Source organism: Streptomyces sp. NPDC051183, from assembly GCF_040682455.1.
Classification (GTDB): Bacteria; Actinomycetota; Actinomycetes; order Streptomycetales; family Streptomycetaceae; genus Streptomyces.
The window spans coordinates 56,623-112,569 of record NZ_JBFBBA010000007.1 but is presented as its reverse complement, the minus strand read 5'-3'; the positions used below and the strand labels follow the sequence as shown (position 1 = coordinate 112,569).

The 55,947-nt window shown below is 72.6% G+C and carries 49 protein-coding genes (2 of these 49 cut by a window edge); 22 read left to right on the top strand and 27 right to left on the bottom strand.

Going from position 1 to position 55,947, the window contains the following annotated elements:
- The 3 genes in view from AB0M99_RS08315 to AB0M99_RS08305 are tightly spaced (at most 59 nt apart) and all read right to left on the bottom strand, a layout consistent with a single transcriptional unit that may run on beyond the window.
- Nucleotides 1–259, bottom strand: the start of a protein-coding gene (locus AB0M99_RS08315) for a TetR/AcrR family transcriptional regulator (RefSeq protein WP_365917892.1). Its footprint begins 377 nt before the window's first position; only the first 259 of its 636 coding nucleotides appear in the window; the start codon lies at nucleotides 257–259; the stop codon falls past the left edge of the window.
- A gap of 59 nt (nucleotides 260–318) precedes the next feature.
- The gene (locus tag AB0M99_RS08310) at nucleotides 319–624 is read right to left on the bottom strand and encodes a YiaA/YiaB family inner membrane protein (protein WP_365917890.1); all 306 of its coding nucleotides are present in this window, start codon (nucleotides 622–624) and stop codon (nucleotides 319–321) included.
- A gap of 59 nt (nucleotides 625–683) precedes the next feature.
- On the bottom strand, nucleotides 684–1,835 hold the full coding sequence (locus tag AB0M99_RS08305; protein WP_365917888.1) for an acyl-CoA dehydrogenase family protein: 1,152 nt from the start codon (nucleotides 1,833–1,835) through the stop codon (nucleotides 684–686).
- A 98-nt stretch (nucleotides 1,836–1,933) separates the two neighbouring features.
- Here AB0M99_RS08305 and AB0M99_RS08300 point away from each other — a divergent pair, with 98 nt between their 5' ends.
- Nucleotides 1,934–2,575: a TetR/AcrR family transcriptional regulator C-terminal domain-containing protein gene (locus AB0M99_RS08300; RefSeq protein WP_365917886.1), complete on the top strand. Its 642-nt coding sequence runs from the start codon at nucleotides 1,934–1,936 to the stop codon at nucleotides 2,573–2,575.
- Between the two features lie 67 nt (nucleotides 2,576–2,642).
- Here AB0M99_RS08300 and AB0M99_RS08295 read toward each other — a convergent pair whose 3' ends face one another.
- The 8 genes from AB0M99_RS08295 to AB0M99_RS08260 all read right to left on the bottom strand — a co-directional run bounded on the left by AB0M99_RS08295 (nucleotide 2,643) and on the right by AB0M99_RS08260 (nucleotide 14,739).
- Nucleotides 2,643–3,722, bottom strand: coding sequence for a Zn-dependent alcohol dehydrogenase (locus AB0M99_RS08295; protein ID WP_365917884.1), 1,080 nt, complete (start codon nucleotides 3,720–3,722; stop codon nucleotides 2,643–2,645).
- Between the two features lie 17 nt (nucleotides 3,723–3,739).
- On the bottom strand, nucleotides 3,740–5,152 hold the full coding sequence (locus tag AB0M99_RS08290; RefSeq protein ID WP_365917882.1) for an aldehyde dehydrogenase family protein: 1,413 nt from the start codon (nucleotides 5,150–5,152) through the stop codon (nucleotides 3,740–3,742).
- A 123-nt stretch (nucleotides 5,153–5,275) separates the two neighbouring features.
- Nucleotides 5,276–6,724, bottom strand: a complete 1,449-nt coding sequence (locus AB0M99_RS08285) for a citrate:proton symporter (RefSeq protein WP_365917880.1) — start codon at nucleotides 6,722–6,724, stop codon at nucleotides 5,276–5,278.
- 73 nt (nucleotides 6,725–6,797) lie between these two features.
- Nucleotides 6,798–9,038 (bottom strand): molybdopterin oxidoreductase family protein, encoded by a 2,241-nt coding sequence (locus AB0M99_RS08280; protein WP_365917878.1) that lies wholly within the window; start codon nucleotides 9,036–9,038, stop codon nucleotides 6,798–6,800.
- 659 nt (nucleotides 9,039–9,697) lie between these two features.
- A complete protein-coding gene (locus AB0M99_RS08275; RefSeq protein ID WP_365918107.1) occupies nucleotides 9,698–10,318 on the bottom strand; it encodes a TetR/AcrR family transcriptional regulator in 621 nt (206 codons plus the stop codon).
- A gap of 52 nt (nucleotides 10,319–10,370) precedes the next feature.
- Nucleotides 10,371–11,705 carry a hypothetical protein gene (locus AB0M99_RS08270; RefSeq protein ID WP_365917877.1) on the bottom strand — a complete coding sequence of 445 codons (1,335 nt, stop codon included), beginning with the start codon at nucleotides 11,703–11,705 and terminating at the stop codon, nucleotides 10,371–10,373.
- Nucleotides 11,702–12,526 carry a hypothetical protein gene (locus tag AB0M99_RS08265; protein WP_365917875.1) on the bottom strand — a complete coding sequence of 275 codons (825 nt, stop codon included), beginning with the start codon at nucleotides 12,524–12,526 and terminating at the stop codon, nucleotides 11,702–11,704. Before AB0M99_RS08265 ends, AB0M99_RS08270 begins: the two co-directional genes overlap by 4 nt.
- A gap of 104 nt (nucleotides 12,527–12,630) precedes the next feature.
- The gene (locus AB0M99_RS08260; RefSeq protein ID WP_365917873.1) at nucleotides 12,631–14,739 is read right to left on the bottom strand and encodes a right-handed parallel beta-helix repeat-containing protein; all 2,109 of its coding nucleotides are present in this window, start codon (nucleotides 14,737–14,739) and stop codon (nucleotides 12,631–12,633) included.
- A gap of 178 nt (nucleotides 14,740–14,917) precedes the next feature.
- Between AB0M99_RS08260 and hmgA the strand changes: the two genes are divergently transcribed.
- Entirely contained in the window at nucleotides 14,918–16,252 is a 1,335-nt protein-coding gene (gene hmgA / locus AB0M99_RS08255) for a homogentisate 1,2-dioxygenase (protein ID WP_365917871.1), read from the top strand.
- A gap of 83 nt (nucleotides 16,253–16,335) precedes the next feature.
- Nucleotides 16,336–17,085 (top strand): GntR family transcriptional regulator, encoded by a 750-nt coding sequence (locus tag AB0M99_RS08250; protein WP_365917869.1) that lies wholly within the window; start codon nucleotides 16,336–16,338, stop codon nucleotides 17,083–17,085.
- 152 nt (nucleotides 17,086–17,237) lie between these two features.
- On the opposite strand, the gene AB0M99_RS08245 is transcribed toward AB0M99_RS08250, so the two are convergent.
- On the bottom strand, nucleotides 17,238–17,399 hold the full coding sequence (locus tag AB0M99_RS08245) for a hypothetical protein (RefSeq protein ID WP_365917867.1): 162 nt from the start codon (nucleotides 17,397–17,399) through the stop codon (nucleotides 17,238–17,240).
- 141 nt (nucleotides 17,400–17,540) lie between these two features.
- Here AB0M99_RS08245 and AB0M99_RS08240 point away from each other — a divergent pair, with 141 nt between their 5' ends.
- The gene (locus tag AB0M99_RS08240) at nucleotides 17,541–18,665 is read left to right on the top strand and encodes a type ISP restriction/modification enzyme (protein ID WP_365918105.1); all 1,125 of its coding nucleotides are present in this window, start codon (nucleotides 17,541–17,543) and stop codon (nucleotides 18,663–18,665) included.
- Between the two features lie 60 nt (nucleotides 18,666–18,725).
- On the opposite strand, the gene AB0M99_RS08235 is transcribed toward AB0M99_RS08240, so the two are convergent.
- Nucleotides 18,726–19,676, bottom strand: coding sequence for a hypothetical protein (locus AB0M99_RS08235; protein ID WP_365917865.1), 951 nt, complete (start codon nucleotides 19,674–19,676; stop codon nucleotides 18,726–18,728).
- Nucleotides 19,677–19,802: 126 nt separating this feature from the next.
- Here AB0M99_RS08235 and AB0M99_RS08230 point away from each other — a divergent pair, with 126 nt between their 5' ends.
- The gene (locus tag AB0M99_RS08230; RefSeq protein WP_365917863.1) at nucleotides 19,803–21,002 is read left to right on the top strand and encodes a CaiB/BaiF CoA-transferase family protein; all 1,200 of its coding nucleotides are present in this window, start codon (nucleotides 19,803–19,805) and stop codon (nucleotides 21,000–21,002) included.
- Nucleotides 21,003–21,039: 37 nt separating this feature from the next.
- Here the strand turns inward: AB0M99_RS08230 and AB0M99_RS08225 are convergent, their stop codons facing one another.
- Entirely contained in the window at nucleotides 21,040–21,309 is a 270-nt protein-coding gene (locus tag AB0M99_RS08225; protein ID WP_365917861.1) for a hypothetical protein, read from the bottom strand.
- A gap of 337 nt (nucleotides 21,310–21,646) precedes the next feature.
- Between AB0M99_RS08225 and AB0M99_RS08220 the strand changes: the two genes are divergently transcribed.
- On the top strand, nucleotides 21,647–23,308 hold the full coding sequence (locus AB0M99_RS08220; protein ID WP_365918103.1) for a serine/threonine-protein kinase: 1,662 nt from the start codon (nucleotides 21,647–21,649) through the stop codon (nucleotides 23,306–23,308).
- An 80-nt stretch (nucleotides 23,309–23,388) separates the two neighbouring features.
- Here AB0M99_RS08220 and AB0M99_RS08215 read toward each other — a convergent pair whose 3' ends face one another.
- Complete coding sequence (locus AB0M99_RS08215; RefSeq protein WP_365918102.1) at nucleotides 23,389–24,195, bottom strand: SGNH/GDSL hydrolase family protein; 807 nt, start codon at nucleotides 24,193–24,195, stop codon at nucleotides 23,389–23,391.
- A gap of 206 nt (nucleotides 24,196–24,401) precedes the next feature.
- Between AB0M99_RS08215 and AB0M99_RS08210 the strand changes: the two genes are divergently transcribed.
- Nucleotides 24,402–25,502: a DUF5925 domain-containing protein gene (locus AB0M99_RS08210; protein ID WP_365917860.1), complete on the top strand. Its 1,101-nt coding sequence runs from the start codon at nucleotides 24,402–24,404 to the stop codon at nucleotides 25,500–25,502.
- Nucleotides 25,503–25,571: 69 nt separating this feature from the next.
- On the opposite strand, the gene AB0M99_RS08205 is transcribed toward AB0M99_RS08210, so the two are convergent.
- Nucleotides 25,572–25,958 carry a GntR family transcriptional regulator gene (locus AB0M99_RS08205; protein WP_365917859.1) on the bottom strand — a complete coding sequence of 129 codons (387 nt, stop codon included), beginning with the start codon at nucleotides 25,956–25,958 and terminating at the stop codon, nucleotides 25,572–25,574.
- Between the two features lie 71 nt (nucleotides 25,959–26,029).
- Here AB0M99_RS08205 and AB0M99_RS08200 point away from each other — a divergent pair, with 71 nt between their 5' ends.
- The 4 genes from AB0M99_RS08200 to AB0M99_RS08185 all read left to right on the top strand — a co-directional run bounded on the left by AB0M99_RS08200 (nucleotide 26,030) and on the right by AB0M99_RS08185 (nucleotide 29,128).
- On the top strand, nucleotides 26,030–26,995 hold the full coding sequence (locus AB0M99_RS08200; protein ID WP_365917858.1) for a GNAT family N-acetyltransferase: 966 nt from the start codon (nucleotides 26,030–26,032) through the stop codon (nucleotides 26,993–26,995).
- A complete protein-coding gene (locus tag AB0M99_RS08195; protein WP_365917857.1) occupies nucleotides 26,992–27,495 on the top strand; it encodes a DUF402 domain-containing protein in 504 nt (167 codons plus the stop codon). The genes AB0M99_RS08200 and AB0M99_RS08195 overlap by 4 nt, the downstream gene beginning before the upstream one ends.
- A 122-nt stretch (nucleotides 27,496–27,617) precedes the next feature.
- Nucleotides 27,618–27,824, top strand: a complete 207-nt coding sequence (locus AB0M99_RS08190; protein ID WP_365917856.1) for a hypothetical protein — start codon at nucleotides 27,618–27,620, stop codon at nucleotides 27,822–27,824.
- Between the two features lie 263 nt (nucleotides 27,825–28,087).
- Entirely contained in the window at nucleotides 28,088–29,128 is a 1,041-nt protein-coding gene (locus AB0M99_RS08185; RefSeq protein WP_365917855.1) for a lytic polysaccharide monooxygenase, read from the top strand.
- A gap of 200 nt (nucleotides 29,129–29,328) precedes the next feature.
- Here the strand turns inward: AB0M99_RS08185 and AB0M99_RS08180 are convergent, their stop codons facing one another.
- The 3 genes from AB0M99_RS08180 to AB0M99_RS08170 all read right to left on the bottom strand — a co-directional run bounded on the left by AB0M99_RS08180 (nucleotide 29,329) and on the right by AB0M99_RS08170 (nucleotide 35,006).
- A complete protein-coding gene (locus tag AB0M99_RS08180; RefSeq protein WP_365917854.1) occupies nucleotides 29,329–30,186 on the bottom strand; it encodes an alpha/beta fold hydrolase in 858 nt (285 codons plus the stop codon).
- A 228-nt stretch (nucleotides 30,187–30,414) separates the two neighbouring features.
- Nucleotides 30,415–31,410, bottom strand: a complete 996-nt coding sequence (locus AB0M99_RS08175; RefSeq protein ID WP_365917853.1) for a hypothetical protein — start codon at nucleotides 31,408–31,410, stop codon at nucleotides 30,415–30,417.
- On the bottom strand, nucleotides 31,407–35,006 hold the full coding sequence (locus tag AB0M99_RS08170) for a DNA polymerase III subunit alpha (protein WP_365917852.1): 3,600 nt from the start codon (nucleotides 35,004–35,006) through the stop codon (nucleotides 31,407–31,409). Before AB0M99_RS08170 ends, AB0M99_RS08175 begins: the two co-directional genes overlap by 4 nt.
- Before the next feature lie 182 nt (nucleotides 35,007–35,188).
- On the opposite strand from AB0M99_RS08170, the gene AB0M99_RS08165 reads away from it, so the two are divergent.
- From AB0M99_RS08165 to AB0M99_RS08155, 3 genes are all read left to right on the top strand, one after another.
- On the top strand, nucleotides 35,189–36,325 hold the full coding sequence (locus AB0M99_RS08165) for a DUF3533 domain-containing protein (protein ID WP_365917851.1): 1,137 nt from the start codon (nucleotides 35,189–35,191) through the stop codon (nucleotides 36,323–36,325).
- Nucleotides 36,322–36,984, top strand: a complete 663-nt coding sequence (locus tag AB0M99_RS08160; RefSeq protein WP_365917850.1) for an acetate uptake transporter — start codon at nucleotides 36,322–36,324, stop codon at nucleotides 36,982–36,984. The genes AB0M99_RS08165 and AB0M99_RS08160 overlap by 4 nt, the downstream gene beginning before the upstream one ends.
- 76 nt (nucleotides 36,985–37,060) lie before the next feature.
- On the top strand, nucleotides 37,061–37,471 hold the full coding sequence (locus tag AB0M99_RS08155; protein ID WP_365917849.1) for a hypothetical protein: 411 nt from the start codon (nucleotides 37,061–37,063) through the stop codon (nucleotides 37,469–37,471).
- 41 nt (nucleotides 37,472–37,512) lie between these two features.
- Here the strand turns inward: AB0M99_RS08155 and AB0M99_RS08150 are convergent, their stop codons facing one another.
- From AB0M99_RS08150 to AB0M99_RS08130, 5 genes are all read right to left on the bottom strand, one after another.
- A complete protein-coding gene (locus tag AB0M99_RS08150; protein ID WP_365917848.1) occupies nucleotides 37,513–37,743 on the bottom strand; it encodes a hypothetical protein in 231 nt (76 codons plus the stop codon).
- 5 nt (nucleotides 37,744–37,748) lie between these two features.
- Nucleotides 37,749–38,255: a hypothetical protein gene (locus AB0M99_RS08145; RefSeq protein WP_365917847.1), complete on the bottom strand. Its 507-nt coding sequence runs from the start codon at nucleotides 38,253–38,255 to the stop codon at nucleotides 37,749–37,751.
- A 228-nt stretch (nucleotides 38,256–38,483) separates the two neighbouring features.
- Entirely contained in the window at nucleotides 38,484–38,723 is a 240-nt protein-coding gene (locus tag AB0M99_RS08140) for a hypothetical protein (protein WP_365917846.1), read from the bottom strand.
- Nucleotides 38,724–38,865: 142 nt separating this feature from the next.
- Nucleotides 38,866–39,204 carry a hypothetical protein gene (locus AB0M99_RS08135; RefSeq protein WP_365917845.1) on the bottom strand — a complete coding sequence of 113 codons (339 nt, stop codon included), beginning with the start codon at nucleotides 39,202–39,204 and terminating at the stop codon, nucleotides 38,866–38,868.
- A gap of 211 nt (nucleotides 39,205–39,415) precedes the next feature.
- Nucleotides 39,416–40,636, bottom strand: a complete 1,221-nt coding sequence (locus tag AB0M99_RS08130) for a helix-turn-helix transcriptional regulator (RefSeq protein ID WP_365917844.1) — start codon at nucleotides 40,634–40,636, stop codon at nucleotides 39,416–39,418.
- Between the two features lie 269 nt (nucleotides 40,637–40,905).
- On the opposite strand from AB0M99_RS08130, the gene AB0M99_RS08125 reads away from it, so the two are divergent.
- The gene (locus tag AB0M99_RS08125; RefSeq protein ID WP_365918100.1) at nucleotides 40,906–41,283 is read left to right on the top strand and encodes an AAA family ATPase; all 378 of its coding nucleotides are present in this window, start codon (nucleotides 40,906–40,908) and stop codon (nucleotides 41,281–41,283) included.
- A gap of 85 nt (nucleotides 41,284–41,368) precedes the next feature.
- Here the strand turns inward: AB0M99_RS08125 and adhE are convergent, their stop codons facing one another.
- Nucleotides 41,369–44,026 (bottom strand): bifunctional acetaldehyde-CoA/alcohol dehydrogenase, encoded by a 2,658-nt coding sequence (gene adhE, locus AB0M99_RS08120; protein ID WP_365917843.1) that lies wholly within the window; start codon nucleotides 44,024–44,026, stop codon nucleotides 41,369–41,371.
- A 300-nt stretch (nucleotides 44,027–44,326) separates the two neighbouring features.
- Between adhE and AB0M99_RS08115 the strand changes: the two genes are divergently transcribed.
- From AB0M99_RS08115 to AB0M99_RS08085, 7 genes are all read left to right on the top strand, one after another.
- Nucleotides 44,327–45,241, top strand: a complete 915-nt coding sequence (locus AB0M99_RS08115; RefSeq protein ID WP_365917842.1) for an alpha/beta hydrolase — start codon at nucleotides 44,327–44,329, stop codon at nucleotides 45,239–45,241.
- Between the two features lie 224 nt (nucleotides 45,242–45,465).
- Nucleotides 45,466–45,630 (top strand): FxSxx-COOH cyclophane-containing RiPP peptide, encoded by a 165-nt coding sequence (gene fxsA / locus AB0M99_RS08110; protein WP_365917841.1) that lies wholly within the window; start codon nucleotides 45,466–45,468, stop codon nucleotides 45,628–45,630.
- Between the two features lie 29 nt (nucleotides 45,631–45,659).
- Complete coding sequence (gene fxsB / locus AB0M99_RS08105; protein WP_365917840.1) at nucleotides 45,660–47,924, top strand: radical SAM/SPASM protein FxsB, inactivated metallohydrolase extension form; 2,265 nt, start codon at nucleotides 45,660–45,662, stop codon at nucleotides 47,922–47,924.
- Between the two features lie 104 nt (nucleotides 47,925–48,028).
- Complete coding sequence (locus tag AB0M99_RS08100) at nucleotides 48,029–48,757, top strand: AAC(3) family N-acetyltransferase (protein ID WP_365917839.1); 729 nt, start codon at nucleotides 48,029–48,031, stop codon at nucleotides 48,755–48,757.
- Nucleotides 48,758–48,800: 43 nt separating this feature from the next.
- Entirely contained in the window at nucleotides 48,801–50,180 is a 1,380-nt protein-coding gene (locus AB0M99_RS08095; RefSeq protein WP_365918098.1) for a TIR-like protein FxsC, read from the top strand.
- Nucleotides 50,164–54,156, top strand: a complete 3,993-nt coding sequence (gene fxsT, locus AB0M99_RS08090) for an FxSxx-COOH system tetratricopeptide repeat protein (protein WP_365917838.1) — start codon at nucleotides 50,164–50,166, stop codon at nucleotides 54,154–54,156. The genes AB0M99_RS08095 and fxsT overlap by 17 nt, the downstream gene beginning before the upstream one ends.
- Nucleotides 54,157–54,255: 99 nt before the next feature.
- Entirely contained in the window at nucleotides 54,256–55,152 is an 897-nt protein-coding gene (locus AB0M99_RS08085; RefSeq protein ID WP_365917837.1) for a DUF4231 domain-containing protein, read from the top strand.
- Nucleotides 55,153–55,209: 57 nt separating this feature from the next.
- Here AB0M99_RS08085 and AB0M99_RS08080 read toward each other — a convergent pair whose 3' ends face one another.
- Both AB0M99_RS08080 and AB0M99_RS08075 read right to left on the bottom strand, forming a co-directional pair.
- Nucleotides 55,210–55,689, bottom strand: coding sequence for a hypothetical protein (locus AB0M99_RS08080; RefSeq protein WP_365917836.1), 480 nt, complete (start codon nucleotides 55,687–55,689; stop codon nucleotides 55,210–55,212).
- A 108-nt stretch (nucleotides 55,690–55,797) separates the two neighbouring features.
- Nucleotides 55,798–55,947, bottom strand: partial view of a S1 family peptidase gene (locus tag AB0M99_RS08075; protein WP_365917835.1) — the final stretch only. 735 nt of this gene lie beyond the right edge of the window; the window shows 150 of its 885 coding nt (coding positions 736–885); its start codon lies beyond the right edge, outside the window; the stop codon is at nucleotides 55,798–55,800.

Genomic DNA, 55,947 nt, shown 5'->3' with positions numbered 1-55,947 from the left:
CCGCCGTCTCCAGGATCTCCAGGGCCTTGTCGTGGCCGATCCGGCTGATCCGGTGGAGCAGTTCTTCCTTGGTCTTGTAGTGGATGTAGAGCGCGGCCGGGCTCATGCCGGCCCGCCCGGCGATGTCACGCGTGGTGGTCGCGTGGTACCCGCGCTCGGCGAAGGCGTCGACGGCGGCGACCAGCAGCCGCCGCGCGGCGTCGGGGGTGACCTGCGACCACGGCTGACTGCCGTCGGCCGTCTCCTCCGCGCTGTCCATCGCCACTCACCCTCTCCGCCCTGTAGGACTGAACAGACTACCGGAGGGTGAGCAAGCGCTTAGCGCTCTTGCGGGGAGGGCTTCGGCGAGAAGGGGTCGTACTCCGTCATGATCTTCTCCATCCGGGCCTGGTCGACGCGGCTGACGATCTGGGTGACCTCCTGGCGGTCGCGGATCACCTTGGCGAGGGTGAAGGCCGAGGTGGTCAGGTACAGGACCGCGATCCCGAGGAAGGCGCGCACCCAGGCGTCGGCCTCCAGGTTGTAGATCCCCAGGGCCACGGCACCGAGGGCGATGCCGAAGGAGGCGACGGCCTGGCCGTAGTACGCCCCCGTGTTCTGCTGCTTGACCGGTGTCTCGTTCATGGCCCCAGCATCCGGCGGGGTGTGCCGGGTCACATCCGCGCACGTACTCACGTACGTACTCAGAATGCGGAAACCCCGGTGCGGGCGCGGCCGATCAACAGCTTCTGGATCTGGCTCGTGCCCTCGTACAGGGTCATCACCCGGGCGTCGCGCAGGAGTTTGCCCGCCGGGTACTCGTCGATGTAGCCGTACCCGCCGTGCACCTGGAGGGCGTTGCTCGCGGCGCGCACGGCCGCCTCGGAGGCGAAGAGCTTGGCGGTCGAGGACTCGGTGGCGAAGGGCAGGCCGCGGTCGATGAGGTCGGCGACGCGCCAGGTGAGCAGCCGCGCGGCGTCCACGTCGACCGAGATGTCCGCGATCAGCTCCTGCACCAGCTGGTGGTGGGCGATGGGCTTGCCGAACTGCTCGCGCTGCCCCGCGTACGAGACGGCCGCGTCGAGCGCCGCCTGCGCGATGCCTACGCAGCCGGCGGCGACCGACATCCGGCCCTTGGCCAGTGCGGACATGGCCACCGAGAAGCCCTTGCCCTCGGGGCCGAGCATCGCGGAGGCGGGGACGCGGACGCCGTCGAGGGCGAGTTCGGCGGTGGCCTGGCCGCGCAGGCCGAGCTTCCCGTGGATCTCGCAGCGGGTCAGGCCGGGGGCATCGGTGGGGACGAGGAAGGCGGAGACGCCGCGGTGGCCGGGCTCGCCGCCGGTGCGGGCGAAGAGCAGCACCACGTCGGCCCAGGTGCCGTTGGTGATGAACATCTTGCTGCCGCTGATGACGTACGAGTCCCCGTCGCGCACGGCCCGGGTGGTGAGGCTGCCCGCGTCGGAACCGGTGCCGGGCTCGGTGAGGCCGAAGCAGCCGAGCGCCTCGCCGGAGCACAGGCGCGGCAGCCAGGCCCGCTTCTGCTCCTCGGTGCCCCAGGCGGCGACGGTCTTGGCGACCAGGCCGAGGGAGACGGACACGATCCCGCGCACGGCGGAGTCGCCGCGGCCGAGTTCCTCGGTGACCAGGACGTAGGCGAGGTGGTCGCCGCCGGAGCCGCCGTACTGCTCGGGGACGGTCAGGCCCAGGAAGCCCAGGTCGCCCAGCTTCTTCACGATGGCCCGGTCCACGCTCTCGGCGCGGTCCCACTCGGCGGCGTACGGGGCGATCTCGCGCTCGGCGAACTCGCGGGCGAGCCGCCGTACGGCGCTCTGCTCCTCGCTCAGCTCCAGGTTCACCGGGCACCTCCGGGGCGGGGTCGGGGCTTGGTCAGGACGATCCGGGGCCATTAACTAGCACCGGTAGTTTATGCCGGGCAGGCCCTACTATGTGGCGCATGGCCAGACCGCGCAAGCCCCTCCTCAGCAGAGACCGCATCGTCGAGGCGGCGGGTTCGCTCGTGGATGCGGAGGGGCTGGAGGCGGTGTCGACGCGGCGGCTCGCCGCCGCACTGGGGGTCAGCGGGCCCTCGCTGTACAACCACTTCCGCACCAAGGACGAGATCCTGGAGGCGGTCGCCGACGCGGTGAGCGCCCGGGTCGACTTGTCGATGTTCGACGGCGCCCGGGATTGGCGGACCGCGCTGCACGACTGGGCGCACTCGTACCGGGACGCCCTGGCCGACCACCCGAACATCGTGCCGGTACTGGCGCGCGGGCCGGGCCGGCGGCCGGCCGGACTACGGGTGGCGGACGCGGTGTTCGGCGCGATGACGGCGGCCGGGTGGCCGCCCGCTCAGGCGACCCGGATCGGCGCGCTGATGCGGTACTTCATCCTGGGCTCGGCGGTGGCCTCGTTCGCCGGGGGTTTCGTGGACGACGAGACGGCCTACGACCCGTCGGACTACCCGCACCTGGGCCAGGCCCACCTCCTGGCGGAGCGCCGCCGGGAGGTGGACGAGGGGGCCTTCGAAACGGGCCTGGCGGCCCTGCTGGACGGACTGGCGCTGCAGTACGCGGCGTTGCCGGACACCGCCTGACGGCGGCGCCCGGCGCGGCGGTTACTCAGAAGCGGTTACTCAGAAGCGGCTGCTCAGAGGCGGCTGCTCAGAAGACGACCAGCGAGCGGCCGCCCTTGCCGGCGAGCATGGCCTCGAAGGCAGCCGGTATCCCGTCGAGGGTGATGCGGTCGGTGACCATGGCACCGAGGTCGAGACGGCCGGCGCGGACGTGCTCGGCGATCACCGGGAGGTCGCGGGCCGGATCGCTGTTGCCGTAGACGCAGCCGGTGAGTGTGCGGGCGAAGTGGAAGATCTCCAACGCGTGGAAGGTGACCTGCTGGTCCTTGCCGCCGATGCCGACGACCGTGGTGCGGCCGCCGCGGCGGGTGGACTCCCAGGCCCCGCGGATGGTCTCGGCCCGGCCCACGCACTCGACGGCGACGTCCGCGCCCCGGCCGCCGGTGAGCGCGCGGATCTGCTTGGCGGTGGTGTCGGAGGCGAGCACGAACTCGGTGGCCCCGGCCGCTCGGGCCAGTTCCTCCTTGGCCGGGGAGACGTCCACGGCGACGATCGGGCCCGTCGTCGCGATGCGGGCGGCCTGGAGGGCGGCCAGGCCCACTCCCCCGACACCGAAGACGGCCACCGACTCGCCCGGGCGGACCTGGGCGCTGTGGTGGACGGCCCCGTAGCCGGTCAGGACGGCGCAGCCGAGCAGGGCGGCTTCCGCCAGCGGGATCCCGGCGGGGGCGGGCAGGACACAGTTCGCCGCGACGACGGTCTCCTCGGCGAAGGCGGCGACGTTCAGCCCGGGGTGCAGTTCGGTGCCCTGCACGTCGTGCGCGTGGACGGCGCCGACGCCGGTGAGGGCCTTGGCGCAGAGCCAGACCTCGCCGATCGAGCAGTGGTGGCATTCCCCGCAGGACGGGGCCCAGTTGAGCACGACCCCGTCGCCGGGGGCGACGTGCGTGACCCCCGCGCCCACGGCCAGCACCGTGCCCGCGCCCTCGTGGCCGAGGACGGCGGGGACGGGGACGCGCATGGTGCCGTTGGTGAGGGAGAGGTCGGAGTGGCAGACCCCGGCGGCGGCGAGCCGGACGCGGACCTGCCCCGGGCCGGGGTCGGGCAGCACGATCTCCCGTATCTCCAGCGGAGCTCCGACGGCGGGCAGGATGGCGGCGCGGACCATGGTCGTCGTCTCCGTCTTCAGAACTGCAGGGACTTGGTCTGGAGGTACTCGGCCAGGCCGTGCGGGCCCAGTTCGCGGCCGACGCCCGACTGCTTGTAGCCGCCGAAGGGCGCGAGCGGGTTGAACCGGCCGCCGTTGATGTCCACCTGGCCGGTGTCCATGCGGCGCGCGAAAGCCACGGCCGTCTCCTCGTCGGCCGCCCAGACGGCTCCGCCGAGCCCGTACACGGTGCCGTTGGCGATGCGCAGGGCCTCGTCCTGGTCCTCGTACGGGAGGATCGACAGCACGGGGCCGAAGATCTCCTCCTGGGCGATGGTCATCTCGGGGGTGACGTCGGCGAACACGGTCGGCGCGATGAAGTACCCGTGCTCGTGCGGCGCCTCGGGGCCGCCCGCGACGAGGCGCGCGCCCTCCTCGACGCCCTTGGCGATGAAGCCGCGCACGCGGTCGCGCTGCTTGGCGTTGATCACCGGGCCGAGGCGGGTGCCCGGGTCCCGCGGGTCGCCGGAGGGGTACTTGGCGACCGCGGCGGCCGCGAGCGCGACGGCCTCCTCGTACTGGTCCCGGTGGACGAGCATGCGGGTGAGCGCGTTGCAGCTCTGGCCGGAGTTGTTCATGACGTGGCCCACGCCTGTCGCGACGGCCTTGGCGAGGTCGGCGCCGGGCAGGATGACATTGGCCGATTTGCCACCCAGTTCGAGGGCGACCCGCTTCACGGCGGCGCCGGCCGTGGCGCCGATCTGCCTGCCGACCGCGGTGGAGCCGGTGAAGGAGACCAGGTCGACTCCCTCGTGCGCGGCCAGCGCCTGGCCGGCGACCGGGCCGGTGCCGGTCACCAGGTTGAAGACCCCGGCCGGGATCCCCGCCTCGTGCACGGCTTCGGCGAAGAGCTGTGCGGTCAGCGGGGTGTCCTCGGCCGGCTTGAGGACGAGGGTGCAGCCGGCGGCGAGAGCGGGCGCCACCTTTGCAACGATCTGGTGCAGCGGGTAGTTCCAGGGCGTGATGGCTCCGACTACGCCGACCGGTTCCAGCAGCACGGTCGAGTTCCCGATCCGCTCCTCGAAGGCGTACGAGGCCCCGAGCTCGGCGAACGAGGAGGCCACCGCGATCGGCGCCCCGACGTGGACCATCTCCGAGAATCCCAGCGGGGAGCCCAGCTCGGCGGTGACCGTCTCGGCGATCTCGCTCTTGCGGGCGACCAGTACGTCGCGCAGGGCCCCGATCAGGGCGGCCCGCTCGGCCGGAGCCGTGGCCGCCCAGCCGGGCAGGGCCGCACGGGCGGCCCGTACGGCCGCGTCGACGTCGTCGGCGGTGCCGGCCGGGACCCCGGCGATGACCTGCTCGTCGGCCGGGTTCACGACCTCGATGCGGTCGCGTCCGGCGGCGGGCCGCCACTCGCCGCCGATGTACATCCCGTCGTGGGCCTTCATGGCACTCCTCCCGAGCACGCGCGAGCGCGTAGACCTGACACGGACCGGCCCGTATCACCCGGACCTCGCGAACACCCTACAAACTAGCGCCGGTAGTTTTGCGGCCGCCAGAGGCCGCCGGGGTCAGATGATGCCGAAAAGCATCCCTGCCGCGAGGACGACCAGAGAGGTCAGCGCCGCCCATTTCACCGTGAAGCGGGTGTGGTCGCCGAACTCGACCTTGGCCATGCCGACGAGCACGTAGACGGCCGGAACCAGCGGGCTGGACATGTGCAGGGCCTGGCCGACCAGGGAGGCGCGGGCGATCTCCAGCGGGGAGACGCCGTGCGCGGCGCCCGCCTCGGCGAGGACGGGCAGGACGCCGAAGTAGAAGCCGTCGTTGGACATGAAGTAGGTGAGGGGCAGGCTCAGCAGGCCGGTGACGAGGGCCATGTGCGGGCCCATGGCGTCGGGGACGGCGCCGACGAGCCAGTCGGCCATGTGCTTGACCATGCCGGTGCCGGTGAGGACGCCGGTGAAGACGGCCGCGGCGAAGACCATGCCGGCGACGTTCAGGACGTTGTCGGCGTGGGCGGCGATCCGGGCCTTCTGGTCGGGCATGTGGGGGAAGTTGACGGTGAGGGCGAGGGCGGCGCCGAGCAGGAAGAGCACCGGGATGGGGAGCAGCTCCATGATCATCGCGGTGAGGAGGGTCACGGTGAGGGCCGCGTTGAACCAGTAGAGCCGCGGGCGGAGGGTGGAGCGGTTCGGGTCGAGGCCCTGGAAGCCGTCACCGTCACCGTCACCGTCGGGGCCGGTGGCGGTGGGGGCGGTGGCGGTGGCGGTGGGGGCAGTGGCGGTGGCAGTGGGGGCGGTGTCGGCGGATCCGGAACCCGCACCCGCACCTGCTCCGGCACCCGCTCCGGCGCCTCCTCCGGCGGCGACCAGCTCGGGCTCGGCGTCCGCCGGGAGCGCGAGGGTGCCGACGCGGCGGCGTTCCTTCAGCCCGAGGACGTAGGCGAGGACGAAGACGAAGAGCAGACCGGCCGCGAGGGCCGGGATCATCGGTACGAAGATGTCGGCCGCGTCGAGCTTGAGGGCGGTGGCGGCCCGTGCCGTGGGGCCGCCCCAGGGCAGGGTGTTCATCACGCCGTTGGCGGTGGCGGCCACGCCCGTCATGACCACGAGGCTCATGCCGAGCCGCTTGTAGAGCGGGTACATGGCGGAGACGGTGATCATGAACGTGGTCGATCCGTCGCCATCCAGCGAGACGATGGCGGCGAGGACGGCGGTGCCGACCACGACCCGCATCGGGTCGGCCTTGCAGAACCGCAGGATGCCGCGCACGATCGGGTCGAAGAGACCGACGTCGATCATCACGCCGAAGTACACGATGGCGAACATCAGCATGGCGGCGGTCGGCGCGAGTTTGCCGACGCCTTCGATGACGTAGTCGCCCAGGTGCGCACCCCGCCCGGCGAGCACGCAGAAGAGCGCGGGGATGAGGACGAGCGCCGCGATGGGCGACAGTTTCTTCATCATGATCAGGACCAGGAAGGTCGCGATCATGGCGAATCCGAGGAAGGTCAGCATGCAGGGAACGTAGGTGTCGCCTCCTGGCGTCAACAAGACGTATGCGCGTGAGCAATACGAGCAAAACCCCAGCTCAGGGCATGGGTGTCAGAACGACGGGGAATCCGTTGAGCACCGCCGTGCCGGAGAGCGGGTCGAGCAGGGTGCCGTCGAGGAGCTGGTTGACGTTGACGCCGGGCGAGGCGGCGGCCACCGAGAGCCGGACCCCTTCCCGGTCGTGGCCCCAGCCGTGCGGAAGGCTCACCACACCCGTGCGGACGGCGTCCGTGATCTCCACGGGCACCTCCAGGCTGCCGCCGTCGGCGGTGACCCGGGCGCGGCCGCCGTCGGCGAGGCCGAGCCGCCCCGCGTCCGCCGGATGGACCTGAAGGGTGCACCGGTTGGAACCTCCGACCAGGGCCGGGACGTTGTGCAACCAGCTGTTGTTGGACCGCAGATGGCGGCGGCCCACGAGCACCAGGGCGGCGGGGCGGTCGGCGAGCGCCGCGCGCAGCCTGGGGAGCTCGGCCGCGATCGGTTCCGGCAGCAGCTCGATCCTGCCGCTGCGCGTCCTGAGCACGCCCGGGAGCCGGGACCTCAGCGGGCCCAGGTCGATGCCGTGCGGCCGGGCGAGCAGCCGCTCCAGGCTGAGCCCCGGCTCGTCGGCGCCCTCGCCCGCGCCGAACCGGTCCCCGTACGGCCCCAGTCGGAGCATCAGGTCGAGGCGGCGCTCCGGGCCGCTCTCGCCCGTCAGGAGCCCGGCGAGGCGCGCCGGGTCCTGGCCGTGCAGCGGCGAGCCCGGATCGGCGGTCTCCTTGCCGAGGGCGGCCTGGATGGCGAGTTCGTCCACGGCGGCGGGGCCCGCGGTGCCGTGCATGCCGGAGACGGCGAGCACGAGGCGGGCGTGGATCTCGCACTCGTCGAGCCGGCCCGCGTCCAGGGGCACGGCGGGGCGGGTGTAGCGCACCTGGTTGCGGATGGCGAAGGCATTGAAGGCGAAGTCGTGGTGCGCGCTCTGCGAGGGCGGCGGCGGGGGCAGCACGACGTGGGCGTGGCGCGAGGTCTCGTTGAGGTACGGGTCGATGCTGACCATGAAGTCGAGCCCGGCCAGGGCCGCGTCGAGGCGCTGTCCGTCGGGGGCGGACAGCACCGGGTTCGCCGCGATGGAGATCAGGGCGCGGATCCGCCCGGCCCCCGGGGTCTCGATCTCCTCGGCCAGGGCGGCGATGGGGAGTTCGGCCTTGGCCTCGGGGTGTCCGCTGACGCGGCTGTGCCAGCGGCCGAGGTTGAACCCCTTGCCGGGTCCCGCGGTACGGGGCCGCGGGCCGGTTGCGGGGAGCGGAAAGAGGGCCCCGCCCGGCCGGTCGAGGTTGCCGGTGAGGATGTTCAGTACGTCGACGAGCCAGCTCGCGAGGGTGCCGTACTCCACGGTGCAGCTGCCGATCCGCCCGTACACGGCGGCGGTCGGCGCGGCCGCGAGTTCGCGGGCGAGATCGCGGATCTCGGCGGCCGTGAGGTCGCAGGCGGGGGCGACGGCCTCAGGAGTGAAACTCTCCAGCGCCTCGGCGAGTTCCCCGAATCCCCCGGTCTGTTCCCGCAGTTCCGCGGGGTCGGCGAGCCGCTCCTCGATCAGGGTGTGCGCGAGGGCGGCCAGCAGCAGTGCGTCACTGCCAGGGCGCGGCGCGAGGTGCCGGTCGGCCAGCTTGGCGGTGCGGGTGCGGCGCGGGTCGACGACCACGAGCGTGCCGCCGCGGGCGCGCAGCGCCTTGAGCCGGCCGGGGAAGTCGGGGGCGGTGCACAGGGAGCCGTTGGACTCGACCGGGTTGGCGCCGAGGAGCAGCAGGAAGTCGGTGCGGTCGAGGTCGGGCACCGGGATGGCGAAGGGGTCCCCGAAGAGCAGCCCGCTGGAGACGTGCTTGGGCATCTGGTCGAGGGTGCTGGCGGTGAACAGGTTGCGGGTGCCGAGGGCCTTGAGGAGCAGCGGCGGGTAGAGGTGGCCGGCCATGGTGTGGGTGTTCGGGTTGCCGAGGACGACGCCGACCGACTGGGCCCCGTGCTCCCGCACGAGGGCGGGTACGGCCGCGGCGATGGCGTCGTAGGCCTCCTCCCAGGTCGCTTCGCGCAGGCGGCCGTCCCGGCGTACGAGTGGGGTGCGCAGCCGGTCCGGGTCGGCGTCGAGCGCACCGAAGGCCGCGCCCTTGGGGCAGATGAACCCCTGACTGAAGACGTCCTCCCGGTCGCCGCGGGCTCCGGTGACGGCGGTGCCTTCGATGGTGAGGGTGAGGCCGCAGGTGGCTTCACAGAGGGGGCAGATGCGCAGGGCGGTGCGGGGCATGGGCCCTCCATGGACGGCAGGCTGCGACACGGGCACGCGGGAGCACCGAGCATACCGACCGGTAGGCACGCCGGGGAGACCCCTACGGCACGAACCCGCGCGGGCGGCGGGCGACGGCACCGCGGGCCCAGGCCGGGCCGCGCCGCGGTTGCGGGTGCGGGTGCGGGACGACGGCATGGACGCGGGACACCCCCTAGTGCCGACCAAGGGCGGGGCCGCGGCCGCAGACGCGGAACGACGCTCGGCTCGGGAGCCGGGACGGCACCACGGACACCGGACGGGACCGCGAGTGTGAACCGGGACGTGGCCTCAGACGCAGAATTGGGACGTTGCCCGCCTGCGGACGCAGGCGGGCGGGAGCGCCGTGCACGGGATGCAGCGGGCGCGGGACGGTAGCGCGTCCAGCGGTGCGGGACGGGCCGCGGATGCAGGACCGGACCACGAGCACCGGACGGGACGGGAGCGCGGCCCGGGACCGGGGCTCAGCCGCGGGCGGGGATGTGCACGGGCGCGCACGCCGGACGGGGGCCGCGAGTGACGGCACGGGAACGTGCGCGGGCGCGGCTGTGGGACGCAGATGCTGGCCCCGGAGGGGCGCGGCGGCTGCAGCGCGGGCCGCGAACAGCGAACAGGGCACGGCCGCAGGGGTGCGGCGGGGGTCAGTCCAGGACGCGGGCCAGGTAGGCCTGCATCATCGCGCGGGTTTCGGCCACGATGTCGGGGTCGCCGGCCGGGTCGTTGCGGAAGGCCAGTTGGATCAGCGCATCGGTGGCCTCGACCGCGACCAGGACGGCCCGTTCCAGGGCGGCGTCCGGGGTGAGGCCGAGGTGCGCGCTGAGGAGTTCGGTGAGGCGGGCGGCGACCAGGTGGTTCGGGTCGGAGGCCGGACCCTCGGCGGGCGGCGCGGGGACTCCGAAGTCGACCAGGGCGAAGCCGGGGACGGTGCGCTTCATGGCCAGGTACTCGTCCAGCACGGCGTCCACGACGGGCCGCCAGTCGGTGCCCGGGAGGTCGGCGAGCCGGTCCGCAATGCCCTCGGCGTAGTGGTCGAGGTTGCGGTGGGCCAGAGCTATGGCCATGGCCCGCTTGTTGCCGAAGAACCGGTAGACCGAGCCGATCGGCACGCCCGCGCGCAGGGCCACGGCCCGGGTGCTGAGGTGCTCGTACCCGGTCTCGTCGAGGAGCTCCGCGCAGGCGTCGAGGATCCGGGCGAGCCGGTCGGCGCTGCGTTGCTGGATCGGCGCGCGGCGCAGGGGGTGGTCTGGGGGCACGTAGTCCATCATGCCGCTCCTGGGTCGTGCCGGGTCGCGGCGGGGGTGCCGGACATCGGGTTCAGTTCAGCAGGAGGCTGAGTCCGCCGACGGTGTACGTGATCATCAGCGCGAGCATCGGGAGTTGCCCGGCGACGGCTTTCGCGGGCGGGAAGAGGCGGACGGAGCGGTCGTGGGCCGCGATCACGCCGAGCACGTGGCCGCTGACGACGGCGATGACCTGGAGGGCCGCGAGAGCCCCCGGGCCCAGTGGCGACAAGGGTTCTGAGGCATTGTCAGTGCCGAGTGCGATGCTCACTGTGCGTGGTCCTGCGGTTACAAGGAGGGAGAAGTAGTGGGCGATGAGATAGCCGAGTGCGATCGGCACGAGTGAGTGCGCGAAGGCGGTCAGCGGGCCGGGGTGCGGCCCGCAGACGAGGCGGGTCGCCGCCGCGCACAGGCAGTACAGGGTGGCGACGAGGGCTATGGAGCCGAGGAGTCCGAGGGTGGCCGTGGGGGTGCGGCCGAGGGGGGAGGTCTGGATCGCGTTGATCCAGGAGGGGTTGTCCGAGAAGCCGTCGTAGGCGGTGGATCCGAGCAGGACGCAGACGGTGGCGACGAGTCCGGGCCGCTCGGGCGTCGCGTCGAGTCCGTGGAAGGGGTTACGGAGCACCAGGCGGCCGTCGCTGCGACGGCCGAGCGGGGAGAGCCGGGCCAGGAGGCCGGAGTACACCTCGAAGGCGTCTCCGTCGGCGAACCAGCGCTCGCCGAAGCGGGCGGCGAGCAGGAGCTGGGCGGTGGCGTAGACGGCGAGGGATATCAGAAGGGTGGTGGTGGAAGCGGGATCGGGAGAGACGAGTTCGAGCCAGGTGAAGGCGAACAGCCCGGCGGCGGCAGGCCATTGGCCGAGCCGGGCGGGGAGCGGGCGGGCGCGGGGACGCCACGCCCGGGAGAGGAGGCCGTGCAGCGCGCGGAGCGGGTTGAGGAGGCGCCAGACGGGGCCGAGGAGGAGGGAGGCGGGCACGAGTCCGACCCAGAGCAGGACGTAGACGGCGCCGGGAGCGGGGTTTCGGGCGGGGTCGTCGGGACCGAGGAGGAGGTGGAGGAGGACGGCGAGCGCGGCCGCGAGGCCGAGCCCGCGCAGGGTGGTGCGGGTGGCCGGCGCGTCGGCCACCCGCTGGATCCCGGCGGGCAGGGCGAGGCCGGAGCGGTCGCCGCGGAACCGGGAGACGGACCAGAGCAGGCCGAGGGCGAGGAAGGAGACGAAGAGCGCGGTGAAGGCACCGGCGAAGGCGTAGAAGGGAGAGATGGGCAGATCGTGCTGGGACCCGATGCCGTGCGCGAGCACGGTGGGCGGATCGGCCGGGGGAAGGACCACGCCCCGGCCGCCGCCGGCCACCGCCGGGAGCGCGGTCATCGGACGAGGAGCTGGGTCACGACGAGGCCGGACTCGTGGGTCTCGACCTCGAAGAGGCCCGTTCGGTCGGCCGTCAGGACCAGGGTGGCCTCCTGGCCTGCCGTCAGGGCGAGTTCCTTGTCGAAGCCGTGGACGTGGAGGGTGTCCGCGCGGTCGCTGGTGACGCGCAGGGCGACGCGTTCGCCGCGCTTCAGCTCGATGCGGCCCGGGGCGGGCGTCACCTTGCCGCCCCGGACGGCGATGGTGACCGTGCGGTCGGCCGGCGCTTCCGTGGGCGGGTTCGGCGTCGGGTTCGCGGGCGGGGACCCGGGCTGGGTTGCGGCCGGGGGGTGGTTGTGGCCGGTCGCGCCCTGGGGGCCGGCGGTGAGCTGGAGGGTGCCCTCGACCGGCTTGCCGGCGACGGCCCAGGCGGTGTGGTCGTCCGCGTAGAGGCGGACGGTCAGGGTGTGCGTGCCCTCGGGCACCTGCGCGGCGGGCAGGTGGAACCAGGGGCCGTACAGGCGGGCCAGTTTGCGGCCGTCCAGCTCCAGGTGCGCGTGGCCGGCACCCGGGAGGGCGGCGCCGCCGGTGCTGTCGGGGGTGAAGGTGAAGTTCCGCACCGTCAGCTGGAGGTTCCACCCGTCCTCGGAGTCCGGCCGGGCGGCGACCTGCACCGCCGGCGCGCCCTCGGCCGGGACCTGGCGGAGCCGGTGCCCGGTGCCGTCGTCGGAGGTGAGCAGCGTCCCCGTGCTGCCGGAGGCCTGCTCGTGGCTGGTGCCGGGCTTGTGGTGGGTGGTGGCCCGTCCGCCGCAGCCGCCCGCCGCGCCTCCGACGAGCAGCACGAGGGCGAGCACCGCTGCGGTACGGGCGCTCCTGCCGCCCCGGCGGTACCCCCGGGGCGCCCCACCGCAGGCCCCGCACTGCACACGCGCCCCGGGGTCCCGGGTCACGCCGCACCGTCGGCGGGTGCCGGGCCCGCCGGGACCGGGGCGGGGTCGTCGGGCGGGGCCAGGGTGCCGTCGTCGGGCGGAGTGGCCGCCGGGGCGGCGGGGCGGGCGGTGGCTGCTGCGGCCCACAGGACCCAGAGGACGGCGACCAGGGCGCGGACCCAGGCGGGGCTCAGCGGGATCCAGGGGATCATCAGGACGGCCTTGTCGAACGCGTCGAGCAGGGTCAGCGCCCCGAGCAGCAGGCTCAGCCGCCCCAGCCAGGGACGGGTGGGGTGCAGGGCGATGCCGGTACCCGTCCACCACAGGCCCAGGCACAGCAGCCCCAGCGCCGGGACGGGGGTGGCCACCAGGGACATCGTGGAGCCGGCCACGTCCAGGGCCAGTCCCGCCAGGCCCAGCAGGAAGGCCGCGGTGCCCAGGCGCGAGGTGCGCAGGCGGCGCCACCACAGCAGGCCGCCGACCAGCAGCAGCACGGCCGCGACGGCCAGCGCGATCTGGGTCTCCACCCGCTCCAGGCCCCGGGCGCCGTACCAGTCGCAGCCGGCCGGCAGTTTGCGGGCCTGGACGTTGTAGTCGGCGCAGACGAGGAGCTGGGCCAGCTTCACCGGTTCGCCCACCAGGCGGGCCGACGCCCCGGACACCGAGCCGCGCCGGTCCCCGCACTGCGGGAGCGTGCCGGGGGTCGAGCCGTCCGGGCCCGGGTTCCAGCAGTTGCCGCGGCCCTGGCCGTCCCACCACACGTCCGCGCCGTTGGGGCGGGAGGCTCCGGACTTGTCCTTGCCGAGGACGTTGGCGGCGTAGCGGTTGTGGTGGGAGGTGTCCGTCTGCTTGTCCCAGGACTCCTCACCGCGGATGAAGGCGGGGACCGCGCTGAGGAAGAAGGCGGCGCGCTCGTGCCCGTACACCCAGTTGTTCTCGTACAGGTTCCAGTTGCCGCCGGCGGTGATGATGCCGGTGCCCGGGGGCATGGAGATCTGCGGGCAGACGACCCCCTGCTCGTAGCCGCGCTCGGCGGGCGGCTTGGCGCAGGTGCCGTCGGCGACGTAGTGGTAGTAGTCCGCGTTGTTGTCGTGGATCAGGTTCCGCTCGAACTTCGCGTGGTTCTGCGGGAGTCCGGGGTGTCCGGGGAAGGCGCTGTCCATCGAGGCGCCGCCCATGTTCTGGTCGAACTCGTTGTCGTGCACCCACACCGAGTCGCCCGCCGTGCCGGAGTAGCCCACCATGTTGTGGTGGCTGCGGCAGCCGGTGATCTCGATGGAGTAGCGCGGGACGTCGTAGCCGCGGCCCTCGTTGATGTTGGACGCGCTGCCCGGGTAGATGCCGGAGTCGCCGTTCCCGTACGACTCGCAGTTCTTGTAGAGCCCGTGGTCGCTGGCGAAGGTCAGAAAGCCGTACTCGTCGTTCCAGCGGGTCAGCACGTCGTCGATGACGAAGCCGTCGCCCGCGAGGACGTACAGCGAGTTGAAGGTGGTGCGCTGCGCGGTGAAGTTGCGGAAGTAGATGCCGTTGGACTTGTCGGCGCGGATCCCGTTCAGCTTCTGGTACTTGGCGTCGATCACGACGTCGAGCCGGGAGGCGCCGGTGCCCTCGATCTGCAGGTCGGTCTTGCCGAGGATCGCGACGAGGTTCTGGTTGTGGCGGCAGGCCGTCTGCTGCTCGTAGGTGAGGATCTGGTAGCCGAGCGAGGAGTTGGGGGCCGTGAGCGAGGCGCACTCGCCCGTCGGCTTCGGGAGCGAGGGCTCCTCCTCGTAGAGGCCGGGGAGGATCGCGATGTTCATCCCCGGCCGGTCGACGGCGTCCACGGCCTCCTGCAGGTGCCGGTAGCCGCTCTTCTCGCACCGCTCGTACAGGGCGAGGTTGCGCTGCCTGAGCTCGTCCGGGAAGGCGGATGTCCGGCGCTCGAAGGCGGCCCGGTCGGTCTTGCAGACGATCAGGTCCGGCTCGTCGCTCCGGTACTGCGGCACGGAGCCGCTGCCGTCCGGGAAGACGACGGGGCGCTCCTCGTGCGCGCCGGCGGGGGGCGCTGCGACGAGGAGGGTGAGGAGTGCGAGGAGGGCGGCGAGGAGCGCCGCCGGCACGGCAGGGAACCTGCGGGTCCACGACATGGGCGTGAGAGTAGAGCATTGTTCATCTTTTTGGATCCCCTCTCGCAGCAGTCATTCGCAGCAGTCATTCGGCCGGGGCGCCGAAAGCCGCCGTTGACGTGCGGGGCGAGGAATCCTACTGTCAGGCATAGGATTCCTCGACAGCCCACAGCGGACCTTCGACAGAGCGGGAGCAGCCATGAGCGAGCAGGCCAGGAAGACGGCGGAGGGGCTGGGGTACCTCACCGGCTTCGGCAACGAGCACAGCTCGGAGGCCGTCCCCGGCGCGCTCCCGCTCGGCCGGAACTCACCCCAGCGCGCACCCCTCGGCCTGTACGCCGAGCAGCTCAGCGGCAGCGCCTTCACCGAGCCGCGCAGCCACAACCGCCGCTCGTGGCTCTACCGGATCCGCCCCTCGGCCGCGCACCCGCCCTTCACCCGGACCGACAACGGCGGGCTGCGCACCGCGCCCTTCACCGAGACCGTGCCCGACCCCAACCGGCTCCGCTGGAACCCGCTGCCCGACCCGGCGCGCGGTACCGACTTCCTGAGCGGCCTGTGGACCCTGGGCGGCAACGGCGACGCGACCCAGCGCACCGGCATGGCCATCCACCTCTACACCGCCGACTCCTCCATGACCGACCGCGTCTTCAGCGACTCGGACGGCGAGCTGCTGATCGTCCCCGAGCGCGGCGGGCTGCTGCTGCACACCGAGTTCGGCCTGCTCAGCGCCGGTCCCGGCGAGATGGCGCTGATCCCGCGCGGCGTGCGCTTCCGCGTCGAGCTGCTGGACCCCGAGGACGGCGCCCCCGCCCGCGGCTACGTCTGCGAGAACTACGGCCAGCCCTTCGAGCTGCCGGACCTGGGCCCGATCGGCGCCAACGGCCTCGCCGCCGCCCGCGACTTCCGGGCCCCGGTGGCCGCGTACGAGGACGCCGGCCGCCCGACCGAGGTGGTCAACAAGTTCTGCGGCAACCTCTGGTCCGCGACCTACGACCACTCCCCGCTCGACGTCGTGGCCTGGCACGGCACGCACGTCCCGTACGTCTACGACCTGCGCCGCTTCAACGTGATCGGCTCCATCAGCTACGACCACCCCGACCCGTCGATCTTCACCGTGCTGACCTCGCCCTCCGACACCCCGGGCCTGGCGGGGGTGGACTTCGTGGTCTTCGCCCCGCGCTGGCTCGTCGGCGAGGACACCTTCCGCCCGCCGTACTTCCACCGGAACGTGATGAGCGAGTACATGGGCCTGATCGAGGGGGCCTACGACGCCAAGACTGCGGGCAAGGGAGGGTTTGTCCCCGGCGGCGGCTCGCTGCACAACATGATGTCCGCGCACGGCCCCGACCGGGAGACCTTCGACCGGGCGAGCGCCGCCGAGCTGAAGCCGCAGAAGATCGACGACGGGCTGGCCTTCATGTTCGAGACCCGCTGGCCGATCACCGCCACCGCCCAGGCCGCCGGCGCGGATCACCTCCAGTCCGCATACGACGACGTCTGGCAGGGGCTCCAGCGCCACTTCCGCGCCTAACATTCGCTGCACGCCCTCATCGCCGTCGCCACCCGCGTCGCGCACCCGTCGTCACCGCAGTCCAGCCGTTCGGAGAACCACCCGTGACCGCCTTCGCCCCCGACTCGCTGGTACTGAACCGGAAGCTGCCGCTCTGGTACCAGGTCTCCCAGTCGCTGCGCGCCTCGATACTGGGGCGCACCCCGGACGCCTCGCTGCGCCTGCCCACCGAGGAGCGGCTCGCCGAGCACTACGGGGTGAGCGTGCTGACCATGCGGCAGGCGCTCAAGGAACTGGAGGGCGAGGGCCTGATCAGCCGCCACCGGCGGCGCGGCACCTTCATCGAGCCGGCCGCGATGCGCGGGGCCCCGGTGCGGCTGCTGGGCTCGGTCGACGCGATCGTGGCCCAGCAGTCGGGCGACCGTACGACGATTCTCGGCCACGAGCGCACGGCCGTGTCCGGGGAGCTGCTGGAGCACTTCCCGGACACGCCCGAGGTGGTCTCGTACCGAAGGCTGCGCCACGACAGCGAGAGCGGCGAGCCGACCAACTGGGTGGAGAATGCGGTGCTCCCGGAGCTCGCCGAGGCGATCGACCTGGCCGATCTGGAGCGCTGGCCGATGACCAAGGTGCTGCGTGACATCGTGGGGGTGCGGATCAGCCGGATCACCGACACCGTCGAGGCCCGCCTCGCCGACCCGGTCACGGCCGAGCTGCTCCAGGTCCCCCTGCTCAGCCCGATCCTGCACTACACGGGGGTGACGTACGACAAGGAGGGCCGGGTGGTGGACGTGGCGCGCATCCGGTACCGCGGTGACCGCTTCTCCTTCACGGTCACCGTCGACGCCCACTGACCCGGCGGCTCACACCCAGTGACCCGGCGACTCGTGGCGGCGCACACCCAGCGACCCGGCGACCCGGCGACTGGTGGCGGCTCACGACGACCCGACGACCCGCAGCGACACGCGGCGGCTCGCGTCACCTCCGCGGCGGGCGGGCCGTGGCGCTACTTCTCGTCCTCCTCCGCCCCGCGCTCGCCCTCCGCCTGGGACGGCGTGGTGCGCATCGTCTGGGGGTGGCGCTCCTTGCGCTGCTGGTCGTCCATGTCCTCGTCGAGCCGCTCGCCCTCGGCCTGCGACGGAGTCGAGTATTCGTCGTACTGACTCATGACCGTCTCCTCTATCGGAGCATTGCGCACATTTCGCGTACACCACGAGCGTAGCTCTCCGGCCTGGACGCAGCCCTGCCGCACCGCACCGTCGCTACCATCGGCGGGGTGAGCGAAGACGTACCGCTGCTGGACGATCTGATGCCCTGGGCCGTGGGCGGCCTGCGCCTGGGCCGGGCCTGGGTGGCGGCCCCCGACCCGGCCGCCCTGCGCGCCCGCTGGGCGGCCCTGACCGACGCCGAAGGAGCGGAGCGGGAGCGCCTGTTCCGCCCGACCCGGAGCCGGACGCCCGCCGCCGGGGCGGCCGCGCTCCCGGGCCAGCGGGCCGGCTCCACGGCCCGGTTCGCGGACACGCCCGGGCCCTGCCCCGAGCCCGTACGGGTGCTGCGCGAGCCCTTCGACGAGCAGTGGCTCCTGCCCGACCAGCGGCTGATCGACACGGCCCGGCCGGAGCTGTGGCGGGTCCGGGACGAGCACCAGCTCTTCGCCGTCGAGGTCCCGGACCTGCTGGTCACCGCGCACCTCCCGGCCGGGCGGCTCGGCCGGATCCGCCCGCTGCACCGGCGCCCCGGCGGAGCGGAGCCCAATCTCGCCCCCGGGCTGCTGCCCCTGCTCGGCGAACGCTACGGCGGCTGGGTCACCCCCGAGGACGTGCTGTGCTGGATCCTCGCCGCGGGCCGCCCCGGGCCGCGGGGTTACGAGGTCCCGCTCGCCGCGGACCCCGGGCACTGGCGCGCCGGCCTGGAGCTGGGCCACCGCCTGCTCACCGTCCAGCTGCGCGGGGCCCGCGGCGGGGAGGCGCCCCGGCTGCCGGGCGGGCGCCGGCCGTACGTCCGCTCCGCGCTCCCGGGGTGGCCGCGCGAGGCGGCGTACGACCCGGAGACCGAGACGCTGAGCCTCGGGAGCGGCACCGTCTCCCCCGTCCCGCCCCCGGCCTGGGAGTACGAGGTCCAGGGCGTCCGGGTGCTGGAGGCGTGGTTCGCCGCCCGCTGCGCCCACCGCGACCCGGAGGCCGACGGGCTGGAGGCGCTGGGCCCGGCCGAGTGGCCGCAGCACTGGACCTCGGAGCTCCTCGCCCTCGTCACGACCTTGGCGCTGCTGGCCGAACTGGCCCCGGAGCGGGCCCGGTTCAGTCCCGGGCGGCCGCTGGGAGCCGCCGAACTGCGGGCGGCCGGGGTGCTGCCGGCGCCCCGCTGGGCCCGGCGCCCGGCCTCGGTGCTGGACCATCAGGAGGAGGGCCCGGGCGGGCAGTTCGCACTGCTGTAGCCCGGCCGGGGGGCCACGCGCCGTTCGCGCGCGTGGCCGGGACCGACGACGGGTCCAGTGCTACGGGACCGGGGTCAGCGGCACCTGGACGGTCCTCGGGAAGGACTCGGTGCCGCCGACGTCGAGCGCGTCGGTGCGCAGTACCTGCACGTCGGCCGTGAACCGGCAGTTGATCACGGCGATGCCGCACACCCGGTAGCGGACCACGACCCGCTTCTCCGTGCCCGCCGGCACCGCACCCACGGCCTGCGGCACCGGGCCGATCCTGGTCACCCCGGAGCCCGTGGGCAGGGCGTCGGTGAGCACCACCCCGAAGGCGTCGCCGGGTCCCGTGTTCCGGATCCGGTACTCGACGGCGAGGTTGCGGGAGAGGTAGTTGAAGGGGCCGCCCCAGAAGGCGCGGTGGGTCACGGCGAGCTGCGGCTGCAGGACCGTGATCGACCCGCTGAGGCTGAGCTGCCACGGCTTGCCGGTGCCGACGGTGACGTTGGCGGCCAGGATCGAGAAGGTGCCCGACCCCGTGGCCCCGCGGTAGGCGTTGGTCGTGGTGGCGTCCGGTACGACGGTCCAGGTCCCGGTGCCGAACACCGCGGTCCCGTTGTAGCTCAGGCCCGGCGCGGCGCAGCTTCCGCTCTGCAGGGCCAGGGTCAGGGTGCCGCGGGCGTTGGTCAGGGTCACCCGCGCGTCGGCGGAGTCCAGAGCCGCCTGGGTCCCGCCCACCCGGAACGGGAGGTCGATGCCCAGCTGGGAGGGCAGTGCCGAGAACACTCCGGCGGAGAGCCCGGCGCTGCCGGTGAGCCGCCGGGTCTCGGTGAGCGGCCCCGAGGTACAGCCCGGGCTGCTGGCCACGGCGCCGTTCGCGCTGCCCACGAGCACGTTCAGCGGGTACGGGGCGAGGCCCTGCGCGCCCGCGGGCGGGGCCATGACCACCAGCCCGGCGAGCAGCGCTATCAGGACGACCGCCGCCCGTCGGACTGCGGAGCGGGGCATCGGTGCGGTCGGGCGTCTCATAGGCGGCCCTTCTGTACGAGTCGACGGACGACGCCCCGTACATTACGCACGCAAACCAGATTATCTATGTGCATTTCGCACCGCACATGGGTGACAGACCGCCATCCACCCGGTAGGCAGGGCGCCATGACCACCATCGAGCCCCTCCCGCTGGACGGCATCACCGTCGTCGCCGTCGAACAGGCCGTCTCGGCCCCCTTCGCCACCCGCCAGCTCGCCGACCTCGGCGCCCGGGTCATCAAGGTCGAACGGCCCGACGGCGGCGATTTCGCGCGCGCCTACGACACCGCCGCGCACGGCCTGGCCTCGCATTTCGTCTGGGCCAACCGGGGCAAGGAGTCGATCGCGCTCGATCTGAAGGACCCGCGGGGCCGGGAGGTCCTGCACGGCCTGCTCGACGGCGCCGACGTGTTCGTGCAGAACCTCGCCCAGGGGGCCGCCGCCCGGCTGGGGCTCGACTCGGCCGCGCTGTGCGCCCGCTACCCGCGGCTGGTCGCGGTGGACGTCTCCGGCTACGGCGCCGAAGGCCCGTACGCCCACAAGCGCGCCTACGACATGCTCGTGCAGTGCGAGGCGGGCCTGGTCTCGGTGACGGGCACTCCGGAGCGGCCCGTCAAGGCGGGGATCCCGGCGGCGGACATCGCGGCCGCCATGTACGCCTTCTCGGGGGTGCTCGCGGCCCTGCTGCGGCGCGGGACCACCGGGCGCGGGGGCCGGGTGGAGGTGTCGATGCTGGACGCGCTCGCCGAGTGGATGGGGCATCCGCTGCACCTGACGATGCACGGCGGCGAGGAGCCCGTACGGACCGGCCTCGCGCACGCGGTGATCGCCCCCTACGACGCGTACCCGACGGCGGACGGCGACCAGGTGCTGCTGTCGGTGCAGAACGACCGGGAGTGGCGGCGCCTCGCGGAACAGGTCCTGAAGCAGCCGGAGTTGGCACAGGACGCGGCGTACGCGACGAATGCCGCGCGCACCGCGAACCGGGAGCGGACCGACGCAGTGGTGGCCGAGGCGCTGGGCCGGCTGAACGCGGACGAGGCGATCGCGGCACTGGAGGCGGCGGGTCTGGCCTGCGCGCGGCTGAACTCGGTGGCCCGGCTGGCCGCGCATCCGCAGTTGGCGGCGCGGGACCGCTGGCGGGAGGTGGGATCGCCGGCCGGTCCGCTGCGGGCGCTGTTGCCGCCCATCGGGCTGCCGGGTGGCGCGGCACCGCACATGGGTGCGGTGCCCGCGCTCGGCGAACACACCGAAGTCCTGCTCCACGCCCTGGGGATGACGGGCGCACAGATCTCGGCATTGCGCCGGGACGGTGTGATCGGGTGAATCAGGCCGGGACGAAACGGCGTTGCTGCGGGGACAGTTACGAGCGGCGGCTGCCGAAGAGCGTGCGACGCAGACGGCGCAGCGGCGCGAAGAGCGCGACGCGCGCGCTCCGGCTCCGCAGGCGGTGCGTGTGGTCGCGGGAGGTGAGCTCGCGCATCAGCAGCGTCGCCTCGGCGGCCTCGCGGTGCGGGACGGCGGGTCCGCCGAGCACAGCGAGGTGGCGGTCGAGGCGCGAGCTGGTCGCGCTGCTGCCGCAGGTGATGGCAGGCACGCGAGGCGGCCTGCTGCGCATTGCTATCTGTTCCATGTCTCTCCCCACCCGTACGAGGGCACCCGGCCCGGGCAGGTTAACCCTATCGCCCCCGCGTCGCCCTCGGGTATCCCGGTGGTGTGAATTACCCCTATCGCGACGGGGAGTTGACGGTTACTCAGCGGAGTCGACCGTCACTCTCCGCACAATCCGGCCGACATGCGGACTCACTGCACAACGGGGGTCACGCAGCGCGCACTGCGCTAACTTGGAGTGATCACCCGGGAACGCAGTTGGGGGCTCCGTGAATGAGGCTCACTTGAATGGGGAGACGGACGGCGAGCGGATCATCGCCGGACGGTACCGCCTGTTGGGCCCGCTCGGCCGGGGCGGCATGGGCATCGTCTGGCGGGCCCGGGACGAGGTGCTCGGCCGCGAGGTCGCGGTCAAGGAGGTACGGGCGCCGGCCGGGCTGGACGAGGCCGACGTGAGCCGGATGTACCGACGGCTCGAACGGGAGGCCTGGGCGGCGGCCCGGGTCTCGCACCGCGGGGTCGTCACGGTCTACGACGTGGCGACCGAGGACGGCCGGCCCTGGATCGTGATGGAGCTGGTCCGCGGACTCACCCTGGCCGAGGTGTTGGAGGCCGAGGGGCCGCTCACCCCGCAGCGGGCCGCGCACATCGGCGACCAGGTCCTGGCCGCGCTGCGCTCGGCGCACGACGCGGGGGTGCTGCACCGGGACGTCAAGCCGGGCAACGTGCTGATCGCCAACGACGGCCGGGTGGTGCTGAGCGATTTCGGGATCGCGAGTCTTGAGGGATCCTCCGCCATCACTATGACGGGCGAGGTGATCGGCTCCCCCGAATTCCTGGCGCCGGAGCGGGCGCTCGGGCGCGAGCCGGGTCCCGAGTCGGACCTGTGGGCGCTCGGGGTGATGCTGTACGCGGCCGTCGAGGGGGTCTCGCCGTTCCGGCAGGACACCCCGCTGGCCACGCTGCGGGCGGTGGTGGACGAGGAGCTCCCGCCGCCGCTCCGGGCCGGGCCGCTGGAGCCTGTACTGGCGGGGCTGCTGCGCAAGGAGCCCGCCGAGCGGCTGCCCGCGGCGGAGGCGGCCCGGATGCTGCGGATCATCGGCGCGGGCGGGACCGTACGGGCCTCCGGCGGGCCGGTGTCGGGGCCGGACTCGCCGACCGCCGTCGCGCAGCACCACCGGCACGACCCGTACGGCGGACCCGACACCCGGGGCGGGCACGGCGGGGTGACCCCGGCGATGCCGATGCCCGCGGCCTCACCCGCGCAGGGCCGGCACCCCGCGCCGGAGCCGCCGCCGCAGGGGCGGGCCGGACTGGTGCTGGCGAGCGGGATCTTCGTACTGGCGCTGGCGGTGGCCGTGCTGGGCTGGCTGGTACTGAAGGACCGCAACGCCTCCGGCGGGAACGACGGCGGCCCGACGGACGCCCCGACCACCTCGCAGAGCGCCTCCCCCTCCCCTTCTCCCTCGGCGAGCCCGTCGCCCTCCCCGAGCCCGTCGCCCTCCCCTTCGGCCACCACCGCCCCGCACTTCACGGTGTCCGCGGTGACGGCCGTACGGAACTCCTACAGCGGCGCCTGCCCGCCGCCCGCCGACGAGGCGCCCGCCTTCAGCGCCACCGTCGAGGTGGACCGGACCCCGGCCGTGCTGGAGTACCGCTGGGCCACGCGCAGCGGAAAGAGCACGGGACCCGGCTGGCAGTCCGTCACGTACGAGGAGGGCGGGCCCACGAGCAGGAAGCTGGAGCACACGGAGCTGACGTACTTCGAGAGCGCGACCTTCGAGGACGCCATCAGGCTGGAGGTCCGGACACCGGAGGAGGGCAGCTCGGAGTGGGTGGAGTTCTCCGTGACGTGCGAGAAGGAGACCCCGACGGGCGGGGCCTCCTCCCCCGGAGCATCCGGGGCGCCGGGAACGCCGGGAACGCCCGGGGCGTCCGAGGCGGCCGGGGCGGCCGGTCCGCCCGCGTCACCGGACACGGCGCCCGCGGACCCGGCCGACGCCGTCGAGGACGACGCGTGAGCGGCCGGGTGTGCGGGCGGCGGGCGATCGGTGGCTGATCGGCGGACGGAAGGGCGATCGGGTGGGCGATCGGGTGGGCGTCAGGCCGCGTTGGTGAAGACCGGCAGGTAGCCGCCGGAGTGCCCGGCGGCGGTGGGGTGGTAGGACTCGCCGATGTTGAGCCAGTTGACGCTGTGCAGCCATGCGGCGCCGGAGCAGATCTCGTGGCCGGTGAAGGCGCCGACGACCGAGGCGAAGGCGAAGCCGTGGTTGGCGGCGCGCTTGGCGACGGCGGCGTTGAGGTGGTCGGAACCGCCGTTGATGGCGGCGCGCTCGCCCTCGGTGAGGCCTGCGGAGCAGGATCCGCCCAGCTTGTAGAAGCGGGGATAGCCGAGGACGACCACGCGGGCGTTCGGCGCCTTGCTGTGGATGGCGTTGTAGACCTGGTCGAGCTGGCCGGGGAGGGTGGAGTCGACGTACGCCTTGGCCTGGTTGACGCGGTTGACGCAGGTGGACTCGGACTGGAGCACGCACGTCGTCATGACGTCGGAGAATCCGGCGTCGTTGCCGCCGATGGTGATGCTGACCAGGTCGGTGCCGGAGTTCAGCGGGCCGAGCTGGTTGGCGAGGACATCACCCGTACGGGCGCCCGAGCAGGCGGTGAAGGAGAAGGTCTGGGGGGAATGGGCGGCGGCCCACAGGGCCGGGTAGGCGCGGGTGGTGCGTTTGCAGGCGCCGCTCCCGCTGTCGTAGTTGCCGGCACCGACGCCGGAGGAGTACGAGTCGCCGAGGGCGACGTAGCCGAAGTCCGCCGAGGCGGCGGCGGAGGCCTGGCCGGCGCCGAACAGGGCGGCGCCCGCGGCGAGTAACAGGGAGGAGGTCAGGGCTGCGAAGCGCGACATTCTCATGCTCATGTGTGCGGCTCCTTGTGGGGGTTACTCCTGAGTCCGTGGTACTGGCAGTCGGGAGCCGCTGGAAGTGTCCATGCCAAGAATGTTCGGGGTGGAGTTGCCGTCCGAATCTTCACGTCCCATGCGTTTGAAGAGGGAACTTGGGCACCCGATCCGGCGAAACACGGGTGCATGAGGGCACTTCGTGCCGGATCATGGGCGCCATGCCAGCCAACCCGCATGACGCGCTGCCGATCCGGCTCAACGTCGACGACAGCGACTCGCCTTCGGACGTCGTCGACGCGCTGTTCCTCGGCCGGTTCGCGTCCGGCGAGCAGCCGTACTCGCACAGCGTGTCGATCGAGCGGGTGAAGGCGGACGCGAGCCTGCTGCCGCCCGAGGCCACCGTGCTGCGCTCGGCCCGCGACACGGACCGCAGCGCCACCCTCGCGGAGGGCGAGGGCTGGACCATGCTCGTCTCCCGCTGGAGCCGGGGCGCGGACGTGACGGTGACCGCGGTCAGCGACGAGCTCGCCGCCGGGGTGCTCGGCAAGGCCACGGAAGGGGTGCAGGACGAACCCGAACCGCAGCCCGAGAACGTGACGATGGGCTTCTGGTACGTCTCCCCGCGCCGCGGCCCGTACCGTACGACGCGCCAGATCGCGGCCGGTACCTGGGCGGAGGTGCGGCCCAACTACACGGCGCCGGTGGCGGGGGCCATGGACCGGCTGATGAAGGTCACCCCCGACGACATCGCGGGCCGGCTGCTGTTGCTGCACGGGCCGCCCGGGACGGGGAAGACCTCGGCCCTGCGGACGCTGGCCCGCTCATGGCGGGACTGGTGCCAGGTGGACTGCGTCCTGGACCCGGAGCGGCTGTTCAACGACGTCGGCTACCTGATGGACATCGCGATCGGCGAGGACGAGGGCACGGCGAAGGGCCGCTGGCGACTGCTGCTGCTGGAGGACTGCGACGAGCTGATCCGCGGCGAGGCCCGGCACACCGCCGGGCAGGCGCTGTCCCGGCTTCTCAACCTGACGGACGGGCTGCTGGGCCAGGGGCGCAACGTCCTGGTCGGGGTCACCACCAACGAGGACCTGGAGCGGCTGCACCCCGCGGTGGTCCGGCCGGGCCGCTGCCTCGCCCGTATCGAGGTCGGCCGCCTGACGCACCGCGAGGCGGTGGACTGGCTCGGCACCGACGAGGGCATCTCCCGCGAGGGCGCCACCCTGGCCGAACTCTTCGCCCTGCGCCGCGGCACGACGGGCCCCACGGCCCTCCTCCCGTCCCAGGGCCACGAGTCCGACGCGGGGCTGTACCTCTAGCGGGCAGCAGGCCCGTAGCAGCGCAACCACGGCGCGCGCAGCCCCGGGAGGCCCGGCCGCAGGGCGGAGTTACTGGCCGTACCGCGCCCGGAGGGCATCGGCGGCGGCGGCCAGCGCCTCGGCCTCGGTCAGGCCCAGCCGGTGGACGCGGTCCGCGAACGCCTGCGCGGCCGCCGCGGCCTCGCGCGAGGCACCCTCCCCCGCCGCCGCGACGAAGGTGCCGTGGCGGCCCCGCGTCTCGATGACCCCGTCGGCCTCCAGCGCGCGGTACGCCTTGGCGACCGTGTTCGCCGCGAGGCCGAGCTCCTCCGCCAGCCCCCGCACCGTGGGCAGCTTGAAGCCCGTCGGCAGCTTCCCCGACCGGGCGCGGTCCGCGATCTGCGCGCGCAGCTGCTCGTACGGGGCGGCGGCGCCGGCCGCGCCGTCAATCCGGATCTTCAGGTTCGTCGAGGTCACGCCGCCGATTCTTCCCCATCGCCCCCGAAATTCGCAGGCGTGCGGCCCCGCACCGCCCGTACTGTCCGGGCATGACCGTATCGATCCGCGACCTGCGGCCCGGCGATGCCTCCGACACGGAAGCCGTCGTACGGGTGCGCCGTGCGGCCCTGCCCTTCGTGATCACCACGGTGCGGGGGGTCGCCTTCGAGCTGGACTCCGCGCACCCCGACAAGCGCTACCGCCTGCTCCTCGCCGAGGACGGCGACGGGCTCGTCATCGGCACCGCCCAGGTGGGCATCGCCTACGACAGCCCCGAGCCCGGGCAGGGCTTCGTCAACGCCTACGTCCACCCGGCGCACCGCGGACTCGGCGCCGGGACCGCTCTGCTGCGGGCGGCCGAGGAACACCTCGGCGCCGCGGGCGCGGTGGACTCGTACGCCTGGGTCCTGGACGAGCCCGCGCACCGCGCCTTCGCCGAGCGGCGGGGCTACCGCGTCGGGCGCTCCGCGCACTTCCTGCGCCTGGACCTGGCGTCGGCCGCGCTGCCCGCGCTCCCGGACCCGCTGCCCGCCGGGGTGGAGCTGCGGCCCGGCTCGGCCTTCGCGGCCGATCCGCGGCCGCTCTTCGAGGCCGACGCGGAGACCACCCGTGACGAACCCGGCGACGTGCAGGCCGAGTTCGACGACTACGAGGACTGGCTGCGGCACACCTGGAACAGCCCGCACCTGGACAAGGACCTCACCACCGTCGTCCTCGTGGACGGTACGGTCGCCGCCTTCACGGCCGCCCTGACCGACGGGGACGCCCGCTACTGCTCGGGGATGACCGGCACCCTGCGGGCGTTCCGCGGCCGGGGCCTGGCCAAGCTCGCGAAGACCGACTCCCTGCGCCGGGCCCGCGCGGCCGGCTATACGGAGGCGTTCACGGGCAACGACACCGGGAACGCGCCGATGCTCGCCGTCAACCAGCGGTTCGGGTACGAGATCTGCGCGACCGAGACGCGCTACGCGAAGGCGATGGGGACGACGGTGGAGACGGAGACCGCGACAGCATGACCGAACAGCTCACCGTCGCCCTGGTCAAGGCCGGCCGGACCAAGATCCGCTACCCGGCGGACCTGATCGCCGACACCGGCAGCCGGATCTCCGTACGCGCGCCTTGGGCGGCCGAGGGCGTACGGGACTTCGGCTTCGTGCGCTTCGAGCCGGGCGACGTGTTCACGGAGCACTTCTGGCGCGACCGCTGGTACGCAATCAAGGAGGTCCGGACCGGCAGGGGCGTCCTCAAGGGCTGGTACTGCGACGTCACCCGCCCGGCGGTGGTGGAGGGCGGCGTGATCGTGGTCGAGGACCTGGACCTGGACCTGTGGGTCTCGGCCGACGGGACTTCCGTACTGCGGCTGGACGAGGACGAGTTCGCCGAGAGCGGCCTCGCCGAATCCGACCCGCAGGCCGCCGCCGAGGCCGTACGCGCCCTCGACACCCTGGACGCCCAGGCCAGAACGACACCCGGGCTGGCCGCCCTGCTGGCACAGCTCTCAGTGCCGGGCCGGTGAGGACCGAATGGCAGCCATGAGCTTCTGGCGGGCCTCCCGGAAGGCGCGTCGTACCTGCGCACACTTCGGAGGCGCCGTAGCCGTGTGCGGGCAGTTGGGGGCCTCCGGATAGCGTTGAGGCCATGAACGAACCCCGGATCATGGTGCAGAGCTCAGCGGGCGAGAGTTCGATAGTGGCCAACGCCGAAGGCCTTCGCGTGCTCGCGGAGCGACTGCTGGCACTTGCCGAACCGGGCGTGAGGGACGGGCGCCACTCGCATCTCGACGCGGGCGTGGACCTTGAGGACGGATCGGCCGGCCTCGTCCTGGAGCGTGACGACTCGCTCTAGGCGCGCGTCCCCCACGTACCCGGTGGAGCCACCGGAGGCGGCGGGGCGCGGCAAGGCTGCTTCCTGAGCCCCCGCTTACCGCTTCCTTAAGCGGAGCCTAAGGATCGGGTTGTGGGGCGCGGAGGCGGGGGAGCCGGGGGTGCGGGCGGTTAGTTTGGCGGGGCCAGGGAGGGCCGGAGGCGGCGCCGCGACCCGTTGAGGGGCGGCGCCGCACAGCCCGGTCCACTGGCGCGCCCCTGCCTCGTGCCCGAAGGAGATCCACCATGCCCGCACGCCGCACCGCCACCCGTATCGCCTCCGTCGCGCTGGCCCCCCTCGCGGTGGCCGCGTACGCCGCGGCGCCCGCGGCGGCCCACGGTTCGATGACGGACCCGGTCAGCCGGGTGGCGGCGTGCTACGCGGAGGGGCCGGAGGCCCCGAGGTCGGCGGCCTGCAAGGCGGCCGTGGCGGCGAGCGGGGCGCAGGCGTTCTACGACTGGAACGCGGTGAACATCGCCAACGCGGCCGGTCGGAGCAAGTCCCTGATCCCGGACGGGCAGCTGTGCTCGGCGGGCAACTCCAAGTACAAGGGCCTGGACCTGGCCCGCGCCGACTGGCCGGCGAGCCCGATGGCGGCGGGCGCGCACACCTTCCGCTACAAGGGGACCGCCCCGCACAAGGGCTCCTTCGAGCTGTACGTGACGAAGGACGGGTACGACCCGTCGAAGCCGCTGAAGTGGTCGGACCTGGAGCCCGCGCCGTTCGTGAAGGTCAGCGACCCGGGGATGCAGAACGGCGACTACGTCTTCTCCGGCACCGTCCCGAACAAGACGGGCCGCCACCTGATCTACAGCGTCTGGCAGCGCTCGGACAGCCCCGAGGCCTTCTACACCTGCTCCGACGTGGTGTTCGGCAAGGACAACGGCGGTAACGGCGGGAGCGCGGGCAGCGGCGGCTCCTCCGCCAAGCCGAGCACCGAGCCCGGCTCGAAGCCGAGTTCCCAGCCGTCGGAGCAGGCCTCGCAGCAGCCTTCCGCGCAGCCCTCGCAGGAGAGCGGACCGAAGGCCCCGACCGACGAGCAGATCGCCGAAGGGGCGGACAAGTCGACGGTGGAGCACAACGGCCACGGCGACAACGACCCCAGGACGAACGCCAGGGCCGGCGCCTCGCCGATCGCCGCGCAGGGCACCAACCTCGCGGAGACCGGCGGCAGCAGCGCCGCCCCGGCGATCGCCGTCGCCGGGGCGGGCGTCCTGGCCGTCGGTGCGGCCGTGCTGTTCGCCGTCGCCCGGCGCCGCGCGACGCCGGGCCGCCACGGCCGCTAGGGGGTGTCTGGCGGATCAGGGTCGGGTGGCCCGGGTCGGCTGGTGCCGTGGATTGCAAGGCGGAGGAGGGAGCCACTGCGGAGCATTGGCGACTGACGACAACGCGGCAAGCCACGGTGCCAGGCGGGCCGGGCCCGGCCATGATCCGCCAGACACCCCCTAGTCCGAGGCGCCGCTCACGCCGGCGGACCGTCCGTGCGTCAGTCGAAGACCGACGCACAGGTGGTCCGTTCGGCGTGCGCCGGGTCGAGGGCGTTGACCGCCTCGTGCCAGGCGATCCTGTCGGTGAGGCCGATGGCCACGTGCTCCGACAGGTCCAGGAAGCAGAGGTCCTGGAGCACCACGTTCCGTACGTTCGTCCCGTCGAGGAACGCGCTCCGGTAGGGGGTGACCACCTCGTCGTACTTGGTGGCGATCACCGTGTACTTGACGCCGGGCACGGTGTCCCCGCCGGCGTTCAGCTTGTTCAGGAAGTCCGATCCGGCGATCTGATCGGCCAGTCCGGGTGTCGCCGTGCTGATCAGGTCCTCGGCTCCGGGGAAGTACGGGAGGAGTCGGGTGAACCCGTTGAGGTCCGTGCCGTGGTTGTCGGGGGCGAGACCGATCAGGGCGTTGACCTTGGCGGCACCGCCGAGGAACTTCAGGTAGTAGCGCGGCATCATGCCGCCCTGGGAGTGGCCGATGACGTCCGTCTTGGCGGCGCCGGTGGAGGCGAGCACCTTGTCGACGAAGACGTCGAGCTGGCCCGCGGACTTGTCGATGGGGCCGAGCCCGTTGAAGAACGGCACGCCGGGCAGTTGGCCGTAGTCGAGGGAGTAGACGCAGTACCCGCGGTGGACGAGGTACGGCGCGAGGCCGAGCCAGTTGTCGATGGAGTTCCCGAAGGTGCCGTGGACGAGCACGACGGGCCGGGGGTGGGCGGCGGACGGCTTGCAGGACCAGTTGTTCCATCCGCTGCTGGGTGCGGACGCGGCCTGCGCTGCGCCGGTGGGGGCGACGAGCGCGGTGGCGAGGGTGAGGACGGCAAGCGGGCGGAGCAGGCGTCTCCAGGGCAGCATCGTGTGATCTCCTTGCGGGTCAAGGGGAAAGCGGTGGGGGTTCGTCCCGTGATCCGGATCACAAGGGGGCGCTGCTGCCGCCAAATTACGGGCGGGTAGCAAAACAGGGAAGTTACGCGTCAGTAAAAGATGCGTGTCGCAAGCCGCGCTCCACCGCCGCACCGCCACCGCGCCAGTTCCAGACCGGCGTTACGCAGGCGCCCGGCGCCCGGCGCCCGCCGCCCGGCGTTACGCCGGCACGGCGAACGTGGCCGCGGGGCGGACCGTACCCGGCCCGAAGCGGGCGTTCGCGCGGTCGATGGCCGCCTCCACCGTCAGCCGGGCCTCGCGGACCGGGTCCAGGGAGAGCTGCCGGGCCGCCCGCTCCGCGCCCGTGAGGTCCTCGGCGCGCAGCACCATGCCGGTCAGCCGGGCCCGTTGCAGACCGGCCGCGTCCAACAGCCGGTACGCGAGGGCCCGCAGGTCCTCGTCGTGCGCGGAGGGCTCGGCGAGCCGCCGGGACTTCTCCCAGCGGGTGCCGCCGGCGAACTGGAGGGTCAGCGACAGCGAACGGGCTGCCTGGCGGCGGCCGCGCAGCAGCGCGCCCAGCCGTACGGCCAGGCCGAGCAGTTCGGCGCGCGCGAGCGGGCCGTCCAGTTCGTGCCGGGCGAACCCGGTCCGGACGGCGGCCGACGGCGGCAGCCCCTGCGGGGTGACGGGGCGCGGGTCGATGCCGCGGGCGCGCTCCGCGGCGGGCCGGCCCGCCCGCCGGCCCAGCACCCGTTCGACCACCCCTGGCGGGACGGCGGCCAGCGCGCCGACCGTGTGCAGTCCGTACCCGCGCAGCACCGCCGCCTGCTTGGAGCCGATGCCGTACAGCGCCTCCACCGGCAGCGGAGCCAGGAACCCGGCCACCTCCCCGTCGGGCACGGCCAGCACTCCGCCGGGCTCCGGGACCCGCGCGGAGGCCATCGACGCCACCGCCCAGGTGCCGGCCACCCCGATCCGTACGTCCGTGCCCAGCCGGGCGACCGCGCGCAGCCGTACGACCTCGGCGATCCGGCCCGCGTCCGCGCCGAAGTACCGCTGGGCGCCGCGGACCTGGACCAGGGCCGAGCGGGGCGGCAGGGCCTGGACGAACGGGGAGAACTCCCGCAGCAGCTCCAGGACCTCCCGGTACCCCTCCTCCGGCAGGGCCGCGGCGCACCGGACGTGCAGGATCACACCGCGCGGGGCCCCGGTCATCCCGCGCTCCCCGGGCTGGAGTGCCACAGCTTGCGGCCGGTCGCCGCACCCTCGCCGGGCGGCCGGAGGTCGGCCCAGGGGTTCATCTCGTAGCCGGTGGACAGGTGGATGCGGCGGCCGGGGTCCGCGGCCGGCGCGCCGGGACCGGCCCCGGCCGCGGGCTCCGAGAGGCGCGCGGTGACGGCCTCCAGGCCGTGGTGCCCGCGCAGTTCGACCAGCTCCGACAGGTTCCAGGCCGCCGCCCCGACGACGCTCAGGCTCTGCGGGCCGCGCCGCTGCACGACTCCCCGTACCAGCAGCAGGAAGGAGTGGAAGACGGTGTGCGCGCACGCGTCGTGGCTGTCGTCGAAGAAGGCCAGGTCGACCAGGCCGCTGCCGTCGTCCAGGGTCGTGAAGATGACCCGCCTGCCGGAGCGGATCGGCGGGGTCTGGGTGGCCGCCTTGGCCCCCGCGACCAGGACGGTCCGGCCGTGCTCGACCTCCCGCAGCCGGTGCGCCGGGACCACGCCCAGCTCGGCCAGGAAGGCGTGGTGGTCGCTCATCAGGTGCCGCGAGGCGTCCATGCCGAGGACGCCCAGTTCGGCGCTGAGCCGCTCGGCCCCGTTCAGGTCGGGCAGCCCGATGGCGGCGGTGGACAGTCCGCCGTCCAGCGGGAGTTGGGAGCCGCCGCGGGCGCCGGCCGCCCGCGAGACCCCGTGCAGCTCGGCCAAGTGCAGCAGCAGGTCGCGGCGGTTGGCCCCGAAGGAGTCCAACGCCCCGGCCTGTGCGAGCCGTTCCGCCACCGGCCGGCCCGGATGCGCCCGGTCCCAGAAGTCGCGCAGCGAGGCGTACGGCTGCCCGTCCTCGATCCGGGCCGCCTCCGCCCCGCTGATGCCGTGGACGTCGGACAGGGCGAGCCGGAGCCCCCAGCCCTTACCGGACACCAGTTCGATGCGGTGGGCGACCGCCGACCGGTTCACGTCCAGCGGCAGCACGGGCACCCCCCGGCGCCGCGCGTCCGCCAGCAGCAGCCGCTTCGGGTACATGCCCGGGTCGTGCGTGAGCAGCCCCGCGTAGAACGCCGCCGGGTGGTGGGCCTTGAGCCAGGCCGACTGGTACGTGGGCACCGCGAAGGCCACCGCGTGCGCCTTGCAGAAGCCGTACGAGCCGAAGGCCTCGACGATCTCCCAGGTACGGGTGATCACCTCGGCCGGGTAGCCGCGCCCGGCGGCCGTCGCCGCGAACCAGACCTTGATCCGGCCCTGCGACTCCGGGTCCGAGAGCCCGCGCCGCACCCGGTCCGCCTCGTCCCGGCCGCAGCCGGTCATGACGTGCACGATCTCGATGATCTGCTCGTGGAAGACCACCACCCCGTACGTCTCGCGGAGCGCCTCGGCCAGGTCCGGGTGCGGGAAGCGGACCGGGACCCGCCCGTGCCGGGCCTCGATGAACGGGCGCACCATGTCGGCGGCCACCGGACCCGGCCGGAACAGCGAGATGTCGACGACCAGGTCGTGGAAGGTGGCCGGCTGGAGCCGCCCCACCAGGTCGCGCTGGCCCGGTGACTCGATCTGGAAGCAGCCCAGCGTCTCGGCGGAGCGGATCAGCTCGTACGTCGCCCGGTCGCCCGGCGGCACCTGCGCCGGGTCGTCCAGGTCCAGCTCCTCCCCCGTCGTCCGCCGCAGTTCGGCGACCGCGTGGGCCATCGCGGACTGCATCCGCACGCCCAGCACGTCGAGTTTGAGCAGCCCGAGCTCCTCCACGTCCTCCTTGTCGAACTGGGACATCGGCAGCCCCTCGCCGCTGGTGGGCACCACCGGGGTGCGGGCGAGCAGCGAGGCGTCGGAGAGCAGCACCCCGCACGGGTGCATGGCGATCCCGCGCGGCAGCGCGTCCAGCGCCTCGACGAGCTCCCACAGCCTCCCGTGCGACTCCCCCCGTACGTCGCGCAGTTCCGGCAGTTCGGCGAGCGCCGTGCGGGCGTCGCGGGCCCGGATGTGCGGGAAGGCCTTGGCGAGCCGGTCGACGGTGGCCGGGTCCATGGACAGGGCGGCGCCGACGTCGCGGATGGCGTGTCGGACCCGGTAGGTCTCGGGCATGGAGACGGTGGCGACGCGCTCGGTGCCGAACCGGTCGATGATCCGCCGGTAGACGTCCAGCCGGCGGGCGGACTCCACGTCGATGTCGATGTCGGGCAGGACGCGGCGGCGCTTGGAGAGGAAGCGCTCCATCAGCAGGCCGTGCGCGACGGGGTCGGCGTGCGCGATGCCGAGCAGGTGGTTGACCAGCGAGCCGGCGCCCGACCCGCGGGCGGCCACCCGGATGCCCATCTCCCGTACGTCGTCCACGACTTGGGCGACCGTCAGGAAGTACGAGGCGTACCCGTGGTAGGCGATGATGTCGAGCTCGTGGTGCATCCGCTCCCAGTACTCGGGGGCGCCCGGGCCGTTGGCGTATCCGCGCAGCACCATGCCCGCGGACGCCCGGGAGGTGAGCACCCGCTGGGCGGTGCGGTGGGCGGCGCCGACGAGCCGGGCCTCGGGGAAGTGCACGGAGCCGATGCCGAGGTCGTCCTCGGGGTCCACCGAGCAGGCCTCGGCGGTACGCAGGGTCTCCGCGAGCAGTCGGCGCGCGTCGGCGGGGCGCTGGCCGGCCGCCCGGGCGATCCGGTCGGCGGCCTCGGCCATGGCGTCGGCGGGCTTGAGCCAGCGCTCGCCGCCGTCCAGCGCTTTGCGGGGGTCGACGGGAACCAGCCTGCGGGCCGCGTCGAGGACGTCGGCGACCGGGCCCTGGCCGGGGTCGGCGTACCGGACGGCGTTGGTCAGTACGGCGGGGACGCCGTACTCGGCGGCGAAGCCGACCGTACGGGCGGCCAGCCGCAGCGATCCGGGCCCGGTGCCGGTGCGGCCGTGGTCGACGGCCTCCAGGCGCAGCGCGTCGCCGTAGATCTCCCGCCAGGGCGCGAGCAGCCGGGCGGCGCGGTCGGGCCGTCCGGCGGCGAGCGCCCGGCCCACCTCGGATCCGGGGCCGAGCAGTACGAACACGCCGCTGACTCCGTGGGGGCCGCGGGCGTCGCCCAGGGCGCTCCAGGGGAGGACCGGCGGCCCGGACGCACCGACCGCGATGGATACACCGGATGCACCGGATGCACCGGACGCACCGGACGCACCGACCGCACCGGACGCGGCGTGCGCGGCGGTGACGAGCCGGCACAGCTCGGCCCACCCGGCGGCGCCGTCCCGGGCCAGGAAGACCGCGCGCGCGGCCGACTCGTCGACGAAGGCCCCGCCCTTGACGGGGTTGCGGCGGCGGTACGAGGCCTCACCGGAGCGATCCCGGCCCGCGGACCCGGCCGGACCCGCGGATCCCCCCGGACCCGCGGACCCGGCCGGGCCCGCCGCGGGCGACACGGCCAGGTCGACCCCGAACAGCGGCCGGATCCCGGCCGTCGCGCACGCCTTCGCGAACCGCACCGAGCCGGCGAGGGTGTCGCGGTCGGTCAGGGCGAGGGCGTCCATGCCCCGCTCGGCGGCACGCTCGGCCAGCCGCCCGGGGTGGGAGGCTCCGTAGCGCATGGAGAACCCCGAAACGGTGTGCAGATGCGTAAAACCGGGCACCCGCGGCCTCCTGCTTTCACTCGGTGAACATCACCCCCGCTCTCCACCATAGAGCAATTCGAATATCCGTGCGAAACGTTTGTTCGATGCTCCACATGGGGGCGCTCCCCGCGCGGGACACGTGTCACCCGTTCGGCCCACCCCTGCTGCGCCGCGCCCCCGGTACGCCGAGCGTGTGAGACATGACCCAGCCCACCCGTAGCACCGACGCAGCTCCGTCCCAGGGCTTCCTCGCCGAGATCAAGGACGCCGTGACCATCCGGGCAGCCGTGCTGGTCCTGGGGGTACTGGCCCTCCAGCTCGCCTTCATCACCTCGTACATCGGGGCCTTCCACCAGCCGAAGCCCAGCGAGATCCGGATCGCGGTGACGGCCCCCGTCGCGCCGGTCGCCGAGCAGACGGCCAAGCAGCTCGGCGCCCTGCCCGGCAAGCCGCTCGACCCCCGCACGGTCGCGGACGAGGCGACGGCGCTGCGGCAGGTCAAGAACCGGGACGTGGACGGCGCGCTGATCATCGACCCGGCCGGCAAGGCCGACCGGCTGCTGGTCGCGGGCGGCTCCGGGGCCGCGCTCCCCCAGGCCGTCGAACAGGTCATCGGCCTCGCGGAGAAGGCCCAGGGCCGCACCGTCCAGGTCACCGACGTGGCCCCGGCCGCCGCCGGCGACGGGCGCGGCCTGAGCTCCTTCTACCTGGTCATCGGCTGGTGCGTGGGCGGCTACCTGTGCGCCGCGATCCTCGCCATCAGCGCCGGTGCCCGGCCCGCCAACATCAGCCGCGCCGTCATCAGGCTCGCCGCCCTGCTGCTGTACTCCCTCGCCGCCGGACTGCTCGGCACCCTGATCGCGGGCCCCGTCCTGGACGCCCTGCCCGGCTCCGTCATGGCCCTGTGGGGGCTCGGCACCCTGGTCGTCTTCGCGGTCGGGGCGATCACCCTGGCCCTCCAGGGTCTGGCCGGCGTGGTCGGCATCGGCCTGGCGATCCTGCTGATCGTGGTCTTCGGCAACCCAAGCGCGGGCGGCGCCTACCCGTACCCGCTGCTGCCGCCGTTCTGGAAGGCCATCGGCCCGGCCCTGCCGCCGGGCGCCGGTACGTACGCCGCGCGCTCCATCGCGTACTTCAAGGGCAACGGCGCGGCCGGGCCCATGCTGGTGCTGGCCGCCTGGGCGGTGGTCGGCTCGGCGATCACGCTGGCCTGCGCGGAGGTCCGCAAGGGCCGGCCCGGCGCTGCGGTGGGCAGCGGGCTCCCCGACGACGCGCCCGCGGTCCCCCGCTTCGCCGACACCGGAAGCGCCGGAAGCGGAAGCGCCGACGCCCGGTGAACACCCCCGTCTTCCGCAACCGCCAGGGCCCGGCCGAACAGGCCGTCTCCGTCAAGCGGATGGAGCCCAGCGCCCAGGCCCAGCTGGGCGCGCTCGGCCTCACCGGCTTCATCGTGGTCACCGTCATCGCCACCGGCATCGACGCGGGCGTCTTCCCCGAGAAGCTCGGCCACTCGGTGCTGCCGCTGGTCGGGTTCTTCATCGGCGGGCTCGCCCAGCTGCTGGCCGGGCTCTTCCAGGCCCAGCGCGGCGACACCTGGCACGCCACCGTCTTCGGCGGCTTCGGGCTCTTCTGGATGGCCAAGGCCTGCCTGCTCCAGTGGGTGCTGCCGGCCACCGACCCCGCGCTGCGCGGGGACGTCAGCGGGCTCTTCACCCTGCCCTGGGTGTTCGTGGTGTTCGTGCTGTGGGTCGGCAGCTGGCGGATCCACCTGGTGCTGCTGACGACCTTCACCTGCGTGCTCGCCGTGTTCATCGCCATGACGGTCAACGGCTTCACCGGAGAGGTGATCTGGAACAGGATCGCCGGCTGGTCCGGGCTGCTGGCCTCCCTCGGGGCGCTGTACCTGCTCGCCGGGCAGGTCCTGGCGAGCACCTGGGGCCGTCAGGTGCTGCCCATGGGCCGCTTCCTCGCTCCCGAGGAGCACCCCGAGCAGTGATCACCACGCTCGCCGTAGAGAACTACCGCTCGCTGTGCGTCCGGCGGCGCTGCTCTCGGACCGCGCGGGGCCCGCCGTGCGCACCCGTACCGCCGACGGCGGCTGGCACCGTACGCAGAACGCCCTGCGCCCGTACGACTCCATGCTCAGCGAGCTCGCGGACCCCCAGCTCGCCCCGGACCTGCTCGCCCTGCGCGAGCTCATCCGGTCCTGGCGGTTCTACGACCACGTCCGCACCGACGCCGGGGCGCCCGCCCGGACCCCGCGGATCGGAACCCGTACGCCCGTACTCAGCGCCGACGGCCGCGATCTGCTCAATCAGAAAACACCGACACTCACACTGTGTAGTAACTGCACTTCAACGCGCGAGCGTGGTCCTTCCGGCCAGGGAAAGGCGAATCCCCGGCCGGAAGGAGGCCCGGCCGGGGCTGGTCCGGGTCGGTCGGCGTTCGGGGTGTCCGGGAGCGTTGACCTGGTCCGCGAGTAGCCCCGGCCGGCGAGATGCCGGCCGGGGCTGAACGCTGCTCGTCAGGCTGAAGTGTGCTCGCGGTCGCTGGAGCCGCCGCCGCGGCAGGCGAGGCACGGCTGGCTGTAGACGACCCGGTACGCGCCGTCCACCAGGATCGTCCGCGCGAGGCCGCGGCACGCAGCGCACCCGCCGCCGACCGCGTTTCTCCGGCGGGGAACCGCGCCCCTGCGGCGTAGCTCCTGCAGGTGATTGATCAACGGTCCGTAGTCGGGGCGTTCCTGCGCGCTCATACCCGTCAGCCTAGCGAGCATGTCTGGTTCGGGTGGTCCGCGCGGCAGTTCGCCTCGCAGTTCCCGTCGGCGCACTGGTTGTCGTGCTGGCAGTTCGCCGCCACCGGGATCCCCTCAAGAGGGCCGGTCCACAGCTCCGTGTCGGGCTGGAAGCCGGCTTCGCGGATGCGGTTGAGGGTGTGGTCGAGGGCGCCCGGCGTGTAGCGGCTCGGGTCGGGCAGCTCGGGCATGTGGTGCACGAACTTGGGGAGGCGGGAGCACAGGCGGGCGTACACGGCGGTGTGGAGGATGAGGGCGTGCCATCCCTCGTCGACGACCCGGGAAGGGCGCATGCCGCCGGGGAACCGGGCGGCCGCGGCGACGAACTTGAGGCTCTCTTCGGTGATCCGGTCGGCGTCGGTGCTGGACATGTCGGGGTTGTTGCTGGCGACGGTCGCGGCGACGGCCTCGAACTCGGCGGCGCTGATCAGCGAACGTGCGTCCTTGCTGATGGTGGGCGTGCCGGTGCTCATGGGGTGGTGCCTCCCTTTTGATGGTGGAGGTGATGCGTGGCCCGCCCCGGCCACTCGAAGGGGGGAAGTGTCGGGCGGCGGGGCGGGAGATCGTAGAAGGCCCGCCCCAGACCCGTATGAGGGGGGTCGATGGGGCCCGGGGCGGGCGGCCCAGTCGTCCGCCCTTCGGCGTAGCGCAGGCGACTGGGAGTCTCAGGTGACCCTGGTGTGGCGGCCCTGGGTGATGTTCTAGCGCTGCCAGCAGTGCACCGGGTCGTGGCGCACCGCCCAGGCGTAGCCACACAGTCGGCAGTCGGCCATCGGGCTGCCGAACTTGAAGGCGATGGGGGCCAGCATGCGGCAGCCAGAGCACGCCATGGACTCCTGGGTGCAGACCCCGCCGGGGTGCCAGTCGGACTCCGTGACGATGCGGGTGAGTCGCGTCAGGTCGTACGCCTGATGGCGCATCTGGTCGAGGTTGGCGGGCATCAGGTGATCCCGTCGGGGCCGCCGCGGGGGCAGCCTTCCTCGTGGACGGTGGCGCCGGCCTCGGGGCCGCTCCCGGAGACGGGGCGGGCGCCGCAGGCCGGGCACTGTGACGGCGGGCCGGATGGCTGCTTCGGCGGGTGCGTCACAGCGTGCTCGTCGGCTGGTGTTCGCGGATGCCGAGGGCCATGGACTGCACGACGCGGGCGAGGCCCCGTGCGTAGTTCCATGCCGGGTGGTCGCCCGGGCCGAGGGCGCCCTTTGCGGTGTAGTACTTCCAGTCCGCGACAGCACCCTCGGCCCGCGGGAACCGCTCATCCTCCGGGATCGCGGTGATCTTCGTGGCGAGGGGCAGTCCGAGCCGGATCAGCTCGCACGTCACGATGTCGATGTCCTCGCGCGGCGGTCGGCTGCCGTACGGGCCGAGCACCTCGGCGGACAGCTCTTCGGCTTCTCTCAGGTGCTCTTGGAACGCGTCGGTCATGCCGGTGCTCCCTACCCTCGTCAGCGGGTGATGGCGATCCCAATAGGTGCTGGGGACTGGGCGCCGCGCGGCAGGTGCCTGAGTGGAAGCGATCAGACCTCAGTCGCGGCGGCTGATGACCAGTGAACGCGCAACAGCGCCCCGTAACTGGCACAGGTTGTGACAGCTGTAGGACGCTGTGTGACGGCTGTGGCGTATGTGGCTGGTGAGGCTAGAGGTCGGCCCCGCACCATGACGCGTACCCGATCAACGTTTCCGGGGTACGCCGTGCCGCGCGCACGAGGCCACTGACGGTCTCCCGCACGCTGGGGTGGTACTTGGCCTGCTGCGGAGCGACGGCGCGCGCCTTGAAGAGCGAGGAGAGAGCCGCGTCCGTCTTCCCGGTGGACAGCTGTGCGCGGGCAGTGTCAATCCAGAAGTGCCCGAGCCGGTCGGGGAAGTAGTCGGCCGGCGGTCGTACCTCCTTGGCGAGTTGTAGAGCCCGGCCGTGGTTGCCGAGCTCCATCTCCACGGCGGATGCGTGGATGGCCACGTTGGTCGGGCCGAAGCTCTGGATGTGGGGGCCGTCGTCACCGGCCCCAGTGACCTCGCGCCCGAGCTGTTCGGCAAGCCGGCGCGCTTCGGACAGCTCCCCCTGGGCGGTGTCGGCGTCACCCCGGCGACAGGCCAGCATGGCGGCTCGGAGACGCAGGTTCCCGGCAGAGCACAAGGCAGGCACCTCGGCCGCCCGAACTCCGTCCTCGACGACCGTCAAGGCTCTACTGATGATTGCCTGCCCGACCTCCAGACGGCCCGTCGAGAAGGTGGCGTAGGCGCGCATGTAGTGGTGCAGGGCCATGAGGTAGGGGTCGTTGCCCCGTCCGACCGAGTAGTCCATCCGGGACAGCAGCAGCGACACCAGGTCTGAGAGGCCGAGGTTGTACGCGACGTCGTAAGCGGACCGGTACACGTGGACGAGCATCCGGTGAGCCTGCTCTTCGGCTTCACCGGTCGCGGTCTGCGACACCTGTACCAGTTCGTCGATCAGCGGGGGCGCCATGGAAACGATCTTGGCGTAGTTGGACGCGCGCCGGGCGGCGAGCACCAGGTGAACGTCCGACCCAATCTCGGACAGGCTGCGGACGGCGACCTCGTCCAGTGGGAGATCCCAGTTGTCCAGGGAGGCCCGCAGATCGGCCAGGGGGCCGTCCAGGCGGTCGTGGGCGTGGTCGGTTGCGTAGGGCTGCCCGGTGAAGGTGGTGACGGGGACGCCCAGGGCGCGGGCGACAGAGGCGATCAGGGGACCCGAGGCGGGGCGCCTTCCCTGTTCCACCTTCACGAGGAGGCTGTACGAGATGTTCGCCCTGGTGGCGAGCTGCGTCTGAGTGAGCCGACAGAGTCTCCGGTACGCGGCAATGCGAGTACCCGTGCCAGCGGCAGTGTTCTGGGGCATCCTGTCTGTGCTCCGTCCTGCGTAGTAGGCCTACCGGGACGGTACCCGCCGCCGGGTGGCGGGTGAACGGAAAGAGCCCTGGCCGGTTTCCGGTTGGGGCTCTCGTTCGTGATGGGCGGTTCTACCGAACGCACGAAAGCGCCCCCTCCCGCCCGTAGGCGAGAGGGGGCGCTGTGGTGTTCAGGAGACGCCGTACCACTGGGATGCCCAGCCGGTGTTGATGATGCTCGTGGACTGCTGCGTCAGCCGAGCGCGACGGCCGCTTCGAGCTGGAGCTGCACCAGCACGGCCTGCTCCGCCCCCTCGGCGCGGCCGAACTCTCCGACGGCACCCTGCGGTACCTGCTGTGGACCGCGGCGCTGCTGACCCCGCGGCCGCCCGCCCTGATGGTCCTCAACGAGCCGGAGACCAGCCTCCACCCGGACCTGCTGGCCCCGCTCGCGGACCTGATCCTGACGGTCGCCCGGGAGACGCAGACGGTGGTGGTCACCCACGCGGCCCCCTTGGCCGAAGCCCTGTCCGCGGGCACCCGCCGCCACCGGGTGGACCTGCGGACGATCACCCTGCTCAAGGAGTTCGGCCGCACGGAGGTGGCGGGCCGCGAGGGCCCCCTGGACGAACCCCTCTGGTACTGGCCCCGGCGCTGAGCCGCGGCGCACGAAGGAGCCCGCCCCGGGGTGGTGTCCCGGGGCGGGCCTTCGCGGTCTTCGATGGGGTTCGTTCAGGCGGACGTCACTTCTTCGCGGCGGGCTTCGCAGCCGGCTTCGCAGCGGGCTTCGCGGCCGGCGCGCCCTCGGTGTTGCCGTAGTACGCCTGGAGCATCAGCTGCTTCATGTCGTCGATCATCGGCATCCGCGGGTTGGCGGGCGCGCACTGGTCGGCGTAGGCGTTCATGGCCTGGGTCGGCAGGGCCTCGATGAAGGCCTGCTCGTCCACGCCCTCCTCGGCGAAGGAGGCGGGGATCCCGCACCTGGTCCGGAGCTCCTCGACGGCCTTGGCGTAGGACTCGACGCCCTCGGCGGGGGTGGCGGCGGGCAGGCCCAGCATCTTCGCGATCTCCTGGAAGCGCTCCGGCGCCCGGTAGACCTCGGCCTTCGGCCACGGGGTGGCCTTGTGCGAGACCGTGCCGTTGTGGCGGATCACGTGCGGCAGGAGCAGCGCGTTGGTGCGGCCGTGGGCGACGTGGAAGGTGTTGCCCAGGGTGTGCGCCATGGCGTGGACCAGGCCGAGGAAGGCGTTGGCGAAGGCCATGCCCGCCACCGTCGAGGCGTTGTGCATCTTCTCGCGGGCCTCGGGGTCGTTCGGGCCGTCGACCACGCACCGCTGGAGGTTCTCGAAGATCAGCTTGATCGCCTGGAGGCAGAGGCCGTCCGTGTAGTCGTTGGAGTACGCGGACACGTACGCCTCGGTGGCGTGCGTCAGGGCGTCGAAGCCGGAGTCCGCGGTCACCGTGGCCGGCAGGCCCATCGGCAGGACCGGGTCGACGATGGCGACGTTCGGGGTCAGCGCGTAGTCGGCGAGCGGGTACTTCTGGGCCGCGGCCGGGTCCGAGATGACGGCGAAGGGGGTGACCTCGGAGCCGGTGCCCGAGGTGGTCGGGATGGCGACCATCCTGGCCTTCTCGCCGAGCGAGGGGAACTTGTAGGCGCGCTTGCGGATGTCGAAGAACTTCTCCTTGGTGTCGCCGAACTCCACCTCCGGGCGCTCGTACATCAGCCACATGATCTTCGCGGCGTCCATCGGGGAGCCCCCGCCGAGGCCGATGATCGTGTCGGGCTGGAACTCGCGCATCAGCGCGGCGCCGGCCCGGACGGTCGAGAGCTCCGGGTTGGGTTCGACGTTGTCGATGACCTGGATGGCGACGGCGCCTTCGCGGGCCTGGAGGATGTCGGTGACCTTCTGCACGAAGCCGAGGGCGACCATCGTCTTGTCGGTGACGATCGAGACGCGGCCGATGCCGTCCATCTCACCGAGGTAGCGGATGGAGTTGCGCTCGAAGTAGATCTTCGGCGGGACCTTGAACCACTGCATGTTGTTGTTGCGCCGTCCGATCCGCTTGATGTTGATCAGGTTGACCGCGGTGACGTTGTTCGACACCGAGTTGTGGCCGTACGAGCCGCAGCCGAGGGTGAGCGAGGGGAGGAAGGCGTTGTAGACGTCGCCGATGCCGCCGAAGGTGGAGGGCGAGTTGGCGATGACGCGGATCGCCTTGACCTTCCGGCCGAACTCCTCGACGAGCTCCTCGTCCTCGGCGTGGATGGCGGCGCTGTGGCCCAGACCGTTGAACTCGACCATCGCGGCGGCCAGTTCGAGGCCGTGCTCGGTGTCGGAGGCCTTCAGCGCGGCCAGTACCGGGGAGAGCTTCTCGCGGGTCAGCGGCTCGCCCTCGCCGACCTCGGCGCACTCGGCGAGGAGGATCGAGGTCCCGGCGGGGACGGTGAAGCCGGCCTGTTCGGCTATCCACTGCGGGGACTTGCCGACGACCGCCGGGTTCAGCTTGGCACCGGCGCAGTCGGCCGCGTAGGCGGTCGTACCGAAGACGAACTGCTCCAGCTTGGTCTTCTCGGCGGCGCTGACCACGTGGGCGCCGAGCCGCTCGAACTCGGCGATGCCCTGCTCGTACACCTCCTGGTCGAGGATGACCGCCTGCTCGGAGGCGCAGATCATGCCGTTGTCGAAGGCCTTGGAGAGCACGATGTCGTGGATCGCGCGGGCCAGCTTGGCGCTCTTGTGGACGTACGCCGGGACGTTGCCCGCGCCGACGCCGAGGGCCGGCTTGCCGCAGGAGTAGGCGGCCTTGACCATGGCGTTGCCGCCGGTGGCGAGGATGGTGGAGACGCCCGGGTGGTTCATGAGGGCGCCGGTGGCCTCCATGGAGGGGGCGGTCACCCACTGCACGCAGTCCTCGGGGGCGCCGGCGGCGACGGCGGCGTCGCGGACGGTGCGGGCGGCCTCGGCCGAGCAGTTCTGCGCGGAGGGGTGGAAGGCGAAGATGATCGGGTTGCGGGTCTTCAGGGCGATCAGGGCCTTGAAGATGGTGGTCGAGGTCGGGTTGGTGACCGGGGTCATCGCGCAGACGACACCGACGGGTTCGGCGATCTCGGTGATGCCGTTCAGCTCGTCGCGGCGGATGACGCCCGCGGTCTTCAGTCCCCGCATCGAGTTCACGACGTGCTCGCAGGCGAAGAGGTTCTTGACGGCCTTGTCCTCGAAGAGGCCGCGGCCGGTCTCCTCGACGGCGAGCCCGGCCAGCTCGCCGTGCCGGGCCAGTGCCGCCAGCGAGGCCTTCTTGACGATGTGGTCGACCTGCTCCTGATTGAACGACGCGAAGTGGTCGAGCGCCTTCAGCGCTCCCTGGACCAGTCCGTCCACCATCTCGTTGGCCTGCATGGCAGGAACTCCTTCATATCGAACTCGACCGAACCGTTTTCCTGATGACTCAATTCGACACCCAAAAGCGGAAGCCACGGTGCCGAAAAAGCCCTTTCCCAGCAGGACGAAGGGCCGTTCACGCCCGTTCACGCCCCCTGAGCGCCGCCTCTGACCTGCGTAAACATTGAAGGACCAAGGACCCCTGTGTGCTTGTGAAAACTTTCACAAGAATTTGGCGGGGAGTGCGCCCTACCGCACTCCTCCCCCAGCGAGCACAATCAGCCTGACGAGTCGCGTCGACCGAGAGGGAGGGAGCGCGTGCGCAGTCAGGTACGCGTCGCGGAAGGGCGGAATCTGACGGTGGAGCGCTGGGGCGACCCGGAAGGAAGACCGGTATTCCTGCTCCACGGCATGCCCGGCAGCAGACTGGGCCCGGCCCCCCGGGGCATGGTGCTCTACCAGCGGAAGATGCAGCTCATCGCCTACGACCGGCCCGGATACGGCGGCTCCGACCGCCACCCGGGCCGCAGCGTGACCGACGTGGCCCACGAGGTGGCGGCCATCGCCGACTCCCTCGGGCTCGACACCTTCGCCGTGGCCGGCCGCTCCGGCGGCGCCCCCGGCGCCCTGGCCTGTGCGGCCCTGCTCCCGGAGCGGGTCACCCGTACGGCGGCCCTGGTCCCCCTCGCCCCCCGGGACGCCGAGGACCTGGACTGGTTCGCCGGAATGGCCGCCTCGAACGTACGGGAGTACACCACCGCCTCCGACGACCCCGAGGAGCTGGAGGCCCGGCTCATCCCGCGCGCCGCCGGCATCGCCCGGGACCCCCGCCGCCTGCTGGACGAGCTCCGCCGCGAGCTGACCGACAGCGACCGCATGATCGTCGCGGACTCGGGGCTGCGGGAGATGCTGTTGCGCAACTACCGCGAGGGGGTCCGCACCTCCGCCTACGGCTGGATCGACGACATCCTCGCCTTCAGCCGCCCCTGGGGCTTCGACCCGGCCGACATCCGCTGCCCGGTGCTCATCTGGCACGGCGAGCTGGACGTCTTCTCCCCCGTGGGCCACTCCCGCTGGCTGGCCCGCCGCATCCCCGGGGCGACCACGACCATCGACCCGGCCGCCGCGCACTTCGCGGCGCTGCGCGCCCTGCCCGACGTACTGACGTGGCTGCTCAAGGAGCTGCCCGCGGAGCTGCCCGCGCCGCCCCTGGGAGAACAGCAGCCGGCCTAGGAGAGGTTCGGGAGCCGCCCGGAAAAGGAAAAGGATCTTGCCGTCCGGCAAACGGCGGAATGCGGCACGTCAGAAATACGTCACGCTTTCTATAGAACGCTTGACCATGCGTCATGTCTCGGTTGCCAATAGGGTGTGGCCGAGTAAAGTCCACGCTTGACACCAGCAGGCCGCTGTTGTCAATCCCCATGCCCATTCCACATGGCTTCCCCGAGGACGGTGTCGTGAACACTTCCGCAACCCCCCCGACCAGCACGGTCAAGGCCCGCCGCGTCCCGCTCGCCCAGATCGACGTCCGCAGTGCGTCCGCGGCCTCGACCCTCGGCCGCGTGCTGCCGGTGGAATCCGCTCGTCGCACTCAGGCACCGATCTTCAACTCTGCGCTCTGACACGGAAGTACGCGCTCTAGACTGGTGGAATGACCGGCCTGATCGCTTTTCGCGAGATCGTCCTGAAGGTTCACAGCAGATGCGATCTCGCTTGTGATCATTGCTACGTCTACGAACACGCGGATCAGAGCTGGCGAGCCCGGCCGAAGGTGATCTCCCCCGAGGTGATTTCCAAGACCGCGTCGCGGCTCGCCGAACATGCCCGTGACCATGAACTCCCCTCCGTCACGGTGATTCTCCACGGAGGGGAACCCCTGTTGGCGGGCACCGCCCGGCTCCGGCTCGTGTGCGAGGCGTTCACCCGGGAACTCGCCGGAACCGCCGCCCTCGACCTGCGGATCCACACCAACGGGCTCCAGCTCAGCCCCCGCTACCTCGACCTCTTCGACGAGTTCGACGTCCGGGTGGGTATCTCCCTCGACGGCGACCGGGCCGCCAACGACCGGCACCGCCGCTTCGCCGACGGGCGCACCAGCCACCCCCTGGTCCTGGCCGCCGTGGCACTGCTGCGCTCCGCGCCCTACCGCCACCTCTACCAGGGTCTGCTCTGCACCGTGGACGTGGCCAACGATCCCGTCGCCGTCCTGGACGCCCTCGTCGAACTAGAGCCCCCGCGCGTGGACTTCCTGCTCCCGCACGCCACCTGGGAGGCTCCCCCGGCCCGCCCCGACGGCGCCCCCGACGCCTACGCGCGCTGGCTGCTGCGGGTCTTCGACCACTGGGAGCGCCGCGAGCGCCCGGTCCCCGTACGGCTCTTCGAGTCCCTGCTCTCCACCCTGAGCGGCGGGCCCAGCCTCACCGAGTCCCTCGGCCTCGCGCCCACCGACCTCGTGGTCGTCGAGACCGACGGGCAGCTGGAACAGGTGGACTCCCTCAAGAGCGCCTTCGAGGGGGCCGCGGCCACCGGATTCAACGTCTTCGACCACGCATTTGACCAGGTCGCGGCCCATCCCGGGATGCGCGCCCGGCAGCTGGGCCTGGCGGGCGTCAGCGACGCGTGCCGCCGCTGCCCCGTCGTACGTTCGTGCGGCGGCGGGCTCTACACGCACCGCTACAAGGCCGACGGCGACACCGGCGGAGGCTTCGACCACCCGTCCGTCTACTGCACCGACCTGCGCGAGCTCGTCGACGGCGTGGAGGGGCGTACGGCGGCCCGCGCGACCGCCCCGGAACTGACCGACCCCGCCGAACTCGCCCGCTCCCAGGAGGAGCTGACCCGCGTCCTGCTCGCCCGGCTGAACGCCGACCGGACGGGTGATCCCGACTGGGCGCGGGCCTGGGAGCTGCTGGCGGCCGTGGAGGCGGCCGGGGACGCGGGCGCGGACGCGCTGGACGCCGTACTGGGCCACCCCTTCACCCGGACCTGGGTGCTGGCGGCCCTGGACGCGACGGGCGGGGGGCCGCGCGACGGCGCGGAGCCGGCCCGCAGGCTCACGGCGCTGACGGCGGCGGCCGTGCTGCGCGGCGGGCTGGACCTGCCGGCCGAGGTGGCCTACCGGGACGGCGAGGTCTACCTGCCGACGCTCGGGCTGCTGCGCCTCGGCGAGCCGGGCACGGAGGGGCGGGCCGCGCTGCGCGCCACCGACGAGGGGTACGCCGTCCGGGACGGCCGCGCCGAGCACCGCTTCGGCCCGGCGGCGGGGGACGCGCGCTGGCAGCCCGTACGGACCTGGTCGCCCGGGCCGGACGCGGCCCCGGTGGCGCTGGAGGACCTCGACCCGTACCGCAACTGCTTCGCCCGCCCGCCCCGGCTGCGCCTCGGCGCCGGGGAGGCCGCGGAGTGGCGGCTGCGGCTGTCCGGGGCGTGGGAACTGCTGCACTCCACGGTGCCCGGCTTCGCCCGGGCGGCGGGAGCCGGGCTGACCACGCTGACCCCGCTCGCCGGCGGGCCGCGGGCCGGCGGCTGGGGGGAGGCCGGGCGGCACGGACCGGGCGCGCTCGGGGTGCCTTACACGGCCGGGGTGCGGGAGACCGCGCTCGCGCTGCTGACCGGGCGCCGGCGGGCGCGGCTGCGGGCGCTGACCGAGGTGGCCGACCTGTACGCGCTGGACGGGGAGTGGCAGCACCCCTCGCCGTGGCGGGAGCGCCCGGTGCCGGTGTCCCGGCTGCTGGCCGACGTACACGAGCGGGTGGCGGTGGAGGCGTACCGGCGGGCGACGGCGAACCCCGAGCCGGGCGGCGCGGACCGCATCCACCGGGCCCTGGACCGGCTTTCGGAGGCGGCCGAGCTGACGAGCACCGGCAAGCGGCTGGTGGCGGAGCTGCGCTGGGAGCTGAAGGCGGTCGACGCGTGAGCGGCCCGGGCGGCGAGGGCCCACCACCCCGGCCCGCCCGGCCCACGGCCCTCTCCCTCGCCGTCCAGTTGCGGCTGCTCGGCGTCCGCCCGGGCATGCGCGTGATGGCCCACGCCTCCGTCGGCGGCACGGGACTGCGTGCCGGGCCGCTGCGGGACGCGCTGACCGGCGTCCTCGGGCCGCGCGGGACCCTGGTGGTCCCCACGTTCACCCCGGAGAACTCGCGCACGTCCACCGCCCATCTGAAGCAGATCGCGGGCCTCACCGAGGCGCAGGTGGAGGAGTTCCTCGACCGGATGCCCGCCTTCGACCCCGAACTCACCCCGAGCCAGGGCATGGGGGCTCTGGCCGAGGCCGTGCGCACCGCTCCGGGGGCCGCGCGCAGCGCGCACCCGCAGACGTCCTTCGCCGCGCTCGGCAGGGACGCCGAGGCGTTGTGCGCAGGTCACCGCATCGAGAGCCATCTGGGTGAGGAGACACCCCTGGGAAAGATGTGCTGGGGGGGCGGCCAGGTACTCATGATCAATGTGGGTTTTTCGGTCTGCACCGCTTTCCATCTCGCGGAGTATCGAATTCCGAAGCCCCCCTTGCGCATGTACGAGTGTGTGGTGAAGGTGAACCTTCCGGGAGGGCAGCCCGGACAGCCGCAGGCGGAAAGGTGGACCGCGTACGAGGACGTCGCGCTGGATGACAGCGATTTCGCCGAGATCGGCATGTCGTTCCCGGAATCCCGGGTGCGCAGGGGGCGGGTGGGAGGGGTATCGGCCGTGCTCTTCTCGATCCCGGATGCCGTCGATCACGCGCTTGAGTGGATGACCGAAAACAGACGCTGATTGACTGAACGATGAGGGGATGTGGCGAAGCAGCTCCGGAATGATGTTTCTTCGCTCGCATCTTCGGGACGGGGGTCGTGTGCCCGCATCAGTGCAGCCGTACTTTTTTCTCAGTTATGCGCATACACCGAGATTCGGGGCCGGGGGGCCCGATCCCGACATGTGGGTGGAGCGCCTGTTCCGTGATCTCTGCAGCCATGTCATGGCGCTGACGGATCTGCCCGCCGGATCCGATGCCGGGTTCATGGACCGGGAGATACGCAGCGGCGAGGGCTGGTCGGAACGGCTCGGGGCGGCGCTCGCCACCTGCCGGGTCTTCGTCCCCCTGTTCTCGCCGCGCTACTTCGCCAGTGAGATGTGCGGGAAGGAGTGGTACGCATTCGCGCAGCGCGCCATCCAGCACGGCGCCGTCAGCAACCAGCCGGCCGAGGCCATCGTGCCCGCGCTGTGGGTGCCGGTACCTCCTTCCCAACTGCCCGGCCCCGCCGAGCGGTTGCAGTTCAACCACAACACCTTCGGCGAGCGCTACGTCACCGACGGGCTGTACGGCCTGATCAAGCTCCGCGGTTACGCCGAGCAATACGAGCGGGCCGTGTACGAACTGGCCAAACGGATCGTCCGGGTCGCCGAGACCGTCCGTCTCGACCCCATCCGCCCGATGGACTACCGGGTGGTGCCGAGCGCCTTCGGCACCCCGAGCAGCGCCGCGCGCACCCTGCACGTCACCGTGGCGGCCGCCTCCCGGCACGATCTGCCGGAGGGCCGCAGCCCCGAGTACTACGGGGACAGCGCGCTGGAGTGGAACCCGTACCATCCGGTGGCCCAGCGGCCCATCGCCTACGTGGCGGAGGACCTGGTGCGCAGCCTCAACTACCAGACCACCGTCGGTTCCTTCGACGACGAAGCCGGCCACTTCGACAGCAAACAGCCGCCGACCCGGCCGGAGATCCTGATCGTCGACCGGTGGGCGGTGGAGGACGAGCACCGCCGACAGCGGCTGGCGGCCTTCGACCAGGCGCCCCGTCCGTGGATCAACGTGGTCGTGCCCTGGAACCGCTACGACCACCAGAGCCGCGCGAAGGAGAGCGAGTTGGCCAACCGGCTGGAGGACACCATGCCCGTCAAGATGAGCCAGGGCCGGGCCGCCTGCCGGGCCGCCGCCAACGGCGTGGCCAACATGGAGACGCTCGGGCAGATCCTGCCGCAGGTGGTGGAGGCGGCGGCCCAGCAGTTCCTGAGACACGCACAGGTCTACCCGCCGGCCGGCAGCACCGGCACCGAACGGCCCAGGCTGCTCGGCCCGATGGGGATGGGGGCGCCACCCGTGGCGCCGCCCGCCCCCTTCCCGCCCGGCGCATCCAACGACCGACACAGTGAGAGCAACGACAACGACCGGGGGGACGCGGATGACAGCGAGTCGTGACAGCCTCGAAAGCCGTGACGGACGGATCGTCACCTTCTACTCGTACAAGGGCGGCACGGGCCGCACCATGGCGCTGGCCAACACCGCCTGGATCCTCGCCGCCAACGGCAAGCGGGTCCTCGCCGTGGACTGGGACCTGGAAGCCCCCGGCCTGCACCGCTTCTTCCACCCCTTCCTGGACCCCTCCACGCTCGGGGCCACGACCGGGGTCATCGACCTGATCAGCGAGTACGCCTGGGCGGCGACCAGCCCGGTGCAGCGCGCCGACGACTGGCACAAGGACTACGCGCGGATACAGCCGCACGCCGTATCGCTCACCCCCGAGACCCTCGGCTGGGAGTTCCCCGACGGCGGCACCCTCGACTTCGTCTCGGCGGGCCGGCAGAACCGCGAGTACTCGGCGACCGTGTCCACCTTCGACTGGGACAACTTCTACGACCGGCTCGGCGGCGGGCTCTTCTTCGACGCCTTAAGGGCCGACATGAAGAAGAACTACGACTACGTCCTGATCGACAGCCGCACGGGCCTCTCCGACATCGCGGACATCTGCACGGTCCACCTCCCCGACATCCTGGTGGACTGCTTCACCCTCTCCGACCAGTCGATCGACGGCGCCGCTTCGGTCGCCCGGCAGATCGACGAGCGCTTCAACGACCGCGGCATCAAGATCTACCCGGTCCCGATGCGCATCGACGAGGGCGAGAAGGAGAAGGCGGACGCGGGCCGCGCCCTGGCCCGCATCAAGTTCGACCGCTTCCCCAACGGCCTCGTCGGGGACGAGCTCACCTCCTACTGGGGCGCGGTGGAGATCCCGTACCGCCCCTACTACGCGTACGAGGAGACCCTGGCCACCTTCGGCGACGAGGCCGGGCTCACCAACTCCCTGCTGTCCGCCTTCGAACGGCTCACGGCCGTGGTCACCGAGGGCGACATCACCTCCATGCCCGCCATCGGCGAGGAGGTGCGCCTGCGGATCCGGGACGCCTTCACCCGGCGCCGCCCGGCGCTGCCCGCCGACCTGTTCCTCTCTTACGTCGCCGAGAACCGGATGTGGGCCGACTGGATCGAGTCGGTGCTCACCCGGGCCGGTTTCCGGGTCGTCCCCAAGGACGTCTCGGCCGAGCGGGTACCGGCCGTCGCCGGCGCCGGGGACACCCTGGGCGGCGGGACCGGCATCAGCATCGACACCGCCGCCCGGACCGTGGTGCTGCTCTCCAGCGCCTACCTCAAGTCCGCCCGGGCCGTGGACGTGTGGGAGCGCGCGGCCGCCGAGGACCCGACCGGCGGGCGGCGCCAGCTGGTGCCGCTGAGGGTGGGCGACGTACGCCTGTCCACGCCGTACATCGACCGCAATCCGGTGGACCTGTTCCGGCTCGACGAGGTGCACGCCACCACGGCGCTGCTGCGCGCGGTGGAGCGGCCCATGGCGCTGCCCGACAGCGTCGCCAGCGCCTCCCAGCCCGGCCCCCGGTTCCCCGGGACGGTCCCGAAGATCTGGAACGCGCCGCCGCGCAACCCAGGGTTCACCGGGCGCTCCATCGTGCTGGAGCGGATGCGCGACCAGCTCGGCGGCGGCATGGCCGTGGTGCTGCCGCAGCCGCAGACCCTCTACGGGCTCGGCGGCGTGGGCAAGACCCAGGTGGCGCTGGAGTACGTGCACCGGTTCATGGCCGACTACGACCTGGTCTGGTGGATCTCCTCGGAGCAGACCGACGACGTGGTCGCCGCCCTCGCGGAGCTGGCCGTACGCCTCGGTGCGCAGACCGGCGAGGACATGTCGGCCGCCTCCCAGGAGGCGATCGACCTGCTGCGGCGCGGGGTGCCCTCCTCGCGCTGGCTGCTGGTCTTCGACAACGCCGACGATCCCGAGACGCTCAAGCGGTTCTTCCCGCCGGGCGGCCCGGGGCACGTGCTCGTGACCTCCCGCAACCAGTCCTGGTCGCAGTACGGGGACGCGCTCCCGGTCGACGTGTTCCTGCGCGAGGAGTCCATCGAGCACCTCCAGCGCCGGGCCCCCGGGCTCAGCAAGGACGACGCCGAGCAGGTGGCCGTGGCGGTGGGTGACCTGCCCCTCGCCGTCGAGCAGGCGGGTGCCTGGATCGCGGAGACGGCGACGCCGGTGTCCGCGTACATCGAGCAGTTGGCCCAGCAGGCGGCCCGGGTGCTGGCGCTGAACCAGCCGCCGGGATACCCGGAGCCGGTCGCCGCCACCTGGAACGTGTCCATAGAGCGGCTCCAGTCCCGCTCGCCCGCCGCCGTACGGCTGCTCCAGCTGTGCGCCTTCTTCGCGCCCGAGCCGATCTCGGCGAACCTCCTCTACAGCAAGGAGATGATCGACGCGCTCAAGCCGTACGACTCCTCGCTGCAGGAGAAGCTGGTGCTCGGCCGCGTGATCCGGGAGATCGGCCGCTTCGCGCTGGCCAAGGTCGACCAGGTCAGCAACAGCATCCAGGTGCACCGCCTCGTGCAGGCGGTGATCCGGGCGCAGCTCTCGGAGGAGGAGCAGCGCGAGGCCCGGCACGCGGTGCACCGGATCCTCGCCGGCGCCCGCCCGGACGACGACGAGCCGATAGACAACCCGGAGACCTGGCCCCGGTTCAACACCATCTGGCCGCACCTGACGCCGTCCGAGGCCCGGTTCTGCAAGGAGCCGGAGACCCGCCGGCTGCTGATCGACCGCGTCCGGTACCTGTGGAAGCGCGGTGACTTCAAGGCTGCGTACCAGCTGGGCGAGGAGCTGCGCGAGACCTGGCGGGAGACTCTCGGCGGTGACGACCTCCAGTACCTCTACCTGCGGTTCCACCTCTCCAACATCCTGCGTTCGCAGGGCCGGTTCGTGGAGGCGATGGAACTGGACGAGGGCACGCTGGAGCGGCAGCGGGACGCCCTCGGTCCCTCGCACCCGCACACCTACATGACCACCAGCGGCCTGGCGATGGACCTGGGTGCGCTCGGCCGGTACGGCGAGGCGATGGAGCTGGCCACGGCCGCGCACGAGGGCTTCGGGCAGATCTTCCACGAGGCGCACCCGCGCACCCTGGCCGCCGCGAACAACCTGGCGCTGAACCTGCGCATGGTCGGGCAGTACGCGCGGGCCAGGGAGATCGACCAGGAGGTGTTCGACCGGCGCACCGAGGTGCTGGGCACGGACCATCCGTACACCCTGTCCTCGGCGCAGAACCTCGCGCGCGACCTGCGCGAGGTCGGCCGGTACGACGACTCGGTGCAGTTGCTGAGCCGGACGTACGAGATCTACAAGCGGACGCTGGGCCGGGCCTTCCCGGGCACCCTGTCGGCGGCGAAGAACCTGGCGGTGTCGCTGCGCCGGGCGGGCGTGACGGAGGACGCGCTGCGGCTGACGACGGCGACCCGCAACCGCTACCGGGCGAAGTACACCTCGGTCAACCCGGACCTGCTGGCCTGCGAACTGAACCTGGCCGCGGACATGTTCGCGACCGGGGACCCCGGCGGGGCGCGGGACCTGGCCCAGGAGGTGGTGGACGAGTACATGAAGGTGCCGGGCGAGCGGCACCCGTACACCCTGGCCGCGGTCAACAACCTCGCGGTCTTCCACTGGGGCACGGGGGCGGCGGAGACGGCGGAGCCGATGCTGCGCCAGACCATCCGGTACATGCGCGAGGTGCTGGGCGACAACCACCCGCACACCATCTTCGCCCACCTCAACCTGGCCAACAGCCGGGCCGACCTGGGTGATCCCGAGGGCGCACTGGAGCTGGAGCGCCTCGCGGTGATGCGGCTGCGCGAAGCGCTCGGGGCGCACCACCCGGAGACCCTGGCGAGCGCCTCCAACATGGCGGTCAGCCTGGATTCGATGGGGCGCAAAGAGGAGGCGACCCGGGTACGGGCCGAGGCGGTGGCCGAACTGGCGCGGCTGCTCGGGGAGGACCACGGTCTGACCCGCTACGCGCGCGACGAGCGGCGGGTCCACCGCGACCTGGAGCCCCTCGCCGTGTGATCCCACGGCGGGCGCCGGGGGCCGTACCCGGTCCCCGGCGCCCGCCACCATGACGGCAGACAGCCCGACAGCACACTGGGGGGCGCTGTGACCGACAGCATGACCTTTCGCAACGAGGACCTGCCGGCCCTCTTCCACCACACCGACCAGGCGGCCATCTCCCGGCAGCGGGAGTCCACCCAGGCCACGCGCGCGCAGCTGGTGCTGCTCGTCGCGGCCGCGGCCGCCGCCGCCCTGCCTTCGGGGCCGAAGCTGGGATCGCTGTACCTGTTCGGGCTGCTGAGCGTGCTCGCGTACACCGGGGTGCTGGCCGTGGGCGTACGGGCGACCCGGCGGCGGGCCCGCCCGCAGTGGCAGCTCAACCGCAGCGCGGCGGAGTTCATCAAGTCCCTGGCCTGGCGGTACGCCGTGCACGGGGCACCGTTCGGCAGTGAGGTGTTCGGGCCGGAGGCGGCGTACCGCACGCGGCTGGAGGCGGGTCTGGACGAGCTGAAGAAGATGGGCTGGGCGGATCCGCGCGGCTCCGGGACGGTCCCGGAGGGCGGGGAGGTCACCGGCGCGATGCACCGGCTGCGCGGGCTGGGCTACCAGGTCCGGCGCGAGACGTACGTCCGGGACCGGCTGATCGAGCAGCGCAACTGGTACCAGCGCAAGACGGAGGTGTCGCGGCGGGCGACGGCCCTGTGGTCGTGGACGATCGTGCTGCTGACCTGTCTGGCGCTGCTGTTCGCGCTGATCGGGGCCTTCGGTTCGGGGCCGGCGCCGAAGCTGACCGGGCTCCTGAGCGCGGCCGCGGCGGCCGGGATCGCCTGGAACGAGGTGCGGCGCCACCATCCGCTGATCGAGGCGCACACCCTGATCGAGCAGGACCTGGCGGCGATGATGGTCGTGATGCAGACGACCATCACCGAGGCGCAGTGGCCGTCCGCGGTGTACGAGACCGAGCGGTACGTGTCCCCGCAGCACACGGACTGGCTGGCCCGGCACAGCAGTTGAGCCGCCCCGCCGCCGCGGGGCGGGGCGGGGCCGCGGTGCGGTGTCGGGTGGCGTGGCTCAGTCCCGGGTCACGCCCTCGCGCCAGATCACGGTGACGGGCTTGCCGATCCGGCGGGCGTAGGCGACGATCTCGCCGGTTCCGCCGTGTCCGCGTGCGGGCTGTCCGTCCCAGACGGCGACGAGCCGGTCGCAGGAGTCGGCGATGTAGGTGCCGGCGGCGTAGTAGGCCTCGTCGGTGGAGCGGTCGAAGGCCATCCGGACCTCCTGGGTGGCCCGGCCCTTGAGCCCGAGGTAGCGGGCGAGCGCCTCGGCGCCCTCAAAGGCGTCCTCGTAGTCCTCGCTGGGGATCACGACGGTGAGGTCCGCGCCGTGTTCCAGGGCGATGGCGGCGAAGAGCTGGTCCGCTCCGTCCGCCAGGCTGGAGAGGGCCTCCAACGGCCCTTCGTGGCTTTCCAGTACGGCTCTGAGACCCTCCACCACATGGCCGTGCACCTCGTCCGGGATCGAGCGGTGCCCGGTCACGCCGATGCGTTTCATGCAGAGACCTCCCCCGTGTGACGCCCTGGACATCCTCCCAGAAGGCGGGAGGACGTCCAGGGGTGCAGCGGGGGCGCGTGGGTCTGCGCGGTGGGGCTGCGCGTGGGTCTAGTAGACGCTGACCCCGTACGCGTTGAGCGCTTCGACGACGGGCTGGAAGTAGGTCGTTCCGCCCGAGGAGCAGTTGCCGCTGCCGCCGGAGGTGAGGCCGACCGCGCGGGTACCGGAGTAGAGCGGGCCGCCGCTGTCGCCGGGCTC

Coding starts and splice junctions, on each gene's coding strand:
- AB0M99_RS08080 (WP_365917836.1), bottom strand. CDS start 55,689: ATGAAACGCATCGGCGTGACCGGGCACCGCTCGATCCCGGACGAGGTG.
- AB0M99_RS08295 (WP_365917884.1), bottom strand. CDS start 3,722: ATGGTCCGCGCCGCCATCCTGCCCGCCGTCGGAGCTCCGCTGGAGATA.
- AB0M99_RS08215 (WP_365918102.1), bottom strand. CDS start 24,195: ATGAGAATGTCGCGCTTCGCAGCCCTGACCTCCTCCCTGTTACTCGCC.
- AB0M99_RS08280 (WP_365917878.1), bottom strand. CDS start 9,038: ATGCCCCGCACCGCCCTGCGCATCTGCCCCCTCTGTGAAGCCACCTGC.
- AB0M99_RS08095 (WP_365918098.1), top strand. CDS start 48,801: ATGTTTCTTCGCTCGCATCTTCGGGACGGGGGTCGTGTGCCCGCATCA.
- AB0M99_RS08200 (WP_365917858.1), top strand. CDS start 26,030: ATGACCGTATCGATCCGCGACCTGCGGCCCGGCGATGCCTCCGACACG.
- AB0M99_RS08145 (WP_365917847.1), bottom strand. CDS start 38,255: ATGAGCACCGGCACGCCCACCATCAGCAAGGACGCACGTTCGCTGATC.
- fxsB (WP_365917840.1), top strand. CDS start 45,660: ATGACCGGCCTGATCGCTTTTCGCGAGATCGTCCTGAAGGTTCACAGC.
- AB0M99_RS08210 (WP_365917860.1), top strand. CDS start 24,402: ATGCCAGCCAACCCGCATGACGCGCTGCCGATCCGGCTCAACGTCGAC.
- AB0M99_RS08165 (WP_365917851.1), top strand. CDS start 35,189: ATGACCCAGCCCACCCGTAGCACCGACGCAGCTCCGTCCCAGGGCTTC.
- AB0M99_RS08100 (WP_365917839.1), top strand. CDS start 48,029: ATGGCCCACGCCTCCGTCGGCGGCACGGGACTGCGTGCCGGGCCGCTG.
- adhE (WP_365917843.1), bottom strand. CDS start 44,026: ATGCAGGCCAACGAGATGGTGGACGGACTGGTCCAGGGAGCGCTGAAG.
- AB0M99_RS08195 (WP_365917857.1), top strand. CDS start 26,992: ATGACCGAACAGCTCACCGTCGCCCTGGTCAAGGCCGGCCGGACCAAG.
- AB0M99_RS08290 (WP_365917882.1), bottom strand. CDS start 5,152: ATGAAGGCCCACGACGGGATGTACATCGGCGGCGAGTGGCGGCCCGCC.
- hmgA (WP_365917871.1), top strand. CDS start 14,918: ATGAGCGAGCAGGCCAGGAAGACGGCGGAGGGGCTGGGGTACCTCACC.
- AB0M99_RS08245 (WP_365917867.1), bottom strand. CDS start 17,399: ATGAGTCAGTACGACGAATACTCGACTCCGTCGCAGGCCGAGGGCGAG.
- AB0M99_RS08225 (WP_365917861.1), bottom strand. CDS start 21,309: ATGGAACAGATAGCAATGCGCAGCAGGCCGCCTCGCGTGCCTGCCATC.
- AB0M99_RS08140 (WP_365917846.1), bottom strand. CDS start 38,723: ATGCCCGCCAACCTCGACCAGATGCGCCATCAGGCGTACGACCTGACG.
- AB0M99_RS08285 (WP_365917880.1), bottom strand. CDS start 6,724: ATGCTGACCTTCCTCGGATTCGCCATGATCGCGACCTTCCTGGTCCTG.
- AB0M99_RS08260 (WP_365917873.1), bottom strand. CDS start 14,739: ATGTCGTGGACCCGCAGGTTCCCTGCCGTGCCGGCGGCGCTCCTCGCC.
- AB0M99_RS08180 (WP_365917854.1), bottom strand. CDS start 30,186: ATGCTGCCCTGGAGACGCCTGCTCCGCCCGCTTGCCGTCCTCACCCTC.
- AB0M99_RS08135 (WP_365917845.1), bottom strand. CDS start 39,204: ATGACCGACGCGTTCCAAGAGCACCTGAGAGAAGCCGAAGAGCTGTCC.
- AB0M99_RS08310 (WP_365917890.1), bottom strand. CDS start 624: ATGAACGAGACACCGGTCAAGCAGCAGAACACGGGGGCGTACTACGGC.
- AB0M99_RS08150 (WP_365917848.1), bottom strand. CDS start 37,743: ATGAGCGCGCAGGAACGCCCCGACTACGGACCGTTGATCAATCACCTG.
- fxsT (WP_365917838.1), top strand. CDS start 50,164: ATGACAGCGAGTCGTGACAGCCTCGAAAGCCGTGACGGACGGATCGTC.
- AB0M99_RS08220 (WP_365918103.1), top strand. CDS start 21,647: ATGGGCATCGTCTGGCGGGCCCGGGACGAGGTGCTCGGCCGCGAGGTC.
- AB0M99_RS08300 (WP_365917886.1), top strand. CDS start 1,934: ATGGCCAGACCGCGCAAGCCCCTCCTCAGCAGAGACCGCATCGTCGAG.
- AB0M99_RS08230 (WP_365917863.1), top strand. CDS start 19,803: ATGACCACCATCGAGCCCCTCCCGCTGGACGGCATCACCGTCGTCGCC.
- AB0M99_RS08235 (WP_365917865.1), bottom strand. CDS start 19,676: ATGAGACGCCCGACCGCACCGATGCCCCGCTCCGCAGTCCGACGGGCG.
- AB0M99_RS08085 (WP_365917837.1), top strand. CDS start 54,256: ATGACCTTTCGCAACGAGGACCTGCCGGCCCTCTTCCACCACACCGAC.
- AB0M99_RS08130 (WP_365917844.1), bottom strand. CDS start 40,636: ATGCCCCAGAACACTGCCGCTGGCACGGGTACTCGCATTGCCGCGTAC.
- AB0M99_RS08190 (WP_365917856.1), top strand. CDS start 27,618: ATGAACGAACCCCGGATCATGGTGCAGAGCTCAGCGGGCGAGAGTTCG.
- AB0M99_RS08175 (WP_365917853.1), bottom strand. CDS start 31,410: ATGACCGGGGCCCCGCGCGGTGTGATCCTGCACGTCCGGTGCGCCGCG.
- AB0M99_RS08270 (WP_365917877.1), bottom strand. CDS start 11,705: ATGACCGCGCTCCCGGCGGTGGCCGGCGGCGGCCGGGGCGTGGTCCTT.
- AB0M99_RS08240 (WP_365918105.1), top strand. CDS start 17,541: ATGCCCTGGGCCGTGGGCGGCCTGCGCCTGGGCCGGGCCTGGGTGGCG.
- AB0M99_RS08275 (WP_365918107.1), bottom strand. CDS start 10,318: ATGGACTACGTGCCCCCAGACCACCCCCTGCGCCGCGCGCCGATCCAG.
- AB0M99_RS08185 (WP_365917855.1), top strand. CDS start 28,088: ATGCCCGCACGCCGCACCGCCACCCGTATCGCCTCCGTCGCGCTGGCC.